At 44.5% G+C, this 57,671-nt stretch carries 58 protein-coding genes and 3 tRNA genes (2 of these 61 running past the window's edge); 30 read left to right on the forward strand and 31 right to left on the reverse strand.

Annotated features, from left to right (window positions below; translation table 11 throughout):
- Both PGW99_RS06640 and PGW99_RS06645 read right to left on the reverse strand, forming a co-directional pair.
- Positions 1–100: the 5' portion of an acyl-CoA dehydrogenase family protein gene (locus tag PGW99_RS06640; protein WP_273776798.1), read on the reverse strand. Its footprint begins 1,037 nt before the window's first position; 100 of the gene's 1,137 nt are visible here — the first part of the coding sequence; the start codon lies at positions 98–100; the stop codon falls past the left edge of the window.
- 32 nt (positions 101–132) lie between these two features.
- Positions 133–903 carry a 3-hydroxyacyl-CoA dehydrogenase gene (locus tag PGW99_RS06645; RefSeq protein ID WP_273776799.1) on the reverse strand — a complete coding sequence of 257 codons (771 nt, stop codon included), beginning with the start codon at positions 901–903 and terminating at the stop codon, positions 133–135.
- 166 nt (positions 904–1,069) lie between these two features.
- On the opposite strand from PGW99_RS06645, the gene PGW99_RS06650 reads away from it, so the two are divergent.
- On the forward strand, positions 1,070–2,104 hold the full coding sequence (locus PGW99_RS06650; RefSeq protein ID WP_273776800.1) for an AraC family transcriptional regulator: 1,035 nt from the start codon (positions 1,070–1,072) through the stop codon (positions 2,102–2,104).
- Between the two features lie 12 nt (positions 2,105–2,116).
- Here the strand turns inward: PGW99_RS06650 and prmC are convergent, their stop codons facing one another.
- On the reverse strand, positions 2,117–2,932 hold the full coding sequence (gene prmC, locus PGW99_RS06655; protein WP_273776801.1) for a peptide chain release factor N(5)-glutamine methyltransferase: 816 nt from the start codon (positions 2,930–2,932) through the stop codon (positions 2,117–2,119).
- Positions 2,932–4,020, reverse strand: a complete 1,089-nt coding sequence (gene prfA, locus PGW99_RS06660) for a peptide chain release factor 1 (protein ID WP_273776802.1) — start codon at positions 4,018–4,020, stop codon at positions 2,932–2,934. Before prfA ends, prmC begins: the two co-directional genes overlap by 1 nt.
- 357 nt (positions 4,021–4,377) lie before the next feature.
- Between prfA and PGW99_RS06665 the strand changes: the two genes are divergently transcribed.
- Both PGW99_RS06665 and PGW99_RS06670 read left to right on the forward strand, forming a co-directional pair.
- Positions 4,378–4,803, forward strand: a complete 426-nt coding sequence (locus PGW99_RS06665) for a glycine zipper 2TM domain-containing protein (protein ID WP_273776803.1) — start codon at positions 4,378–4,380, stop codon at positions 4,801–4,803.
- Positions 4,804–4,950: 147 nt separating this feature from the next.
- Entirely contained in the window at positions 4,951–5,955 is a 1,005-nt protein-coding gene (locus PGW99_RS06670; protein WP_273776804.1) for an LLM class flavin-dependent oxidoreductase, read from the forward strand.
- 105 nt (positions 5,956–6,060) lie between these two features.
- On the opposite strand, the gene ppsR is transcribed toward PGW99_RS06670, so the two are convergent.
- The gene (gene ppsR, locus PGW99_RS06675; RefSeq protein ID WP_273776805.1) at positions 6,061–6,897 is read right to left on the reverse strand and encodes a posphoenolpyruvate synthetase regulatory kinase/phosphorylase PpsR; all 837 of its coding nucleotides are present in this window, start codon (positions 6,895–6,897) and stop codon (positions 6,061–6,063) included.
- Positions 6,898–7,051: 154 nt separating this feature from the next.
- Between ppsR and ppsA the strand changes: the two genes are divergently transcribed.
- From ppsA to alr, 12 genes are all read left to right on the forward strand, one after another.
- A complete protein-coding gene (gene ppsA / locus PGW99_RS06680) occupies positions 7,052–9,430 on the forward strand; it encodes a phosphoenolpyruvate synthase (protein WP_273776806.1) in 2,379 nt (792 codons plus the stop codon).
- A 73-nt stretch (positions 9,431–9,503) separates the two neighbouring features.
- Positions 9,504–10,250 (forward strand): RDD family protein, encoded by a 747-nt coding sequence (locus PGW99_RS06685; protein WP_273776807.1) that lies wholly within the window; start codon positions 9,504–9,506, stop codon positions 10,248–10,250.
- 296 nt (positions 10,251–10,546) lie between these two features.
- Positions 10,547–11,611, forward strand: coding sequence for a ubiquinol oxidase subunit II (gene cyoA, locus PGW99_RS06690; protein WP_273776808.1), 1,065 nt, complete (start codon positions 10,547–10,549; stop codon positions 11,609–11,611).
- 3 nt (positions 11,612–11,614) lie between these two features.
- Positions 11,615–13,606, forward strand: a complete 1,992-nt coding sequence (gene cyoB / locus PGW99_RS06695) for a cytochrome o ubiquinol oxidase subunit I (RefSeq protein ID WP_273776809.1) — start codon at positions 11,615–11,617, stop codon at positions 13,604–13,606.
- Between the two features lie 4 nt (positions 13,607–13,610).
- Positions 13,611–14,231: a cytochrome o ubiquinol oxidase subunit III gene (gene cyoC, locus PGW99_RS06700; RefSeq protein WP_273776810.1), complete on the forward strand. Its 621-nt coding sequence runs from the start codon at positions 13,611–13,613 to the stop codon at positions 14,229–14,231.
- Positions 14,231–14,557, forward strand: coding sequence for a cytochrome o ubiquinol oxidase subunit IV (locus PGW99_RS06705; protein ID WP_273776811.1), 327 nt, complete (start codon positions 14,231–14,233; stop codon positions 14,555–14,557). The genes cyoC and PGW99_RS06705 overlap by 1 nt, the downstream gene beginning before the upstream one ends.
- Before the next feature lie 10 nt (positions 14,558–14,567).
- Positions 14,568–15,446, forward strand: coding sequence for a heme o synthase (gene cyoE, locus PGW99_RS06710; protein WP_273776812.1), 879 nt, complete (start codon positions 14,568–14,570; stop codon positions 15,444–15,446).
- Between the two features lie 243 nt (positions 15,447–15,689).
- Positions 15,690–16,076, forward strand: coding sequence for a 30S ribosomal protein S6 (rpsF, locus tag PGW99_RS06715; RefSeq protein WP_273776813.1), 387 nt, complete (start codon positions 15,690–15,692; stop codon positions 16,074–16,076).
- A gap of 12 nt (positions 16,077–16,088) precedes the next feature.
- Positions 16,089–16,316 (forward strand): 30S ribosomal protein S18, encoded by a 228-nt coding sequence (rpsR, locus tag PGW99_RS06720; protein WP_004928375.1) that lies wholly within the window; start codon positions 16,089–16,091, stop codon positions 16,314–16,316.
- A gap of 8 nt (positions 16,317–16,324) precedes the next feature.
- Positions 16,325–16,771, forward strand: a complete 447-nt coding sequence (rplI, locus tag PGW99_RS06725; RefSeq protein ID WP_273776814.1) for a 50S ribosomal protein L9 — start codon at positions 16,325–16,327, stop codon at positions 16,769–16,771.
- Positions 16,772–16,981: 210 nt separating this feature from the next.
- Positions 16,982–18,430 carry a replicative DNA helicase gene (gene dnaB, locus PGW99_RS06730; RefSeq protein ID WP_273776815.1) on the forward strand — a complete coding sequence of 483 codons (1,449 nt, stop codon included), beginning with the start codon at positions 16,982–16,984 and terminating at the stop codon, positions 18,428–18,430.
- Between the two features lie 206 nt (positions 18,431–18,636).
- A complete protein-coding gene (gene alr / locus PGW99_RS06735; RefSeq protein WP_273776816.1) occupies positions 18,637–19,707 on the forward strand; it encodes an alanine racemase in 1,071 nt (356 codons plus the stop codon).
- 60 nt (positions 19,708–19,767) lie between these two features.
- On the opposite strand, the gene PGW99_RS06740 is transcribed toward alr, so the two are convergent.
- The 4 genes from PGW99_RS06740 to PGW99_RS06755 are packed head-to-tail and all read right to left on the reverse strand — an operon-like array spanning position 19,768 to position 23,468.
- A complete protein-coding gene (locus PGW99_RS06740) occupies positions 19,768–20,502 on the reverse strand; it encodes a proteasome-type protease (protein WP_273776817.1) in 735 nt (244 codons plus the stop codon).
- 16 nt (positions 20,503–20,518) lie between these two features.
- Complete coding sequence (locus PGW99_RS06745) at positions 20,519–21,298, reverse strand: transglutaminase family protein (RefSeq protein WP_273776818.1); 780 nt, start codon at positions 21,296–21,298, stop codon at positions 20,519–20,521.
- Positions 21,295–21,897, reverse strand: a complete 603-nt coding sequence (locus PGW99_RS06750) for an alpha-E domain-containing protein (protein ID WP_273776819.1) — start codon at positions 21,895–21,897, stop codon at positions 21,295–21,297. Before PGW99_RS06750 ends, PGW99_RS06745 begins: the two co-directional genes overlap by 4 nt.
- Before the next feature lie 23 nt (positions 21,898–21,920).
- Positions 21,921–23,468 (reverse strand): circularly permuted type 2 ATP-grasp protein, encoded by a 1,548-nt coding sequence (locus tag PGW99_RS06755; protein ID WP_273776820.1) that lies wholly within the window; start codon positions 23,466–23,468, stop codon positions 21,921–21,923.
- 248 nt (positions 23,469–23,716) lie between these two features.
- On the opposite strand from PGW99_RS06755, the gene PGW99_RS06760 reads away from it, so the two are divergent.
- Positions 23,717–24,733: a helix-turn-helix transcriptional regulator gene (locus PGW99_RS06760; RefSeq protein WP_273776821.1), complete on the forward strand. Its 1,017-nt coding sequence runs from the start codon at positions 23,717–23,719 to the stop codon at positions 24,731–24,733.
- A gap of 386 nt (positions 24,734–25,119) precedes the next feature.
- Here PGW99_RS06760 and mhpT read toward each other — a convergent pair whose 3' ends face one another.
- Entirely contained in the window at positions 25,120–26,331 is a 1,212-nt protein-coding gene (mhpT, locus tag PGW99_RS06765; RefSeq protein ID WP_273776822.1) for a 3-(3-hydroxy-phenyl)propionate transporter MhpT, read from the reverse strand.
- A gap of 320 nt (positions 26,332–26,651) precedes the next feature.
- Positions 26,652–28,532: a tRNA uridine-5-carboxymethylaminomethyl(34) synthesis enzyme MnmG gene (mnmG, locus tag PGW99_RS06770; RefSeq protein ID WP_273776823.1), complete on the reverse strand. Its 1,881-nt coding sequence runs from the start codon at positions 28,530–28,532 to the stop codon at positions 26,652–26,654.
- A gap of 255 nt (positions 28,533–28,787) precedes the next feature.
- Here mnmG and PGW99_RS06775 point away from each other — a divergent pair, with 255 nt between their 5' ends.
- The 7 genes from PGW99_RS06775 (at position 28,788) to gloB (ending at position 35,680) form a co-directional block, all read left to right on the forward strand.
- Positions 28,788–29,132 carry a hypothetical protein gene (locus PGW99_RS06775; RefSeq protein WP_273776824.1) on the forward strand — a complete coding sequence of 115 codons (345 nt, stop codon included), beginning with the start codon at positions 28,788–28,790 and terminating at the stop codon, positions 29,130–29,132.
- Positions 29,133–29,367: 235 nt separating this feature from the next.
- A complete protein-coding gene (gene prmA, locus PGW99_RS06780; RefSeq protein ID WP_273776825.1) occupies positions 29,368–30,270 on the forward strand; it encodes a 50S ribosomal protein L11 methyltransferase in 903 nt (300 codons plus the stop codon).
- Positions 30,271–30,287: 17 nt separating this feature from the next.
- Entirely contained in the window at positions 30,288–31,139 is an 852-nt protein-coding gene (locus PGW99_RS06785) for a DUF3426 domain-containing protein (protein WP_273776826.1), read from the forward strand.
- Between the two features lie 367 nt (positions 31,140–31,506).
- Positions 31,507–31,776, forward strand: coding sequence for a DNA-binding transcriptional regulator Fis (gene fis / locus PGW99_RS06790; RefSeq protein ID WP_005014868.1), 270 nt, complete (start codon positions 31,507–31,509; stop codon positions 31,774–31,776).
- A 73-nt stretch (positions 31,777–31,849) separates the two neighbouring features.
- Positions 31,850–33,424 (forward strand): bifunctional phosphoribosylaminoimidazolecarboxamide formyltransferase/IMP cyclohydrolase, encoded by a 1,575-nt coding sequence (purH, locus tag PGW99_RS06795; protein WP_273776827.1) that lies wholly within the window; start codon positions 31,850–31,852, stop codon positions 33,422–33,424.
- A gap of 113 nt (positions 33,425–33,537) precedes the next feature.
- Positions 33,538–34,824 carry a phosphoribosylamine--glycine ligase gene (purD, locus tag PGW99_RS06800; RefSeq protein WP_273776828.1) on the forward strand — a complete coding sequence of 429 codons (1,287 nt, stop codon included), beginning with the start codon at positions 33,538–33,540 and terminating at the stop codon, positions 34,822–34,824.
- A gap of 124 nt (positions 34,825–34,948) precedes the next feature.
- On the forward strand, positions 34,949–35,680 hold the full coding sequence (gloB, locus tag PGW99_RS06805; protein ID WP_273776829.1) for a hydroxyacylglutathione hydrolase: 732 nt from the start codon (positions 34,949–34,951) through the stop codon (positions 35,678–35,680).
- On the opposite strand, the gene PGW99_RS06810 is transcribed toward gloB, so the two are convergent.
- Positions 35,677–35,961 carry a hypothetical protein gene (locus PGW99_RS06810; protein ID WP_273776830.1) on the reverse strand — a complete coding sequence of 95 codons (285 nt, stop codon included), beginning with the start codon at positions 35,959–35,961 and terminating at the stop codon, positions 35,677–35,679. The genes gloB and PGW99_RS06810 overlap by 4 nt on opposite strands.
- A gap of 34 nt (positions 35,962–35,995) precedes the next feature.
- On the reverse strand, positions 35,996–36,556 hold the full coding sequence (locus PGW99_RS06815) for a hypothetical protein (protein WP_273776831.1): 561 nt from the start codon (positions 36,554–36,556) through the stop codon (positions 35,996–35,998).
- Positions 36,557–37,052: 496 nt separating this feature from the next.
- Here PGW99_RS06815 and PGW99_RS06820 point away from each other — a divergent pair, with 496 nt between their 5' ends.
- The gene (locus PGW99_RS06820) at positions 37,053–37,256 is read left to right on the forward strand and encodes a hypothetical protein (protein WP_000758190.1); all 204 of its coding nucleotides are present in this window, start codon (positions 37,053–37,055) and stop codon (positions 37,254–37,256) included.
- Between the two features lie 150 nt (positions 37,257–37,406).
- Here PGW99_RS06820 and PGW99_RS06825 read toward each other — a convergent pair.
- The 5 genes from PGW99_RS06825 to PGW99_RS06845 form a co-directional block, all read right to left on the reverse strand.
- Positions 37,407–37,491 (reverse strand) — tRNA-Leu (locus tag PGW99_RS06825).
- A 28-nt stretch (positions 37,492–37,519) separates the two neighbouring features.
- Positions 37,520–37,593, reverse strand: a tRNA-Trp gene (locus PGW99_RS06830).
- A 39-nt stretch (positions 37,594–37,632) separates the two neighbouring features.
- A tRNA-Leu gene (locus PGW99_RS06835) sits at positions 37,633–37,717 on the reverse strand.
- Positions 37,718–37,808: 91 nt separating this feature from the next.
- Positions 37,809–38,636 carry a serine/threonine protein kinase gene (locus PGW99_RS06840; protein ID WP_273776832.1) on the reverse strand — a complete coding sequence of 276 codons (828 nt, stop codon included), beginning with the start codon at positions 38,634–38,636 and terminating at the stop codon, positions 37,809–37,811.
- Positions 38,623–40,131, reverse strand: a complete 1,509-nt coding sequence (locus PGW99_RS06845) for a DUF3336 domain-containing protein (RefSeq protein WP_273776833.1) — start codon at positions 40,129–40,131, stop codon at positions 38,623–38,625. Before PGW99_RS06845 ends, PGW99_RS06840 begins: the two co-directional genes overlap by 14 nt.
- Before the next feature lie 173 nt (positions 40,132–40,304).
- Between PGW99_RS06845 and PGW99_RS06850 the strand changes: the two genes are divergently transcribed.
- Positions 40,305–41,174: an ATP-binding protein gene (locus PGW99_RS06850; RefSeq protein WP_273776834.1), complete on the forward strand. Its 870-nt coding sequence runs from the start codon at positions 40,305–40,307 to the stop codon at positions 41,172–41,174.
- 33 nt (positions 41,175–41,207) lie between these two features.
- On the opposite strand, the gene tsaD is transcribed toward PGW99_RS06850, so the two are convergent.
- Complete coding sequence (tsaD, locus tag PGW99_RS06855) at positions 41,208–42,224, reverse strand: tRNA (adenosine(37)-N6)-threonylcarbamoyltransferase complex transferase subunit TsaD (protein WP_273776835.1); 1,017 nt, start codon at positions 42,222–42,224, stop codon at positions 41,208–41,210.
- Positions 42,225–42,369: 145 nt separating this feature from the next.
- Between tsaD and rpsU the strand changes: the two genes are divergently transcribed.
- Positions 42,370–42,585 carry a 30S ribosomal protein S21 gene (gene rpsU / locus PGW99_RS06860; RefSeq protein WP_001136722.1) on the forward strand — a complete coding sequence of 72 codons (216 nt, stop codon included), beginning with the start codon at positions 42,370–42,372 and terminating at the stop codon, positions 42,583–42,585.
- 31 nt (positions 42,586–42,616) lie between these two features.
- On the forward strand, positions 42,617–43,063 hold the full coding sequence (locus tag PGW99_RS06865; protein ID WP_273776836.1) for a GatB/YqeY domain-containing protein: 447 nt from the start codon (positions 42,617–42,619) through the stop codon (positions 43,061–43,063).
- Between the two features lie 184 nt (positions 43,064–43,247).
- Here the strand turns inward: PGW99_RS06865 and PGW99_RS06870 are convergent, their stop codons facing one another.
- From PGW99_RS06870 to PGW99_RS06915, 10 genes are all read right to left on the reverse strand, one after another.
- Positions 43,248–44,687 (reverse strand): M48 family metalloprotease, encoded by a 1,440-nt coding sequence (locus PGW99_RS06870; RefSeq protein ID WP_443098188.1) that lies wholly within the window; start codon positions 44,685–44,687, stop codon positions 43,248–43,250.
- 81 nt (positions 44,688–44,768) lie between these two features.
- Complete coding sequence (locus tag PGW99_RS06875; RefSeq protein ID WP_273776837.1) at positions 44,769–45,737, reverse strand: 2-hydroxyacid dehydrogenase; 969 nt, start codon at positions 45,735–45,737, stop codon at positions 44,769–44,771.
- On the reverse strand, positions 45,737–46,390 hold the full coding sequence (locus tag PGW99_RS06880; RefSeq protein WP_273776838.1) for a hypothetical protein: 654 nt from the start codon (positions 46,388–46,390) through the stop codon (positions 45,737–45,739). Before PGW99_RS06880 ends, PGW99_RS06875 begins: the two co-directional genes overlap by 1 nt.
- A gap of 96 nt (positions 46,391–46,486) precedes the next feature.
- Entirely contained in the window at positions 46,487–48,373 is a 1,887-nt protein-coding gene (locus PGW99_RS06885; RefSeq protein WP_273776839.1) for a M48 family metalloprotease, read from the reverse strand.
- Between the two features lie 81 nt (positions 48,374–48,454).
- The gene (gene purF, locus PGW99_RS06890) at positions 48,455–49,993 is read right to left on the reverse strand and encodes an amidophosphoribosyltransferase (protein ID WP_273776840.1); all 1,539 of its coding nucleotides are present in this window, start codon (positions 49,991–49,993) and stop codon (positions 48,455–48,457) included.
- A gap of 25 nt (positions 49,994–50,018) precedes the next feature.
- Positions 50,019–50,591 carry a CvpA family protein gene (locus tag PGW99_RS06895; RefSeq protein WP_273776841.1) on the reverse strand — a complete coding sequence of 191 codons (573 nt, stop codon included), beginning with the start codon at positions 50,589–50,591 and terminating at the stop codon, positions 50,019–50,021.
- A 2-nt stretch (positions 50,592–50,593) separates the two neighbouring features.
- On the reverse strand, positions 50,594–51,598 hold the full coding sequence (locus PGW99_RS06900) for a quinone-dependent dihydroorotate dehydrogenase (protein ID WP_273776842.1): 1,005 nt from the start codon (positions 51,596–51,598) through the stop codon (positions 50,594–50,596).
- Positions 51,599–51,983: 385 nt separating this feature from the next.
- A complete protein-coding gene (locus tag PGW99_RS06905) occupies positions 51,984–52,445 on the reverse strand; it encodes a SixA phosphatase family protein (protein ID WP_273776843.1) in 462 nt (153 codons plus the stop codon).
- Positions 52,446–52,505: 60 nt separating this feature from the next.
- Positions 52,506–53,579 (reverse strand): NAD(P)H-dependent glycerol-3-phosphate dehydrogenase, encoded by a 1,074-nt coding sequence (locus PGW99_RS06910; protein WP_273776844.1) that lies wholly within the window; start codon positions 53,577–53,579, stop codon positions 52,506–52,508.
- 37 nt (positions 53,580–53,616) lie between these two features.
- Positions 53,617–54,192, reverse strand: coding sequence for a nitroreductase family protein (locus tag PGW99_RS06915; protein ID WP_273776845.1), 576 nt, complete (start codon positions 54,190–54,192; stop codon positions 53,617–53,619).
- Positions 54,193–54,395: 203 nt separating this feature from the next.
- Here PGW99_RS06915 and PGW99_RS06920 point away from each other — a divergent pair, with 203 nt between their 5' ends.
- Positions 54,396–54,776: a hypothetical protein gene (locus PGW99_RS06920; protein WP_273776846.1), complete on the forward strand. Its 381-nt coding sequence runs from the start codon at positions 54,396–54,398 to the stop codon at positions 54,774–54,776.
- A gap of 56 nt (positions 54,777–54,832) precedes the next feature.
- Here PGW99_RS06920 and rhlB read toward each other — a convergent pair whose 3' ends face one another.
- Together rhlB and PGW99_RS06930 are read right to left on the reverse strand one after the other, a co-directional pair.
- The gene (gene rhlB, locus PGW99_RS06925) at positions 54,833–55,984 is read right to left on the reverse strand and encodes an ATP-dependent RNA helicase RhlB (protein ID WP_273776847.1); all 1,152 of its coding nucleotides are present in this window, start codon (positions 55,982–55,984) and stop codon (positions 54,833–54,835) included.
- 101 nt (positions 55,985–56,085) lie between these two features.
- A complete protein-coding gene (locus PGW99_RS06930) occupies positions 56,086–56,298 on the reverse strand; it encodes a cold-shock protein (protein ID WP_005177104.1) in 213 nt (70 codons plus the stop codon).
- Positions 56,299–56,681: 383 nt separating this feature from the next.
- Between PGW99_RS06930 and PGW99_RS06935 the strand changes: the two genes are divergently transcribed.
- Together PGW99_RS06935 and rpoH are read left to right on the forward strand one after the other, a co-directional pair.
- On the forward strand, positions 56,682–56,921 hold the full coding sequence (locus PGW99_RS06935) for a sulfurtransferase TusA family protein (protein ID WP_273776848.1): 240 nt from the start codon (positions 56,682–56,684) through the stop codon (positions 56,919–56,921).
- 140 nt (positions 56,922–57,061) lie between these two features.
- Positions 57,062–57,671 carry the 5' portion of an RNA polymerase sigma factor RpoH gene (gene rpoH, locus PGW99_RS06940; protein WP_273776849.1) on the forward strand. The gene runs 263 nt beyond the window's last position, so 610 of the gene's 873 nt are visible here — the first part of the coding sequence; its start codon is at positions 57,062–57,064; its stop codon lies beyond the right edge, outside the window.

Below are 57,671 nucleotides of genomic sequence, written 5' to 3' on the forward strand. Positions count from 1 at the left end.
GGTGGGTTTTATCCCGCATACCTGCACTCGGTTTGAGTTTTTCATCGGCATAGGCACGCATCATGTCGCGAACCATCATCTGTTCAGCTATTAAAATCATCGAGGCCTCCTGCCTGCCTTTTGATTCTGTCTTTACTTGGCTGCCATACGGATGGCGCCATCAAAGCGGATCACTTCGCCATTCAAATAAGGATTTTCCACAATATGTCCGACTAGGGCTGCAAACTCTTCAGGTTTGCCCATACGTTTTGGAAATGGCACCATCTCGCCCAACGCCTGCTGTACTTTCTCCGGCATAGCCTGCAACATCGGCGTTGCCATAATGCCCGGGGCTATCGTCATCACACGGATGGCATGCTGTGCCAGTTCACGGGCAATCGGCAAAGTCATTGCCGCAACCGCACCTTTAGAGGCCGAATAGGCTGCCTGACCAATCTGGCCATCGAAAGCAGCCACCGAAGCCGTATTGATAATGATTCCTCGCTCTTCTTCAGTATTGTCCAGCGAATTTTGTACCATCAGTTCGCTGGCCAGGCGCAGCATATTGAACGTGCCCACCACATTGATATTTAAAGTCCGGGAAAATGATGCCAGATCATGTGGCCCTTCACGTCCGAGCACTTTGGCTGAAGGGGCAATGCCGGCACAGTTGACCAAACCATGCAAACAGCCTTCTTGCGCTTGGATCTGGGCAAAACATTGTTGTGCTGCCTGCTCATTCGTGACATCCAACTGGACAAAACGTGCATTTTTTCCTAATGATGCAGCATATTCGCCTCCAAGCTGCTGGTTCATATCGACCAAAATCACTCGAGCGCCGTGTGCGACTAAGTGACCGGCTGTCACCGCACCAAGCCCCGAAGCGGCTCCCGTCACCAGAAAAACTTTCCCTTCAATTTTCATTATTCTATCTTCCTCAAACGCTGTTGAATCTTTGCCAGATTCTTCCCTCTGCTGGCAGAGTAAAAGCACTCGCATTTGAATACAATTTCCAAACCCTGCAGTTCACTTGCAGCATCTGGCCAGTTCTAGCAAAATGCAGCGGCATGATTAAAAAAATGGAATGGACATGGATCGCCACCAAGCCGAACAAATTTATCCCAAAGGCACCATTTCAATTGGTCTGGTACATGAGGCACTAATGGCCGCCTATAGTCAGGGCTTAAACACCACTGCCATTTTGCAGCAGGCCGGCATTTCCAATGAACTGTTGCAATCGGCCAAAGCACGTTTACCCGTTTCCATGTATGCAGAACTCTGGATTGCACTAGCCGATGCCATGAATGATGAATTTTTTGGCATGGACAGTCATCCCATGCGACGCGGCAGCTACCAATTACTGGCCAAATTATTAATACAAAGTGAAAACCTGCAAAAAGCCCTGCAGGATTGCTGCCGTTTTATGAACCTGATTTTGGATGATATTCGGGCAGAATTAAGCATCGACGATGAACAGGCCTATCTGACTCTGCATGACCGGCAAGGCCCCAAACGCATGTTTAGTTATGCTACTTATATCATGCTGGTTCACGGCTTGATGTGCTGGCTGACAGAACAACGGGTCGTGCTCAAGCAGATGAGCGTGCGTTGTAAACAGCCGAAAGAGATTGAAGATTACCGTGTGCGTTTTTGTCAGAACATCGAGTTTAATGCTACCGAGAACCGGATCACCTTTGATGCCCAGTATCTACAGTTAAAAATCAAAAAAGATAAAAAATCGCTGTATGAGTTTTTACAGCAAACACCCCATAACTTGCTGGTACGCTACAAAAATCCGAATTCACTGAGTTTGCAACTCCGCCGCCAGCTAATGGAACGCTCGCCAGAATACTGGCCCGAACTTGGCGAAATTGCCGAACAGCAGCATATGTCGGAAGCCACACTACAACGGCGGCTCAAGCATGAAAATACCAGTTATCAGCAGCTTAAAAATGACATCCGCCGCGATATCGCGATTGAACGGCTGAGCAAAAGCCAGGATTCCATTCAGGACATCAGTGATGCGTTGAGTTTCCACGACCCGAGCGCCTTTCATCGTGCCTTTAAAAAATGGACGGGCGTCAGTCCGGGTGCTTACCGCCAGTTACAGCAAACCCCAGATTAATCAATTGAACTTTTAGACATATTGAGCCAGGGTCACCCGATCATTGCCACCATAATCTTTTACGGTACGGATCTGCTGAAAACCGGCCTGCTGGAAAATCTGCTGCACCACCATCGCCTGATCATAGCCATGCTCCAGTGCAATCCATCCCTGCGGGTTCAGCCAGTCTCTACCCTGCTGAATGATGATTTCAATATCTGCCAGTCCCTGCTTGGCCGCTACTAAAGCTCGTTCCGGCTCGGCAGCCAGTTTAGCCATATGTTCATCATCAGCATCGATATACGGTGGATTGGACACGATCAGGTCAAATTTCTGTGGCTCTAAAGCTGCATACCACACACCACAAGCAAACTTGACCTGATGCAACCCGTGTTTGACTGCATTTTCCTGAGCCACAGCCAAGGTAGGGGCGTAAATATCGGTCGCCGTGACTGACCAGTCTGGCCGTTCAGAGGCGAGTGACAGCGCAATTGCCCCGGTTCCCGTCCCTAAATCCACCACATTTGCTGCTTGCGGCAAGTCCAAAGCCAGTACCGTTTCCACCAGAATTTCGGTATCCGGACGCGGCACCAAGGTGTCTGACGTGACTTTTAAATCCAGTGTCCAGAACGGCTGCGAACCCAGCACATAGGCCAAAGGCTCACCCGCTGCGATCCGTGCCAGTGCAATTAGATACTGCTGTTCCTGTTCGACTGTCAGTTCCTGTGCCTGACGGAATTTCAGCTCCAGCCCGGACAGATTTAAAAAATGTTCCAGCAGCCAACTATTTTCCTGCCGTTCATAGCTTTCTGACTCACCGCGCAAGGCAAGTGCTTGGCCAATATTCATTAGCCACCATTTTCCTGTGCCAACATCGCTAACTGATCCGCCTGATATTCACGGTGCAGACTGTCCAGCAATTCAGTCAAATCACCTTCCATGATGGCATCCAGTTTGTACAAGGTTAAATTGATACGGTGATCGGTCATTCGGCCTTGCGGATAGTTGTAGGTCCGAATCCGTTCTGAACGGTCACCCGAACCAACGAGGTCACGGCGCATTTCCGAAGTTGCTGTTTCCTGTGCGGCACGTTTGGCATTTTCCAAACGAGAAACTAACAGTGCCATCGCTTTGGCCTTGTTTTTATGCTGTGAACGTTCGTCCTGACATTCCACTACGGTGCCGGTTGGAATATGCGTGATCCGCACGGCTGAGTCAGTTTTGTTGATGTGCTGACCACCGGCACCAGAAGCCCGATAGGTATCAATGCGTAAATCTGCCGGGTTAATCTCGACCGTGGTATCCACATCAACTTCCGGCAAAATCGCGACAGTACAGGCCGAGGTGTGCACGCGTCCCTGTGATTCTGTGGCTGGCACACGTTGTACGCGGTGCGCACCACTTTCAAATTTCAGACGGCCGTAAACACCCTCGCCATCAACACGGCAAATGATCTCTTTATAGCCACCATGTTCACCTTCATTTTCAGAAAGGATTTCAATCCGCCAGCCTTGAGATTCCGCATATTTACTGTACATGCGGAACAGGTCACCCGAGAAAATTGCCGCTTCATCCCCACCCGTCCCGGCACGCACTTCCAGATAGGCTGCATTGGCATCATTCGGGTCTTTCGGAATCATCAGGATATTTAATTGACCTTCGAGTTCCTCGATCAAGGCTTTGTTGGCTTTAATTTCTTCTTCGGCCATATCCTTGAAATCCGGATCAGTTTTCATCATCTCCGCAGTTTCAATATCCTCTTCGGCCTGACGATATTTCGTCCAGACTTCAGTAATTTCGCTTAAATCACTATGCTCACGCGAAAATTGGCGAAAACGTTTGTTGTCTGAAATCACTTCGGCATCTGCCAATAACGCGTTCAACTCTTCATGACGGTCAGACAACTGATCTAATCGTAAACGTAGTGATTCTTTCATAATTGGAAATATCTCAAATCAACAGCTTACACAAGCATGTGCAGGCCAAGCAAAATCATCAAATTGCGCATAGTGTAACGATTCTGGCCTTTAAATGACATATCTATTGCTGCGGGTAGATTTTAGGACTTGCTATTTTTGCCGGCTCTCCATCCCCTACCTCTTTCTAAGAGTCCTAAAATTTTCCTTCCGTAATCAAATGATCTTTTATTCAGCAAATTTAATACAAATCCTACAAACGGATAACCAAAGCACAGCAATCTCGAAGTTCCTCTCCACATTTTAACTTCATGGATTTGCTAATTTGTCTTCATCACAACAATGACACTGTAATACTGCGAAACACTGGAGTGAACCATGAAATTAAATGCCGTATTGTTATCCGCCACGCTGGCCACCAGTTCAATGATTGCCATGAACACGCATGCTGACAGCGCGACCCGTGTTGCCGCCGCAAGTGCTTTAGGCAGTGTTGTCGGCACAGCGGTCGGCAAGAATATGGCCGGAAATACAGGGGCAACGATTGGTGCAGCTTTAGGTGGAGCTGGTGGCGCGGCAGTTGCCAGTAATAAACGTCATCGTACCGAATCTGCCGTGGGGGGCGCTTTGGGTGCTGGTGCCGGCTATACTGTAGGTAAAAATATGAGTGGCACCAATGGTGGTTATATCGGTGCGGCTTTAGGTGCTGCAGGGGGTGCCGCACTCGGCAATAAAATCTCTAAAGACCGTGAATATGACAAATATCAAGAACGCCGCTGGAGCAAATACGGTTACTACCGTTGATCTGACCTAATCTTAATTAAGCACCTTCGGGTGCTTTTTTATTGCGGATCGTTTTGTGTGCATTTGGTGTATATCGATAATAATCGATATACAAACACAAAGAACCGACGTATGATCGGCTCATAGGCAAAATTGTGAGTGTTGTGGATGGCAACTTTATCAGAAACCAAATTTTCCATTTTAGAACTGGCACCTGTACGCGAAAATCACAGCATCGAATTTTCTTTACGGCATGCGCTGGAGCTTGCACAACACGCGGAAATGCTTGGCTATGACCGTCTCTGGTTGGCAGAACATCATAATATGGATGGGATTGCCAGTTCGGCAACCGCGGTGTTACTTGGTTTTATTGCAGCAAATACGCGTACCTTACGCCTGGGTTCTGGCGGCATCATGCTACCCAACCATGCACCGTTGGTGGTTGCCGAACAGTTCGGTACACTCGCTACACTATACCCGAACCGGATTGAATTGGGACTAGGCCGGGCACCCGGCACCGACCAAATGACCATGCGTGCCTTGCGTCGTGGTCGTCAGGAAACTGAAGATCAATTCCCGCAGGATGTGTTGGAAATCTTGCAGTATTTTAAAGATCCAGAACCACAACAACGCATCGTTGCCACCCCGGGGCAAAGTACCCACGTTCCAGTCTGGTTACTTGGTTCTAGCCTGTTTAGTGCCCAGCTTGCGGCGAAGCTTGGCCTACCCTACTCATTTGCCTCACATTTTGCACCGCGCATGCTGCATCAAGCGATTGCTCTCTATCGTGAAAACTTCCAGCCTTCTGAGTATTTGTCTCAACCATATGTCTCGATGGGTGTACCAACGATTGTTGCAGCAACTGATGCGGAAGCCCAATATCTTGCAACCAGCGGTTATCAACGGGTGCTGAGTCTGATGAGTGGCCAGAGCCTGAAGCTGAAACCACCGGTTGAAACTATGCAGGGTTTATGGTCACCGATGGAGCAACTTTCCGTGCAGAATTTTTATGCCATGGCACAGATTGGGTCACCGGAAACGGTTAAACGAGGTTTACAGGATCTTCTGGACAAAACACAAGTGGATGAGTTTATTTTCACCTGTGACATTTATGACACCGCAAAACGTCTGGAAAATTTCAGTTTACTGATGGACATCAAGCAATCTGGTTAAAGACAAAAACCGACCTTATGCGGTCGGTTTTTAAATTGCATCCTTTACAGGCAGGCACTCGTATATCGAATAAGAATTTTAAGTCAACGATATCAATGGTGACTCTTAGCCAATTCGGCGTTTCAAACCAGTCATTTGCAAGATACGGGTTGAAATTTCTTCAATCGACATTTCAGAAACATTGAGATATTTAATGCCCTCAGAAATATAAATTCCCTCAATCGCACGCAGTTCCATTTGACATTGGTTAAAGCTGGCATAACGGCTATTCGCTTTGCGTTCGGTACGAATCGCCACCAGCCGCTCGGCATCAATCATCAAACCAAACAATTTATGTTTATGTGGACGAAGCACAGCCGGTAAACGGTTGTCATCAAGATCTTCTTCAGTCAAGGGATAGTTCGCTACACGAATACCGAATTGTAACGATAGGTAAATTGAGGTTGGTGTTTTACCTGAACGCGATACACCAATTAAAATCAACTCCGCCTTATCATAATGGCGGGTACGGGCACCATCATCATTGTCGAGTGCAAAGTGCACTGCATCAATACGTGCCTTATAAGATTCCGAATCGGTCACTGCATGCGTCTGCCCCACCAGCGTGGTCGGTGGGGTACCCAACTCTTCAGATAGTTTGCTGATTAAGCCCTCAAATACATCCAGATTCACAGCATTGGCAGTATTAATAATGTCACGCACATGCTGATCCACTAGCGTATCGAACACCAACGGCAAATTACCGTCACGGGTCTGACAATTGTTGATTTCAGTCACCACATTCATGGCTGCTTCTTCAGTGGTGATATAAGGAATAATATGAATGTCAAAATCGACGTTTGGAAACTGTGCGAGTAACGAGTGTCCAAGCGTTTCGGCGGTAATTGCGGTGCCATCAGATATAAAAAATACACTCCGCTTAATTTGTTTACCATCTGACATTAAAATTCTCCTTAAACATTTGTCTTAGTGCCTTATAATCTTTATAGTAAACCGAACTTTAAAAACTGTCGCTTAGTAAAATCAAAAAGCTAAGCGGCTTTTCTATATTTCATGCCAATATAGTGATTAATACTGCAACAGTGGAGTAAAAACTTTGGAAGCGCGCGTAATCGGTCTCGAAAAATTAGGAAAGCATGACGTCGAACTCGTTGGTGGGAAAAACTCATCACTGGGCGAGATGATCAGCCACTTATCCAATGCAGGTGTATCTGTTCCGGGCGGTTTTGCAACTACTGCTGATGCATATCGTGAATTTCTCGAGCAAAGCGGTCTTAATGCAAAAATTCAGGCTGAACTTGCTCAACTGAATGTCGATGATGTCAACGCCCTCGCTGCGACTGGTGCTAAAATCCGTCAATGGATTGTTGAGACTCCGCTTACAGCTGAGCTAGAAAAAGAAGTTCGTGCAGCCTTTGCTGAACTCTCTAACGGCAACCCAGACATTGCGGTTGCCGTTCGCTCATCTGCGACTGCTGAAGACTTGCCAGATGCATCTTTTGCGGGTCAGCAAGAAACCTTCCTGAACATTCGCGGTATCGACAACGTGCTGATCGCGATCAAAGAAGTTTTTGCTTCCCTATTTAACGACCGTGCCATTGCTTACCGTGTACACCAAGGTTTTGAACACAGCTTAGTCGCGCTTTCAGCTGGTGTTCAACGTATGGTTCGCTCTGAAACGGGTGCTTCAGGTGTCATGTTTACCCTGGATACCGAATCTGGTTTCCGTGACGTTGTATTCATCACTGCTTCTTATGGTTTGGGTGAAATGGTGGTACAAGGTGCCGTTAACCCGGACGAGTTCTATCTTTCCAAGCCATTATTGAACAACGGCAAACATGCTGTACTTCGCCGTAATCTCGGTTCTAAACACCAGAAAATGATTTACGGTGATGAAGGTACTGCAGGTAAATCAGTTGTTGTTGTTGATGTTGACAAACAAGAGCGTCAACAGTTTGCGTTGAATGATCATGAATTGCATGAGCTTGCGAAACAAGCCTTGATCATTGAACAACACTACGGTGCACCGATGGACATCGAGTGGGCAAAAGATGGCGATGATGGCCAGATCTATATCGTTCAGGCGCGTCCTGAAACCGTAAAAAGCCGACAAAATGTCGGTACCATGGAACGCTACCTGCTCAAACAAAAAGGTACGGTATTGTGCGAAGGCCGTTCAATTGGTCAACGTATCGGTTCGGGTAGAGTCCGCATCGTCACTTCAATTAAAGAAATGGACAAAGTCCAGGATGGTGACGTGCTTGTTTCTGACATGACCGATCCAGACTGGGAACCAGTCATGAAACGTGCGGCGGCAATTGTCACCAACCGTGGTGGCCGTACTTGCCATGCAGCGATTATCGCGCGTGAGCTTGGTGTTCCTGCAATTGTTGGTTGTGGTAACGCCACAGAAGTGTTAGTGGATGGTCAAGAGGTCACTGTTTCTTGTGCCGAAGGTGATACTGGCTTTATTTACGAAGGTGCGCTTGATTTTGAAGTTCAACGTAACTCGATTGAATCTATGCCACAACTTCCGTTCAAAATCATGATGAACGTCGGTAACCCGGATCGTGCATTTGACTTCGCGCAAATTCCAAACGAAGGTATTGGCTTGGCGCGTCTTGAATTCATCATCAACCGTATGATTGGCGTACACCCTAAAGCCCTGTTAAACATTGATAGTCTGCCACGCGAAACTCGTGCTGCAGTGATGGCACGTACTGCGGGCTATTCTTCACCAATCGAGTTCTACGTTGAAAAATTGGTTGAAGGCATTTCTACGCTGGCTGCTGCTTTCGCAGACAAACCGGTGATCGTACGTATGTCTGACTTCAAGTCAAACGAATACGCTAACTTGATCGGTGGTAAGTTATACGAGCCAGAAGAAGAAAACCCAATGTTGGGCTTCCGTGGTGCGAGCCGCTACGTTTCTGAAAACTTCCGCGACTGTTTCGAACTTGAATGCCGTGCGTTGAAGAAAGTACGTGACGAAATGGGTCTGACAAACATTCAAATCATGATTCCATTTGTACGTACCGTCAATGAAGCAAAACGTGTCATTGAACTTTTGGCGCAAAACGGTTTGAAACGTGGTGAGAACGGCCTGAAAGTCATCATGATGTGCGAATTGCCAACCAACGCCCTGTTGGCTGAACAGTTCCTTGAAAACTTCGATGGTTTCTCAATCGGTTCAAACGACTTGACTCAGCTAACACTTGGTCTGGATCGCGACTCAGGCATCGTTTCACAATTGTTTGATGAACGCGATCCTGCAGTAAAAGCCCTGCTTTCTATGGCTATTCATGCATGTCGCAAAGCAGGTAAATATGTCGGTATCTGTGGTCAAGGTCCATCAGATCACCCTGATTTGGCAAAATGGTTGATGGAACAAGGCATTGAGTCTGTTTCACTTAACCCAGACTCAGTATTGGATACGTGGTTCTTCCTTGCTGAAGAAAAAATCAAGCAAGCATAATGCTTGACTTACAAAAAGGCCCCTCGTGGGTCTTTTTGTCCTTTAATCTTCATTATTTTGGGATTTGGTATTTATGCAAATTTACTTGGCCAGAAATAACCAGCAAGCGGGCCCTTACAGCCTAGAACAAGTCAACGAAATGCTTGCCAGCCAGCAAGTGCTTCTTACTGATCTTGCCTGGCATGAAGGCATGACGGAATGGAAAGCACTAGGTGAACTGACTCAGGGTAAACTTGTATATGAACCTGCGGGTTATGTCCCTCCTAGACCTCAAGCTACACCCTTTCAGGATAGCTTCACACAAAGTGTTCGCAGTCCAAAGCAAAATTTAGAGACACTCGCGTCTTACAATTCACGTGCATTGGCAAAGATTATTGATTTATTACTCTGGCTACCGGCCTTTGCGATTCCCTCTTTATCCATGACGGAAGAGTCGGCCAATAAACTGATGCAATTACAGCAGAAGTCGATTACACCAGATACACAAAGCCAGATTTTGGCACTGATTTCTCCAGAAAGCTGGCAAATGATGGGGCTTTATATTGCGATCATGCTGATTATCCAGTCCATATTAATCGCTAAAACTGGGCAAAGTATCGGCAAACGACTCACCAATATTCAGATTGTTGATCAAGACAGTGGTGCACAGGTCAATATGATTCGCGGCTTCTGGCTGCGCAGTTTCCTGTTTATTATATTGAACTTCCTGTTTATGCCTTTTATTACCATTTTGGACTATGGTTTTGCGTTCAGTAAAAGCCGTCAAACCCTACACGACAAACTCGCCAAAACAAAAGTCATCAGCCGCGCAAAATCCTAGTAAAATAGGGGGGAAATTATCCCCCTATTCCTTTCTCGCAAATGCCTGTTATTTGTTCACTTTTCACACATTAAAAATAAAATCCGAGCAAAGAAATTGGTTATTTTTTAAAGGTATTTTAACCAATTTTATGTATAGCTTAGTTGAACGATATCAGGCATAATGCCCTACAACGTAGCGGTGCCGTACTATTGAGCGCTATTTTTTTGTAAGAAATTAATAACGCTCAATCATGCGACACTTGAATCGCTATCCCATATTTATTAGGGAATGGGACTCTTCACCGAGGTTGTAAAATGAGACAAACAATTTTAGCTGTATTGTCTTTATCAACGCTTGCTGCACTCCTCACTGGGTGTGGTGGTGATATGGTACTTCTAAACTCTAAAGGTCCAGTTGCGGAAGGTCTAAGCGGCCTCATGATGACTGCGATCTATTTAATGTTGCTTGTGGTGATCCCATCGATCATCATGGCACTATGGTTTGGTTGGAAATATCGCGCGTCAAATAAAGATGCAGACTATAAGCCTACCTGGGCACACTCAACTGCAATTGAAATTGTAGTTTGGGGTATTCCAGTCATTATTATTGGTATTTTAGCTTGGTTAACTTGGGTGGGTTCACACAAGTATGACCCATACCGTCCGTTAGAATCTGATAAAGCACCATTAACTGTTCAAGTTATTGCTGAACAATTTAAATGGATCTTCATCTATCCTGAGCAACAAATTGCGACAGTGAATGAAGTACGCTTCCCAGAGCAAACACCGGTAAGCTTCCGTATCACCTCTAACTTCACAATGAACTCATTCTTCATTCCACAGTTAGCGGGTCAGATCTATGCGATGGCCGGCATGCAGACTCACCTGAATGTATTAGCAAATGAAACTGGTGTATACCGTGGTTTCTCTTCTAACTACTCAGGTTATGGTTTCTCACAAATGCGTTTCAAAGCTCATTCTGTGACTGAAGCTCAGTTTGCCGAGTGGGTTGCAGCGGTGAAAGCAGGTAAGGGTAATACAATTAACCCTGCAGCAATTCAAAAAGGTGTTTTAGACCAAGCTGAATTTGCAACCTTGCGTGACGGTAACCGTGGTAAACACCAAATTGAAGCTTTGATTTCTAAAGCACAAACTCCTGAAGAGAAGGCTGCTGCTGAAGCAATGAAGCCTTACCCAACTAAGCCACATCCTGTGACTTATTACTCTTCTGTAGAGCAAGGCTTGTTTGAATCAGTGATCAACAAATACATGAGCAACTACCATGGTGGTAGTCATGCAGCTACTGCTGGCGCTCATGAGGCTGCTGCTTCTGATGCACATGCCGCTGTTGAACCCGCTTCTTCAGTTGTAGGGGAATAAGACATGAGCTTCTTATTAGGCAAGTTAGGTCCGGATGCTATTCCGTATGATCCAATTGTACTCGTCACAGTTGGATTGATGATCTTGGGTGGTATTGCAGCTGTTGTTGGTATTACCTACTTCAAAAAATGGGGCTACCTGTGGAACGAATGGTTCACATCGGTAGACCATAAAAAAATTGGTATCATGTATATCTTTGTGTCGATCGTCATGCTGGTGCGTGGCTTTGCCGATGCAATCATGATGCGTCTTCAGCAGTTCCTTGCACGCGGTGGCGGCGAAGGTTACCTGCACCCTGAACACTACGACCAGATCTTCACCGCACACGGTGTAATCATGATCTTCTTCGTAGCAATGGGTCTAGTGGTTGGCTTAATGAACATCTCTGTACCTTTACAGATTGGTGCTCGTGACGTTGCATTCCCACTATTAAACTCTCTCAGCTTCTGGCTCTTCACGGGCGCTGCAGGCTTGATGATGGCATCTCTTGCTCTTGGTGAGTTCGCTGCTACAGGTTGGATGGCTTATCCTCCTCTATCAGGTATCGAATACTCTCCTGGCGTAGGTGTGGATTACTATATCTGGGCGCTACAGGTGTCTGGTCTAGGTACGCTTTTAACCGGTGTTAACTTCTTTGTTACCATCATTAAAATGCGTGCGCCTGGCATGAAACTGATGGACATGCCAATTTTCACTTGGACTGCATTAGTTACTTCTGTATTGATCGTTGCAACCTTCCCAGTGTTGACTGCAACTATCGCGATGCTTTCTCTTGACCGTTACTTCGGCTTCCACTTCTTCACTAACGAGTTGGGCGGTAGTCCAATGTTGTACGTGAACTTGATTTGGACATGGGGTCACCCAGAAGTATACATTTTGGTATTACCAGCTTTTGGTATTTACTCAGAAGTTGTGGCAACCTTCTGCCGCAAAACATTGTTCGGTTACAAATCAATGGTGTACGCAACCGTAGCAATTGGTGTCTTGTCACTGGTTGTTTGGGTTCACCACTTCTTTACCATGGGTGCCGGCGGTAACGTGAATGCGTTCTTCGGTATCATGACCATGATTATTGCGATCCCTACTGGTGTGAAAATCTTCTCTTGGTTGTTCACCATGTACAAAGGTCGCATCACTTACACTACCCCAATGCTATGGACACTTGGCTTCCTTGTGACTTTCGGTATCGGTGGTTTAACAGGTGTATTGATGGCGGTTCCACCAGCGGACTTCCTAGTACACAACTCATTGTTCTTGATCGCTCACTTCCATAACGTGATTATCGGTGGTGTTGTATTCGCAATGTTCGCGGGTATCATCTACTACTGGCCAAAAATGTTTGGTTGGAAACTCAACGAAACTTGGGGTAAAGCAGCGTTCTGGTTCTGGTTCTTCGGTTTCTACTTTGCATTCATGCCACTTTATATCCTTGGTTTCATGGGTATGACTCGTCGTTTGAATACATATGACAACCCAGAATGGGATCCATACGTAACAATTGCGTTCTTCGGTTCTGTGCTTGTCATGATCGGTTTGATCTGCTTTGTATTGCAAATCGTTGTTGGTTTCTTGCAACGCAACCAAAACCTCGACCTTACTGGCGACCCATGGGATGCTCGTACACTTGAATGGTCTACTTCTTCTCCTGCTCCATTCTATAACTTTGCTCACTTGCCACAAGCTGACGGTATCGACCGCTTCTGGAATGACAAAGAAAATGGTGTAGCGTATGCACGTCCAGCGAAGTATGAAGACGTTCACATGCCAACCAACCGTGCTGCAGGTTTTGTTATTGCAATGTTCATCACTGTTATGGGCTTTGCATTAATCTGGCACATCTGGTGGTTAGTAGTTGTTACTTTCATTGGCGCAATCATTTCCTTCATCAACAGCTCTTTCACCAAGAAAGTGGACTACTATGTTCCTGCTGCTGAAGTTGAGCGCATTGAAAATGAACGCTATGCCCTACTTGAAAAACACTTGAAGAAGGACTAAGGATATGGCTGAAGTACTTCATCACGACAACCACGGACACGATGAACATCATCACCACGATGATACTGACATCACTGTCTTTGGTTTCTGGTCCTACTTGATGAGCGACTTGATTCTTTTCGGTACGCTTTTCATCGCGTTCGCTGTATTAAGCAGTCATGTTCCTGTTGGCACGCCAAGCGCAAAAGAACTTTTTGGTGAATCTTTAAGTTTCGTACTTACTGAAACATTTGCTCTTTTGATTTCTTCAGTAACATTCGGTTTTGCCGTACTTGCTTCATACAAGAAAAATGTTGGTCAGGTCATCACTTGGCTCGCAATTACTTGGTTATTCGGTGCATCGTTCATCGGTATGGAACTTTATGAGTTCAATCATTTAGTTCATGCCGGTCATGGTCCAAGCACAAGTGCGTTCTTATCCGCGTTCTTTACCCTTGTAGGTACGCACGGTATTCACGTAACTTCAGGTTTGGTATGGATGATCGTGTTAATGGTTCAAATCAAGAAATATGGTTTGACGCTTCCTAACACTCGTCGTCTTGCTTGCCTAAGCTTGTTCTGGCACTTCCTTGACATCGTTTGGATCTGTGTATTCAGCGTAGTTTACTTAATGGGAGTTCTCTAATGGGTCACGATCATAACGCTGCTGGTGCATCGCACGGTAACTTTAAACAGTACACCATTGGTTTCATCCTTTCTGTAGTTCTCACCATCATCCCTTTCGGGATGGTGATGGGCGGTGGATTTGACCGTGGCGTGCTGATCACTGCAATTGCAATTACTGCTGTTGCTCAGGTACTTGTACAATTAGTTTTCTTCTTGCACATGAATACCTCTTCAGAGCAACGTTGGAACGTGATTGCATTCGTCTATACAATCTTAACGATTGCCATCCTTTTGGTTGGTTCTGTATGGATCATGAACTACCTTCACTCCAACATGATGATCTAAACTGGTTGTCATGCTGAAAAAGTATTTATTCCTGACCAAGCCAGGAATTCTCTTCGGTAACTTCGTTACCACTTTGGGCGGCTACTTCTTAGCCGCCCAAGGTTCTGTAGATTTCCTTTTACTCCTTCTCACTCTTCTAGGTACAACGCTTGTTGTTGCCTCAGGCTGTGTTGTCAATAATGTTATTGATCAGGACATTGACCAAAAAATGCAGCGCACCCAAAACCGTGCGTTAGTAAAAAAAACGGTTTCCCCGACTGTCGCGCTGACCTATGCGCTGGTGCTCGGTTTGATCGGTTTTAGCATTATTTGGTTTGCCATTAATGCCTATGCCTTCTTGTTTGCAGTCATCGGTTTTGTGGTTTATGTCGGTTTCTACAGCTTGTGGAGCAAACGCACAACCATTCATCAAACCGTAATTGGCAGTATCTCAGGCGCTAGCCCACCTGTAATCGGCTATACCGCTGTCAGCCATGAATTTGATCTGGCCGCGCTACTGATTTTTTTGGGTTATGCACTATGGCAAATGCCACACTCTTGGGCGATTGCAATCTACCGTTTTGATGACTATAAAAATGCAGGGATTCCAATTCTGCCTGTAGCACGCTCTGTGTTTCGCACAAAGATAGAATCATTGATTTATGTGGTTTTGTTTGTGATTGCCATGAACGGCCTGTTTTTTTATGGCTATACCAACTGGGTCTATTTTATCCTTTTGAATGTGCTCAGCTTTTACTGGATCTATTTGGGCATTATTGGTTTTAAAGCAGAAAATGATCAGCTTTGGGCCAAACGCTTTTTCTTGTTCTCGGTCATTCTAATTACCGTGATCAGTTTAAGCTTTAGTTTCACAACCCTCTCCCCTGCACCCCACATTCCACTTTTTTAATGCATTGAGTGGTTATCACCTCTATAACCACTCTTTTTCTTATCACTTTCTCTTCATCACATTTTATTCTTTGATCCTGTCCTGATTTGGCTATTTTTACTGCCAAACCGGAAAAGTATTTGTTTTCGGATGTGATCTTCTCTATAATTCAGCCTTCGCTATTCGCGACACAACCTATCCTGGTTGTGACTCCTTGCTTCTAGATTTTAATTTAGGGGCTGTATAAACCGTAAGGAGCTGACAATGCGTCACTACGAAATCGTACTTTTGGTACATCCAGACCAAAGCGATCAAGTGGTAGGTATGGTTGAACGCTATATCTCTCACATCAAAGAAGCAAACGGTCAAATTCACCGTTTAGAAGACTGGGGCCGCCGTCAATTGGCTTACCCAATCAACAAGATTCACAAAGCGCACTACATTTTGATGAACGTTGAATGTGGTCAAACGACTCTTGATGAGTTAGAAGAATTGTTCCGTTATAACGATGCAATCATTCGTAACTTGATCATCCGTCGTGAAAACGCAATTACTGAAGAATCTTTATTGGCTAAGAGTGCTGAAGAAAAACGTGCGCGTAAAGCTCAACGTGAAGAAGCACAACAAGCTCAAGATTCTGCTGAAGCTTAAGGAGAACTATCAATGGCACGTTTCTACCGTCGTCGCAAGTTCTGCCGCTTTACAGCTGAGAATGTTGCGTACATCGACTACAAAGATATCGACACTTTAAAACAGTACATCACTGAAAACGGCAAGATCGTTCCTAGCCGTATCACTGGTACTAAGGCTCGTTATCAACGTCAATTAGCGCTTGCTATCAAACAAGCTCGTTACTTGGCTTTGATCCCTTACACTGACAACCATAAGTGAGGTGATCTGTGGACGTTATCTTATTACAACGCATTAAAAACCTTGGCAAACTAGGTGATAAAGTTTCAGTGAAAGCTGGTTACGGCCGTAACTTCCTTATCCCACAAGGTAAAGCAGTTGCTGCAACTGAAGCAAACACTGCTGCTTTTGAAGCTCGTCGTGCAGAACTTGAGAAACAAGAAGCTGATATCTTGGCTGCTGCTCAAGCACGTGCTGACCAATTGAACGAAGTAAACATCGTGATCACTGCGAAAGCTGGTGACGAAGGTAAACTTTTCGGTTCAATCGGTACTCGTGACATCGCTGACGCGTTGACAAATGCTGGTCTTGAAGTTGACCGTGCAGAAGTTCGTTTGCCAAATGGTGCGCTTCGCAACACTGGTGAATTCAACATCGCGATTCAATTGCATCACGATGTAACTGCTGAAGTTCTAGTAACTATCGTTGCTGAATAATTTTGCAGTTAAAAAAGGGCATGCTTTTGCATGCTCTTTTTTTGTCTAAAAAATTGGAGGAACTGGCCTCTTTTTATGCATTAACCCATACGGATTGCATGAAATTATCAATCAACGAATAGCTTAACTTTAGAAAAAATTGTTTTAAGATAGAGAACAAATTTTCCGTCTTTACTCTCCATTTTTTGCTGAATATCTACAGGGCTCTTTATGTCTCAGGCAAGCGTCACTACGCCATTTCCTACGGTCAATGCTGACAATAAAAAATCTGCAGATTCAGGCCATCTCAAAGAGTTCCGTACCCCTCCACACAACCTGTCCATTGAACAGGCCGTGTTAGCCGCATTGATGACAGTGGCTGAATCCTTTGAACAAGTCAGTGATATTCTCAAGGAAAGTGATTTTTACGCCACCCGACACAAATATATTTTCCGTGCGATCGAAAAATTGGCACAGGAAAACTCACCTTATGATGCAGTGCTAGTCAATGACTGGCTGATCAAACAAAACCTGCTCGAAGCCGCAGGTGGTGAAGAATATCTGATGCAACTGATGGCGGACTCCCCTTCAAGTTTTTATAACTTGGAAACCTACGCCAACAAGATTCGCGAATTCGCCACCTTAAGAAATATGATCAAAGTCAGTAGCGAAATTTTGCAGAATGCTTATGACACGAAGGGTCGTAGCGTGAGTGAAATTCTGGACTTGGCAGAAACCAATATTTTCTCGCTGGCGGAACAGCATAACAACAATAAGAAAGATAGCGGTCCAAAACCGATTACATCAGTCGTTGCCGACGTATTTGATAAATTAAACGAACTTTCCCAACTCGATGGCAATATCACCGGTTTATCAACCGGCTTTATGGAACTCGACAATAAAACCTCTGGCATGCAGGCCGGCGATCTGATTATTGTCGCGGCACGTCCATCGATGGGTAAAACCACTTTTGCCATGAATCTGGTTGAAAGTGTGCTGTTTAACTGTAATTTACCTGCGCTGGTCTACTCGATGGAAATGCCTGCAGACTCGATTGCTATGCGTTTGATTTCTTCTTATGGCAAAGTGCATCAGGGGCATTTACGTTCTGGTAAACTCGATGGTGAAGAATGGTCCAAAGTCACTGGTACCATTTTGCAGTTACAGGAAAAGCATCTGTATATTGATGACTCTTCTGCCCTGCCACCGACTGAGTTACGTGCCCGTGCACGCCGGATTGCCAAACAGCACGGTGGAAAACTGGGTTGTATTATGGTCGACTACCTGCAATTGATGAAAGTTCCAGGTATGGGTGATAACCGTGTCGGCGAGATTTCTGAAATTTCGCGTAGTTTGAAAGCACTGGCTAAAGAAATGCAATGTCCGGTGATTGCCTTGTCTCAGCTGAACCGTTCTCTGGAAAACCGCCCGAATAAACGTCCAGTCATGTCGGATCTACGTGAATCCGGTGCAATTGAGCAGGATGCTGACTTGATCATGTTTATTTACCGTGATGAAGTCTATAACAAGGAATCGAAGGAAGCCGGTACCGCTGAAATCATTATCGGTAAACAACGTAACGGCCCAATCGGTACGGTACGTTTGGCTTTTGAAGGCCAATATACCCGCTTTAGTAATCTATCTCCGGAATATTACAACCAGTTTGATGATGACGAATAAAAAGCCAAACTGTTTTAAATCTTCTATAAAACATAGGATTTAATGAGAATAATAGATACAGCCTAGTTTTTTTAACTGACAGGTCTAAAATACGGCTCAAGCAGCGCAAAAGCCCCATACCATTTGTAACTTTTGCCTTTCATTTTGATTCAGGCTGTCTGTTTTCATTGTTAAACAGCCTTTTAATTCCCCCAAGGAGTTCCAGGGTGCGTCAAGCTACCATTTGTATTGACAGTACAGCACTGCAATATAATTTTAACCGTGTCAAACAACTTGCTCCAACCGCCAAGATTGTCAGTATGGTCAAAGCGAATGCCTATGGACATGGAGTGGAGCATTGTTTAGCAGCCTTAGCAGAGTCTGACGCGTTTGGTGTAGCCTGTCTCGAAGAAGCACTGGAAATTCGTACATTGGGCTATCAAAATGACATTACCCTGATTGAAGGGGTATTTAGTGCCGATGAAATGCCGAGTGTCATTGAGCATAGAATTGAGTGCATCATCCATCACCAGCAGCAACTGGACTGGTTACGTGCACATAAAACGGCCTATATTGCACAGGGTCTTAAAGTTTGGGTCAAGCTCAATAGTGGCATGAACCGTTTAGGATTTAAGCTACCTGAAATTATTGATGTCATTCAATTACTTAAATCCGAAGGTTTTACTTGTGTATTGGCCATGCATTTTGCCAATGCAGATGCGGATCACCCCTTGAATGAACAGCAAAAAAACCAGTTTTTACAAGTAAAAGCAGCATGTGATCCCATTCTCGCCTCTTGCTGTAATTCCGCCGCTATTTTTAAATGGCCAGAACTGCATTTTGACTATGTTCGTCCCGGCATTATGTTGTACGGTGCGAGCCCTTTCGCCGACCAAAATGTACATGCTTTAGATTTAAAACCGGTAATGTCTTTCACCGCGCAGATTATTGCACTGAATACCATTCAGGCCGGTGAACAGGTCGGTTATGGTTCAACGTTTACCGCTGAACAGACCATGACGATTGCGATTGTCTCGATTGGTTACGGTGATGGCTACCCACGTGCCTATCTACAGCCGAATTTTGTCGCTGTTCAAGGTCAGCTCACGCCCGTGATTGGACGAGTCAGCATGGATATGATCGCAATTGATGTCACAGGATTAGACGCAAGGTTAGACAGTGAAGTTGAACTCTGGGGCAAACATCGTTTAGTGGATGATGTGGCAACAGCAAATGGTACGATTGGCTATGAACTGCTGTGCCGAATGACCACACGTCCGCGTCGTCATTTATTGTAAATTTCAGTTGGCTTGGATCAAGCTGATCATACGTTCATTTGTAGCCAGAATAATCTGATCCTATTTGCAATAATCAGGATCAGGTTTCGGCATCGCCTGCAGCCCTTTTCGCAAGGTTTCAGACCACTGCCGGCTGATACTCTGAAAATAAGGATCTTGTTCATAAATACGCTTGCTACAGGGCACATTGAGACTATCTTTTTGATAAATCACCGCATCCAAGGGCATCCCCACCGAAACATTGGAACGCAAGGTTGAATCAAAAGAGATCAAACAGCAGCGAAAAGCCTCGTCGAGGGGCATGGTATAGTGCAACGCACGGTCCAGAATCGGTTTGCCATATTTACTTTCTCCAATCTGGAAATACGGCGTATCACTGGTCGCACAGATAAAATTCCCCTGCGGATAAATGTGATACAGTTGCATCTCACCACCCCGAATCTGTCCACCGACAATAATATTACAGTAGTAATTGCTCTGTTCATGCTTATCGGTGGTGACTTCCTCAATCACCTTTTTTAAGGTGTGTCCGACCAGTTCCGCCACTTCGAACATGGTATTGACACTATAGAGATGGGGTTCCTGTTTTAAGGTCAGATGATTTTCCAGATGGCCAATCACGGCCTGAGTGGTGGCCAAATTGCCAGACGTTTGGATCGTGATAAAACGATCTCCCTTAATGCCGAAGGTAAACAGTTTTCGAAAAACCGAGATATGATCGACGCCAGCATTGGTACGGGTATCACTGACAAAGACCAAACCATCTTTTAACCGCATCGCGCAACAGTATGTCATTTTCAATATCCCTTTTCTAACAACGTAAAACCTGTACTGTGGAATCCATCTGCTCGATTCCACCTTTCTCACGCACCCCGCGAATGGGGGCAACATCAAAATAATCCCGGCCTAAGGCCACATAAATATGCGAACCTGGGGTGAACAACTGATTACTGACATCAAAACAATACCATGAATGGTCTAAAAACACTTCTGCCCATGCGTGACTGGCAAGATGCAGCGTTTCCGGTACATACAGATAGCCGGAGACATAACGCGCCGGCAAACCCAAGGCACGGCACATGGCGATAAAGACATGACTATGATCCTGACATACCCCTTGTCGATGCATAAAAGCATCAATTGCAGAGGTATGTACGGTGGTGATATTTGGCACATAGGGGATATGAGCCAAAAGTGCTTGTGCGAGTTCGATCAGACAATTGCGACTCGGCTGGGTCACGTAATGCCGTGCAAACTCCAGCATCGCTGCATTACATTGTGTGAGCATGGTAGGCTGTAAAAAAATCTGAGGCTGAATCCGGCCGGCTACTCCTATTTCTGCATCAGGATTAATGACAATGATCCCTTGTGCCATAATACTCAACTGCTGGTAAGCATAGCGCTGTTGACTGCTGATCCAAATATTATCAAAGGCATCGCGTTTCGTTACCGATACACCAGGAACCTGAATATTCCAGTCCAGCACCTGCTGATGTGCGCTGCTTTGCGGTGTCATTTTGATGTACTGCACACTGTTTAATGACCATTCACTATAGTGATAATGAGTTTGGTGATTCACCATCAACTTCATGCTGCCGCCTCGAATTCTATCTGTAACTGTTGCGTTAACGCATACAGTTGGATTAACTCGGGCTGCTTTTTAAAATCATGCCAAGCTGCATTGATCATATGCCACCCCATCACATCCAAAGCATCCAACCACTGTGCTAATTTATGAATATGTTGCACTGTCGGTTGCTGTAAGCGGATCTGCCAGTCCAGTAATTCCAGCTGCTGGCCCAACGCAAAAAATGTCCATACTTCTGGTGACTCAGCCTCAAGTAACGAAATACAATGACTGATTGCACGACAGATTGTAACGGGTTGCTGGCTTGCAGCACGCACCAGTTGATTGAGTTCAGCATAGACTTTGGCTGACAACACACCACGTAAATCCTGAAGATTGGCCTGAACCTGCTGTAACTGCTGCTTCAATGATAAGGACTGTACAGAGTTCTGTATCAGTGCATTCAGCGAGGCTGCATCATCAATATCCAGACCAAAGCCTTGAGCAAAGGCATGTGCGTGTTGATCCTGTTCAAATGGCAGATGCGCACATAACTGTTGAATCCGGGTCAAATAACGCGCTAACCAATAAATACTATGGGCATTCGACTTTAATAAAATCATGATAATTTTTCCCTCTTCCAGCTTCAGGAATGTAGCTGATCAATTACCCAAGTATCTTTGATGCCTCCTCCCTGCGAGGAGTTCACCACCAGAGATCCTTCTTGCATCGCGACCCGGGTTAAGCCGCCCGGCACGATTTCAGTGCGGTAAGGTGAACTTAAAATGAAAGGACGCAAATCAATATGTCGCTCAGCCAGTCCTTTTTCGGTCAGGGTCGGTGCTACGGACAAATCCAGTGTTGGTTGTGCGATATACAGATGAGGCTGAAGCCGTAATTTATCCTTAAACTGAGCAATCTCAGCAGCCGAAGCCTGTGGTCCCACCAACATGCCATAACCACCTGAACCTTGCGCTTCTTTTACAACCAGTTGATCGATATGCTGCATGACATAGTCCAGATCTTGCGCATTACGGCACTGATAGGTCGGAACATTGTTGAGAATGGGTTTCTCTCCCAGATAGAACTCGATCATCTGATCCACATAGGGATAAATCGACTTGTCATCTGCAATCCCGGTGCCCGGTGCATTGGTAATCACCACATTATGCTGCAAGTAGGCTGACATCAAACCCGGCACCCCCAGACAACTGTCTGGACGGAACATCAACGGATCGAGAAATGCATCATCCACACGGCGATAGATGACATCAACACGTTGCCGACCACGAATCGTTTTTACATAAACTTTATCTTGCTCCACAAAAAGATCCTGTCCCGTGACTAATGGTACATCCATTTCTCGTGCAAGGAAGGCATGCTCATAATAGGCACTGTTAAAACGTCCGGGGGTCAACACGACGATAAAAGGCTGATCCACCTCGGCATTTTCGCTCAAGATCTCCCGAAGCAAGGCCGGATACTGTTCAATGGCATAGAGTGGATTGGACTGGCATAAATCCGGCATCAATTGCTGGCTAATCTTGCGACTTTCCAGCATATAGGAGACCCCGGAAGGCGTGCGCAGGTTATCTTCGAGCACATAAAACTCACCTTTACCGTCACGAACAATATCAATCCCGCTAATATGCGCATAAATATTGCCTTTCAACTGATGCTTGAGCATATGTGGTTGAAATGCTTCATGCGTAAAGATCTGCTGTTCAGGAATCAGTCCTGCCTGCAAAATGTCTTGCTGATGGTAAATATCCTGTAAAAAATGGTTCAGTGCACGAACACGTTGGGTACAACCTTCAGCAATTTTGTCCCATTGTTTTTTTGCAATCACCCGAGGAATCAGATCAAAAGGAATCGTGCGTTGTAAATCCGCCTGATCACCATACAGCGCAAAGGTTATATCCTGATATAGGAAATGCTGCTTGGCTTGCTGGTTCAGCTCAGCCAATTGCTCCAATGTATGTTGGCACAACCACTGCTCGATTTTTTTCGAGGCTTCACCATGCATCGAAGCATCATCGAGCATTTCATTAAAAAATCTCGACTTTAACTGATCAAAGAGATGCGCTGTGGTCGGTGCCATCTCCTCAACACGAGCAAGAACTGGTGGCAAGCTCGACTCACCACTATAATTTTCTGTAGCTAATCCGGCAAACTCATTATTTTCTTTTAACATTATGGTTCCTCGGTGTTTTCTCTTCTATTTGCCAAAAAATGCAAATTTGATGCCACTATCCCTGTTCTTTCTATTTATTCGCGGATGTCCTGCTGAATTCAAGCAGAGTTTTGCGATAATCTGTGACTGAATATAAACAGCAGCTTCAGCAATGCTTGCCAAAATAGATAAGTTTTTTTATTGTGTTTGCCAACGTGCGTTGAATTGCGCGGTATTTTTCTCTTCTTAACCTGATTTATTCTTCTATTATGTCTTCACAAGAAAAAGAAACATCAAACAGCCTGTATCGCCAATGGCAAATCCTGTCCCGCCTTTCGACCGGAAAATGGATGGGAACACGTGAACTGCAGGAAATTTTACAACGTGAAGGCATCGACATCAGTTTGCGCACCATCCAACGTGATTTGAACCAGATTTCGCAACGTTTTCCTATAGAAAGTAATAAAACCGTGCCTCAGGGCTGGCGCTGGCGTTCAGATGCCCCGATCCAAAGTTTGCCGCATATGACCAGCTCACAGGCGGTAACCTTTATGATGGTTGAGGAGCATCTCAAGCATTTACTGCCACCGAGCCTGATTGAAGAAATGAATCCTTGGTTTGACCTGGCTCGGCGCAGTCTTTCAACACAAAATAACGTAAGGCAATGGGTGAACCGGGTCAGGATTGTCCCCGCGACTCAACCCTTGATTCCTCCTGTGGTTGAACGACAAGCACAGCAAGCAATTTATGAAGGACTGCTGCAAGATAAACAAATCGAGTGCCTTTACCGCAGCCGTGCCGCCCAAGGTGAAGACCGTCGTTATACGCTAAACCCTTTAGGGTTAGTGCAAAAAGGCTCCATCATTTATCTGGTCTGCACCCGACATGATAAAAGTGATGTGCAAACCTTTGCTCTGCACCGTTTTAAGTCAGCCACTGTGCTCAATTCACGCGCTTTACATCCTGTTGATTTCAACATTGACGAATACATTGAGTCTGGCGCTTTAGGTTTCCGTGTAGATTTCAATATCCCCACTCACCAGGTTCAACTGCATTTAGTGATGCATGAAAATGATGCCAGCTATTTTTATGAAAGTCAGTTGAGCAAAGATCAGATCATTCAGCCTTACCATGAGAATCAGGTCGAAGTAATCGCGACCGTGCCTTTTACCTCACAACTGGTCTGGTGGTTGCGCAGCTTTGGTAAGAAAATTATTTCGATTCGACCAGATGAAGTCGCACATGCCGTCTATGAATCAGAAGAGGCATCGGCAAAACCTGAATAAAAAAAGAGAGCTTCTGGTCGAAAGCTCTCTTAGATTTATTATTATTATTTTTGTAAAAATCAGCTTGTTATTATTGTTGTGTGGACGACAGCACAAATTCACCTTTTAGCCCCACGCCTCTTGTGAATTTGCACACGTTTGAGTGCATCATCGCGCTAGCTTTAGCAAGCCAGATCATTGCGATTATAGCGAATCATTTTCTTCGTCATCGCTTCTCCTCCATCAGTTGAACATGCAATCACTATAGCGTGATGATTTCGACATGAGAAATCAGAAGATCTACTGCTTAATACGCTATTTGTGTTAAAGATTTATTGTGAATTATTTATATGAAAAAGCACAAAGCAGTCCAGGTAACCCTGAACTGCAGTCTGATTTAAAGTGGATTACACTTGTTTTTTCTGGGCATCTTTGTAACGGGATAAGGCCGTAACTGCAACCGCAGAAAGCACGATCCCAGGTGCACTTGCAATCAAAATGCCTGTCGTTCCCAACCCCAGTGCCAAAATTTTACCGGTTAACAATGGACCGGTCATCGCACCCAAACGTCCCAAGGAGATGGCACTACCCACGCCGGTGACTTTCCCTGCAGGTGAGTAAAAAATCGGAGAAATCCCATATAAAATTGACTGGCCGCCAGTTGAGAAAATACCACCGATTACTCCGGCAAAAATCAACAAAGGAACCGAAGTTGTAGTGAACAAAATAAATACCGCGATCAACAAACCAAAATAAATGATCACGGACATTTGCCACAATTTAAGACGATCAAGCAGGTAACCCAAGGCTAAGGTTCCAATCACTGCACCCACCTGGAACACCAGCATCACCAGAAATGCTTGTTTCTTTTCCAAACCTTGTTCCATAAGCAGATTCGGTAACCAGCTGATCAGGATATAGTTCACCATCAAGGTAAAGAAAAAGCTCACCCACAGCGGCAGCGTATGGGCATATTTTTTATTTTTGAACAGAATTTCACTCATCGCAGGCACAGCTTCTGGCTGCACCTGAGCCTGTTGCTGCTTTTTCTTGTCTTTTAAGATCAAAGCCATGAAGGGTAATAACAGTAAAGGCGCCAAACCACCAATCAGAAACAGGGTGTGCCAAGAAATCTGCGGGAAAAACATCCCTAAACCTGCCACACAAATCGCACCAACCGGAAGACCACAGTACATCAGACTGTTTAACTTGCCGCGATTAGCTTCGGTTGCTTCATCCCCCACGACCGAAATCATCGTCGGCATGGCAGCCCCCAAACCCACACCCGTTAAAAAGCGTGCAACATATAAAACTTCAAGATTAGGGGCAAGCGCGGAAATACTAAAAAAAACACCAAAAATTGCCACGGCCAGCATCAGGACTTTTTTCTGTCCCAGGTAGTCGGCGACACGCCCCCCAAAGAAGGCGCCGAAGAGCATACCAAATACTCCCAGGCTAAAGACGTAGCCCATTTGCAGCTGATCCAAGCCAAAAGTGGCAGCAATTCCTTTCGCGGCAATCCCCGGTGCCTGCAAATCAAAACCTTCAAAAAAAGCCACGAGGAAGCATAAAAAGATGGTGAGCTTCTTTTGTAAGCCACCTGTTTGTGTCTGTAACATCACTAATCTCCATCCATACGATGCAAAGCGTCGTTCCATCGCCTATTGAGCGAATTATTCTGTGACGGATCATGCGGATGAAATAGCACTACAATGGTCGGGTTTATTTGCAGCGGGTGTATCCAGCAGCCTTCAATTAATACCTAAAAGTTAAATCATAAATCGTTTTTTATTCTTAATTCATTTACTTAGATCATTTTTTGACGATGGATTTTATACAACAATTTTCTAATCAAACCATAGATAAAAACTATGCCCTTGAAAAAATTCAATAAAAAAGCCCACTGAAGCGGGCTTTTTTATTTGATTAGCTGAAAGTATCAAGCTGATTTGCGTGTGCCAGCATTTTTACGAATGGTAATTAACACCAACTGCACTGCTGCTGGCGTCACACCCGGGATACGGCCCGCTTGTGCCAGCGTATCAGGACGTACGGTTTTCAGCTTTTGGGTAATTTCACGTGACAAACCAGAAACCGCATCATAATCAAAATCAACAGGAATTTTGGTCTCTTCCAGTCGTTTCATTTGGGCTACGTCTTCATGCTGACGGTTAATATAACCTTCATATTTCACAGCAATCTCGATCTGGTCACCCACTTGTGCAGAAACCTCTGAACCCGTTAGCTCAGCAATTTGCTGGAAGTTAATATTCGGACGCTTCAATAGATCAATTGCAGAGCACTCTTTCGATAAATCTGCGCCGGTCATTTCCACAAACTTTTTGCCCATTGGGTTGTTCGGTGCTGCCCATAGATCTTTCAAACGCGCCGTTTCACGCTCTACTGCGTCCATTTTTTCACAATACGCTGCCCAGCGTACATCATCCACCAGACCTAGTTCACGGCCAATTGGCGTCAAGCGTTGGTCTGCATTGTCTTCACGCAACATCAAGCGATATTCTGCACGTGAGGTAAACATACGATACGGTTCTTTAGTACCCAACGTGATCAGGTCATCCACCAGCACCCCGATGTAAGCTTCATCGCGTTTTGGTGTCCATTCTGACTGATCCCAGGCACGACGTGCAGCATTCAAACCTGCGAGCAGGCCTTGTGCACCGGCTTCTTCATAACCGGTTGTCCCATTAATCTGTCCGGCAAAATACAGGTTATTAATGGCCTTCGTTTCCAAGGTATATTTCAAGGACTGCGGGTTAAAGTAGTCATATTCAATGGCATAACCCGGACGCAAAATATGCGCATTTTCCATCCCGCGAATCGAACGAACCAATTCAAATTGCACATCAAAAGGTAACGAGGTTGAAATCCCGTTCGGATACAGCTCATGGGTATCTAGACCTTCCGGCTCCAAAAACACCTGATGTGAGTCTTTATCGGCAAAACGGTGAATTTTGTCTTCAATCGAAGGACAATAGCGAGGCCCTACACCTTCAATCACACCAGTATACATTGGAGAACGATCCAGACCTGCACGAATGATGTCATGTGTTTTTTCATTGGTATGGGTGATGTAGCAGTTGACCTGCTCAGGATGCATCGACACATCGCCCATAAATGACATCACTGGAGAAGGAAAATCTCCCGGTTGTGCGGTCATCACCGAAAAATCAACGCTGCGTGCATCAATACGTGGCGGTGTACCGGTTTTTAAACGACCGACGGGTAATTGCAGTTCGCGTAAGCGGTGCGCCAAAGCAATCGACGGTGGATCACCCGCACGACCACCGGAAGCATTTTGCAAACCAATATGAATCACGCCACCCAAGAAGGTTCCCGCAGTTAAAACCACGGTCTTGGCATCAAAACGGATGCCCATCTGGGTCACAACGCCTTTAACGGTATCCCCTTCTACAATCAGGTCATCAGCAGCTTGCTGAAAAATGTCCAGATTGGCCTGATTCTCTAGCGTATATCGAATCGCTGCCTTATAACGTACACGGTCGGCTTGAGCACGTGTTGCACGAACTGCCGCACCTTTACGCGAATTGAGAATACGGAACTGAATCCCGCCTTTATCGGCTGCCAGTGCCATCGCACCACCCAAGGCATCAATTTCACGAACCAGATGCGACTTACCAATACCACCAATCGCCGGGTTACAGCTCATCTGCCCTAAAGTCTCAATATTGTGCGTAAGAAGTAACGTCTGTCGACCCATACGCGCCGCAGCGAGCGCTGCTTCCGTACCCGCGTGACCGCCACCGATCACAATGACATCGTAAACTTTAGGATAATGCATAGTGGTAATTGAGAGATAAAAAAGGATGACTGAGTATTATAGCAAAATTTGCCTTTAAGTTGACAAATTGAGTCGATTTTCTTGTTATAGCCGAGCGCTACGCGCGCCTGTGCGTTAGAGATAAAAATAACTATTTTTTGCAGATCGACAGCAAAAAGACACCAAACGGCTGCATAACTTACGTGATTAAAACTGTCTTATTCTGATTATTTTTTATGCTGATACTGATGTGAATAACAAAATAAGGAAACAACGATGAATAAGAAACTCCTCCTCTCAGTGCTTTTCTGCAGTTTTTGTCTTAGTCCTTTGGTACAAGCGAATGATAAAGTTGAAAAAATCTATGATGCTCAGCTCTATCAAAAGGTATGTAAGGGCAAGGCTCAAGGCACTGAAGTCAGCTTTGCTCATCGTGGCATCATCTGGAATGGCACCTGTGAACCACAGTTTTTCCCTAAACAAAGCCGAGACATTATGGGCAATGAACGTGAGCTCTTTACCACCTGTGCCGGTACACACACCGCAATGAGTGCCAATATCAATGGTGCTGAAGTACGAGGAAAATGCGCTTTAGGTTTTACTCCCCCGCAACCGAAGTAATTTCTGATTGACTTAACTTTATCTCTACCAAAGAGTCGCGTATGCGGCTCTTTTCATTTGGCGTGGGTTATTTTATTCAGAATGATCACCTCATCTCAAAATGGTGTTCACTCTTAGATTGACATACAAATTCCATCGGCCAGAAAACAATCCAGATAAAAACTCATTTTCTGGTAGGCAGCTAAACGGAATCCATTACAATACTGTCTTTACGAAAACGAATTAGGTTAATGCCGTGAAGTGGTTACAAATTCATATTACTGTTGATCAAGAACAAGTTGATTTTACTGAAACCTTACTGCTGTCTTTGGGTGCCGTCAGTGTGACGCTTGATGACGCAGAAGATCAGGCCTTGCTCGAACCACTTCCAGGTGAAACTCCATTATGGAATAAAGTGATTGTAACCGGCATCTACCAGGATGATGAAAACGATCCGATTGATGCCGCTAAGCTTGAAGCGTTTATTCGCGCACAAATGCCAGATGCACCCATCCGCTCTGAAGAACTCGAAGATCAGGCTTGGGAACGTGCATGGATGGATTATTATGAACCAATCCAGATTTCAGAAAAATTCTGGATTGTGCCGGAATGGCTCGAACCACCTGAAGCCGATGCCATCAATATTAAACTGGATCCAGGTTTAGCTTTTGGTACCGGTAACCATGCCAGTACCTTCCTTTGTCTACAATGGTTAGGTAAAACAGACCTGAAAGACAAAATTGTCATCGATTATGGCTGTGGTTCAGGCATTTTGGGCGTAGCAGCACTTTTATTAGGTGCTAAAAAGGTCTATGCCACCGACATCGATCCACAAGCCGTTCTCGCGACTCAACAAAATGCTGAACTGAATGGAGTCAACGATCGCTTGTTTGTTGGGTTACCTGAAGAATTCAACACCGCTTTCCAAGGTCAGCAAGCAGACATTCTGGTTGCCAACATTTTGGCAGGCCCACTAATGGCACTTGCGCCAGAGTTCTCAACTTTAATTAAATCTGCTGGAGAGTTCGCACTTGCCGGTGTAATTGAAGAGCAAGTTACTGAAGTTTCTCGTGTTTATTCAGAATTTTTTGATATATTAGAGATCGAAAAACGCGAAGAAAACTGGTGCCGCATTTCAGGAAAGCGCCAGTCGAATTAAACGAGTAAAAAGATCCTATGAGTGACAAACAAACCCGCTGCCCGAAGTGTTCAACTGTCTATAACGTTACGTTGACCCAGCTCACTGCTGCGCAGGGTATGGTTTGTTGTCCCAAATGCTCACAAAATTTTAATGCCCTAACCCATCTGGTTCAGCATGATACAGCTGAAATTTTGGCAAGTAACACGCCAGTGGCAGCAGCACTTGCCGGTTTCAATACCAATCCCTCACAGTCTCGCCTGCTCGATATTTTTAACCGCAAAATCGAAAACTCGAATATCGATTTACAAACTTATTTGAACAACCTGAACTATTTCACCAGTGAACCGCTAAGCACATTCTCTGGCTTGAACCTCTCCAATACGGAACGTGTCGTGAGTCATGAACAGGACAAACCGCGTGGTTGGGGATATTATGTTCTTTGGGGCAGCGTCAATATCGTGCTGCTTTTTGTCCTGATGTTTCAGGTGCTGTGGTTTAATCCTAAATTACTCAACAACAGTCCGATGCTCAGTACAGTGTTTAGCCCTGTCTGTCAGGCACTAAAATGTAATACCTTGCAGCAGGAATACAACCTAATCGCTATTAATAAGCTAAAAGTCAAACGTACTGGCAAGGATAAAACCCAATTTAGTGGTGTCCTGCTCAATCAGCACGAGTCAAGTCTATTGCTTCCAAACTTAAAAATCACCCTGCATGCCGATGGCGAAGAAGTTGCCATTTATACATTGAACTCACGTGAATATCTCATCAAGAGTTTGCAAGGCATCCAGCGTATTCCGCATGATCGCCCGTTCAAATTTGAATTTACCTTGCCGGTTGAACGAAAAAGCTTTGACAATTACAGCCTAGAAATTGTAGCTCCGTAACGTCTAAAAAAAAGTGAAAAAAAATGCAGTTTAATTGCTCACTTTTTCTTAGACAATGGTATCATACGCGCCACGAAAAGCTTAGTGCTGCAAACTCCTCACATTCATCCAAAACAAATATAGTCCTTGATCATGTGCTTTATTCACGTAATGCGCATCAGGCTAATCTTTGTTTTTGAAGTTTAGGCTGTAACAAAACTTAAATTATTGTTACGCTTATTTTTCGCTCAAATTGAAGAGTTGTGGCAAGCTAATTGTTCTAGTTTTAGAGCCCGCCGTTTTAGGATCTAAAACGGAGCTCGACCCTTTTAGACCATATGTACATATCATTTTACTCAAGTGATATTTGATTTTCGGATTAACTCGCATGAATAGCAAATCTCCTATTTTTACTGCACAATCTGATGTTGCGCTTCGTATCCACGTGGATCGCGCGGTTCGCCATTATTTTGCGTCATTGCAAGGTGAACAACCATCTCAGGTTTATGACATGGTGCTAGCAGAAATGGAGAAACCTCTTTTATCTGTGGTCTTAGAATACACTCGCGGCAACCAGACTCGCGCAGCTGAAATCCTTGGACTCAACCGTGGTACTTTGCGTAAAAAGTTAAAAGCTCACGGTTTAATGAGTGAGTAAGATGCTAAAATGCTCACGTCTTCGTGGGCATTTTTTATGCCTATTTGTTTTTTAATCTGTAGACTTCAAAATCATGACTATTAAGCGCGCTCTGATCTCTGTTTCAGACAAAACTGGAATCGTTGAATTTGCTCAAAATCTAGCGAATTTGGGGGTAGAACTTCTTTCTACTGGTGGTACTTACAAGTTGCTCAAAGACAACAATATCCCCGTAGTAGAAGTTTCTGAACATACTGGCTTTCCAGAAATGATGGACGGCCGTGTAAAAACACTTCATCCGAAAATTCATGGTGGCATCCTGGCTCGTCGCGGTCTAGACGAAGCGGTCATGCAAGAACACAACATTGATCCAATTGATCTCGTGGTTGTGAATCTTTATCCATTTGCTGCCACAGTTGCTAAACCAAACTGCTCCCTTGCAGATGCCATTGAAAACATCGACATCGGTGGTCCAACCATGGTACGTGCTGCTGCGAAAAACCACGCGTCTGTAGGTATCGTGGTGAATGCATCGGATTACGACACAGTGATTGCTGAACTGAAAGCGAATGGTGGTTTGTCGTATGAAACCCGTTTTGACTTGGCAGTAAAAGCATTTGAACACACGGCACAATATGATGGCATGATTGCTTCTTACCTCGGTGCACGTGTAGGCAAAGCTGAAGGTGAAGCCGACAAATTCGCGCGTACTTTCAATACCCAATTGGTAAAAGCACAAGACTTGCGTTACGGTGAAAACCCACACCAAGCAGCCGCTTTCTATGTCGATCCAGCAGCAAAAGAAGCTTCTGTTTCAACAGCAAAACAGTTACAAGGCAAAGAATTGTCTTATAACAACATCGCGGACACCGATGCAGCGCTTGAATGTGTCAAATCATTCGCAAAACCGGCTTGTGTTATTGTTAAACATGCCAACCCATGTGGTGTTGCAGTTTCTCTTGATGGTATCCAAGCCGCTTACGACTTAGCGTATGCAACAGATCCTGAATCTGCATTCGGTGGCATCATTGCATTCAACCGTGAACTTGACGTTGCGACTGCACAAGCGATTGTTGACCGTCAATTCGTTGAAGTAATTATTGCACCAAGTATCGCTGAAGGCGTTCTAGAAGTGACTGGCGCGAAGAAAAATGTTCGCGTACTGGTTTGCGGTGAACTTCCAGCGATTGATGCACGTGCTGCACAGCTTGACTACAAACGCGTAAACGGCGGTCTATTGGTACAAGACCAAGATTTAGGCATGATCAGCAAAGATGACCTGAAAGTAGTGACTAAAATCGCACCGACTGAACAGGAAATTGACGACCTGATCTTTGCCTGGAAAGTAGCAAAATATGTGAAGTCAAACGCGATTGTGTATGCGAAAAACCGTCAAACAATTGGTGTGGGCGCAGGCCAAATGAGCCGCGTGAACTCTGCGCGTATTGCTGCGATCAAAGCTGAACATGCAGGTTTGGTCGTTGAAGGTGCAGTAATGGCATCGGATGCATTCTTTCCATTCCGTGATGGTATTGATAACGCAGCCAAAGCAGGTATCAAATGCATTATCCAGCCAGGTGGCTCGATGCGTGATGAAGAAGTAATCGCAGCAGCCGATGAACATGGTATCGCAATGGTGTTCACGGGTATGCGTCATTTCCGTCACTAAGACTGATATGAAGCATCCTGCTTTATTCAATATAGATTTCTAAATCTTGCATAAAGTCCTCTGCCCAAAGCTTGAGGACTTTATGTCATTTTCGATTCATGGAGTATGAACCGATGAATATTTTAGTTTTGGGTAGTGGCGGCCGTGAACATGCTTTGGCATGGAAAATCGCGCAAGATGACAAAGTCAGCAAAATTTTCGTTGCTCCGGGAAATGCCGGGACAGCGACAGAAAACAAGTGTGAAAATGTCAATCTTGATATTCTGGATAACCCAGCGATTATTTCTTTTGCCAAAGCCAATAACGTGGATTTGGTGGTGGTCGGCCCAGAAGCTCCACTGGTCAATGGTGTAGTCGATGCAGGACGTGCAGCCGGTCTCAAAATTTGGGGCCCAACTCAGTATGCCGCACAGCTTGAAGGCTCGAAAGCGTTTGCCAAGCACTTCTTGAAGCGCCACAACATTCCAACTGCGTTTTATGACGTGTTTACCGAAGTCGATGCAGCAAAAGCGTATGTTGAAAAAAATGGCGCACCGATTGTCATCAAGGCAGATGGCCTTGCAGCGGGTAAAGGCGTGATCGTAGCCATGACCAATCAGGAAGCCTTTGATGCGATTGATGACATGCTCGCTGGCAACAAGTTTGGTGATGCGGGTTCACGTGTGGTGATCGAGCAATTCCTTGCCGGTGAAGAAGCCTCTTTCATTTGCATGATTGATGGCAAAAATATTCTGCCAATGGCGACTTCTCAAGACCACAAACGTATTTTTGAAGGCGACCAAGGTCCAAATACTGGCGGTATGGGTGCTTATTCCCCTGCACCGGTGGTAACACCTGACGTATTCGACAAAGTGATGGCTGAAGTGATGCGTCCAACTGTAGACGGTATGGCAGCTGATGGCCACGTTTACACCGGTTTCCTTTATGCAGGCCTGATGATTGACGAACAAGGTCAGCCACGCGTCATCGAATTCAACTGCCGTTTTGGTGATCCGGAAACCCAGCCAATCATGATGCGTCTCAAATCATCACTGGTGGATCTGGTTGAAGCGGGTATTGCAGGCAATCTGCCAGCACAAGCTGAATGGGATGAGCGCAAGACTGTCGGCATCGTACTCGCTTCAGAAGGTTACCCTGAAACTGCACGCAAAGGCGATGTGATCTCTGGTTTAGACACAGAAATGACCGATGCCAAAGTATTTCATGCAGGCACAACAACCAATGCTAATGGCGACGTAATCACTGCCGGTGGTCGCGTGCTCTGTGTGACTGCAATCGGCAATAGCATTGGCGAAGCTCAAGCAAAAGCTTTGGAGTTATGTCAAAAAGTGACGTTTGATGGCATGCAATACCGCAAAGACATCGGTTACCGTGCGATTGCACGCGAACAGCAAGCCTAATTAAGCTGAACAAAAAAACCCTCTTCGGAGGGTTTTTTATGATTACCGCCATTTCACCTCCCGCCACTCGATACTTTAAATTACTGTTAAGATAAAGACGAAATGAACCGAATAAGGAATTCGTATGACCTATCAAGTGCATGTAATTGATGTCAAAAATAACCAACAAAACTACATCTGGCTGATTGAAGATACACACACCCAAGAAGCTGTGGTGATTGACCCCACAGAAGCAGCACTGGTCACCGATTTCTGCCAACAACATCATTTACAATTAAAACAGATCTGGATCACTCACTGGCATAAGGATCATATTGGCGGTATTCCAGCTTTAATTACAGAACAAAACATTCCGGTATATGGTCCACGTGAAGAACTCAGTAAAATCCCATTTATTCGTCATGCCTTACAGCATGAGGATCAATTCCATTTTAACCAACTTGAAATTGATGTGATTGCCACACCAGGACACACCTTAGGCCATATTTGTTATTTCATTGATGCCATAGATGCCTTATTTTGTGGGGATACTTTGTTTGCTATGGGTTGTGGTCGCTTGTTTGAAGGCACAGCAGAACAAATGTATCACTCCCTTAACCGACTCGCAGCACTCCCACCACGCACCCGTGTGTATTGCACACACGAATACACGCTAGCAAACGCGGAGTTTGCACTCACGATTGAGCCAGACAATATCGAGTTGCAACAGCGTATGCAGCAGGTAAAACAATTACGCAACAAAGACCAGATCACTCTACCTTCCAGTATTGAATTAGAATTAGAAACAAACCCTTTTCTACGTGCAGAAAATGTAGCTGAGTTTGCTAGAATCCGTCTCTTGAAAGATAACTTTTAAAGCGAATCGCCCTGATCTTGACATTGACGTTGATATTCTTCGAGTTGCTCAGCTGTCACCACCTGCAAATAGCGCGTCTGATCAACCCGAACCAATTGTAAATGGTTTAAAGCAGGTTGATGCAAACGCGCACTCCCAAACGGGGTGTAACACACCTCACTTTGACTGGAAAACTCAAGCCAATCTTCATGCCCCATCAACACAGCAACCGCTTCCAACCCTTGCTGCTGAAGTTGCTGAAGCTGTTGCTGTACTAAAGTTGCAATCGCCAGTTGCTGCATGATCTCACCTGACCAAATAACCCTTTTTCTCATTTTACAGACTATTTTTGGTTTTCTGTTGCTCTAATTGCGCAAATTGCTTTTCCATCTGCCGAAAAGCATCTTGAAAACCCATCAGAGAAACTTGCTGATCAATATCTTCAAATTGATGGGTTTGCTGGAAACGCATATAGACATAATAACCGCGCTTAAACTGCTCAATTAACTGCAAAGCATTACGAAATGAGCCATCTTGAGTATATATCACAGGATGTTGATCTACACGCAAAGCTGTTTTAGGACTTTTACTCGGTTGATTACCGATGACCACACTATAGTCATGATTCAAACGGATTACAGTGATATTGTCTTTTTGCAAAGTACAAATCTTCGCCTGATCAAACACCTTAATCCAACAGCGAACATTCCAGCTCGAACGTGCCACTATTCGATTTTCCAACTGACTAATTTCTTCATGATTTTTTGAGTATTCAACTACCCGAATCAAATCAGCAAGACGATCATCAGAGTAGTAAGATTTATTAGCAGCAAATACTGAATGAGATAAAATCAGAGATAGTATGGTTACCCCAGCTCCTAAAAATTTATTAAACATTTTTCACGCATTATTTCCTTATAGTGATATTATTTTATCATTACAAAAAAACACAATAAAACCACAGAATTAACCTTAAAATGCACTGGATTATACTTTTATTAATTTTTGCCAAATATATCACAATAAATTTTATATTTATTACAAATTGTTACATATCAATTAACATACTCTCAAGTCAAATTTATGACAAATCGTTTCCAAAATATACGATTAAATATTCTTGTAGATTTTTAAAATTTCCCATATAAATCACCCTAAATCTTAAATAAGCTCTTTATTTATATTCAGTTTCTAACTAAATCAATCAAAACAAATCAATCAAAATCCCAAAGCAAGCTCAAAGAGTGCATTCCCAAGCCATCACCTAAAATACGAATATTGGCTAGAAATTCATCAAAAACTCATCTATAAGTTAAAGCTCTACAATTTCACCCTTTAAAAAATCAATCGATATCCCTATTAAAGAATCTAGAGATTAATAAGGAGTTTGCTCGTGAAAAAAGTGGTTAAAGCAAAGAACTTGATCGCCTTTAGAATTTGGTTAGAAAAGTTGGGTTACTCAGTTAAAAATTTGGCTGACGGTAAAGGTTTCACCTTTAGCTTTAAAAAAGAATATGGTCTGGTTACCTGTGATTTAGCTGGTAATGCACTCGCGATGCAACTCGGGGAAGAATTCGAAGACCATTTAAAAGCTTAATGATCATAATAGCTTCTAGCTTATCTCACTGAAAGCACAAGAAACTCAAAAGGCATCTATACGGAAATAGATACCTTTTCTTGTTTTTATCATCATATAAAAATTTAGACATAAAAAAACCAGATGTTTAACATCTGGTTTTTTTGAATATGGTGGGGGCGAAGAGACTCGAACTCTTACACCTTGCGGCGCTGGAACCTAAATCCAGTGCGTCTACCAATTTCGCCACGCCCCCGATTTTTTATATCCTTCGGTAGGATATTTGGCAGAGGATCAAGGATTCGAACCTTGACGAACGGTTTTGGAGACCGTCATGCTACCATTACACCAATCCTCTATAACTTTATACCAAGCTTTAATGCTACTTAGTTTAAAGTGGTGGGGGCGAAGAGACTCGAACTCTTACACCTTGCGGCGCTGGAACCTAAATCCAGTGCGTCTACCAATTTCGCCACGCCCCCCGATGGCTGTGTATATTATAGAGATCACTCCAACATGACAAGAACTTTTTATCAAAAAACCACACAGATGATTAAATAACAATCAAAACAATCAGTTATGATCATTTTTTAGCAAATTTATACCTGTAAGTACCTGTTTTACCTGCCCTACATGAGTAAAACGTTGCTGCAAAGACTTTGCCACCAATCCTTGTAAAACAGGTTCAAAAACTCTGAATGCTAATGGCAGTTCAACTTTTAAACGCTGACAGTGCAATACCGCCCATTGCTGATAAGAACGTGCAGCAAAACGTTGCTGGGTGAGCCATTCATAAAGAATGATTCCGAACGCATACAAATCCGATTGTTGTGATTTTGGCTGTGCATGGAAAAGCTCCGGTGCCATATAGCGCGGTGTTGCACTCAACGCAGCAGAGATAGGACGACCATCTAAAGGATGAGCTTGCTCAAAATCCAGTAATTTCAGCTGTCCCTGATAATCCACAAAATGCTCAGCTTTAAGATCCCCATGAATCCAGCCCACTTGATGAAATGCTTCAAGACTATCAAGACATTCACGGATAATCGCTGCAATTTGTTGTACACTTAATTCTGCAGGGTTTGACCAGTAAGATTGAGCATGAGGCAGTAGCAACAGCGGACTTGAAGTCCTATCGGATAGCCACGCCAAATCTGCAGGACTTAACAGTTGAAAAGGCATCAGAAAATCAGCAAGCGATGCACCAAATCTTTGATAGAACGCCAATTCCTGCTGAAAAGATTGTGCACACTCAGCATTGCCATCCAACACATGGAGTTTCAGCCAATAACTTTTGTCACCCTGCTGCAAACAATAAAGTCGGCGCCCTAGTACCCTGCTGTTTTCCTTGGTCAGTAAGTTGACTTGGCGAACCGGCTGACTCGGATCAAATCGCAACATCAGAAGTTTCTTTTACCGCATATTTCTGGTGAAAACGTAATAAATCTAAACAGTGCTGAATTGTCTTGCCAATACGAGCATGCGTTTCAATGGTCGAAATTTTTGGCCAGGTGGCGCGTTCACCTTCACGCTGCAACAATCGGAATAAATGCGGGCGTGGGTTTTGCAGCATATAGCTGTAGTGTCGCCAGTTATATTTTCCCACGATATTCACATCCCCATAGTAACGCTGGTCAATAATGCCATAGCCGTGATCAAGCAAGCGGCGAATCGGTGGAATTCGGCCCATACGTTCACGTGTGAAATCCATCAGTTCCATCGCCATGACTTTGCTTTGATGACGAACGATTCGTTCAGGCATACTCAAGACATCCTTACGATAACGCTCTTCATCCGTTTGCATAAACGGGACGACGTGCGGATTCACCTGACTTGCAATGGTGTAATTGATATTGTACAGACGAGCCATTTTTTCCTGCGGAAAATCACTGCGCACACTGCCATCCACCCAACGTGTATTCGCCATATAAGGCGTATGTACCCCATCATAGCGTTTACTGGTTAAACGTACCGGTGGAAATAGAATCGGCACCGCACAGGAGGCCAGTACAGCACTCCACACCAGCAGATTCGGAGAAGTAAATTTATTCAGGATCCGTGCATCATGAACAGAATCATAAGGTGCAACAGCAATATTCACATGCAAACCGGAACGTTTATAAGCTTCCTCAAAACTCAGATCCCCCAGATTTTCTACCAAGAATTTTTTTAGGTATTTGACATCCGCAATACCTCCATTGCCTTTGAGCATCTCACTCAGGGTACGGAAATGGAAAGCATCACTAAAAAAGTGATCGCCTTGCAGAATATTCATGGCTTCACCATGCGCTGCAGTGCCCATCATTGCCGCCATGATGGCACCGGCACTAGAACCTGACAGCACTTTAGGCATAAGATCTTGTTCCATCAGTGCCTTACAAACACCGCTATGGAACAGGCCTAATGTGGCTCCACCCGAAAACATCAAAGCGGGCTGCCCATAAGCACGCTGGCAGTTTTCAAAAAAATCGATTCTTTCCTGCACAGACATGCCATTGCAGTTAGACGAAACCAGGTAATACAGACTATGGCTCACCTCTTCGACGTAGTCTTCAATAATTTTTTTTGTCCCGACGTAAGTTGCGGTAAACAGCATGGGATGACCGATATTGGCAATATCATAAGTCAGACCTTCACGCAGGATATAGATCAGATCGACGATGCGGTCTTGAGTGCGGTATTTTTTCAGTAGATTCAGACGATGAGAAATCAGCTCGGCATCAAAGTACTCGGAGGTATTGTCATATTTCCATTCTTGCGCACCACTTTCTTCATCGAGTTTTAAAGCAATACTTTTCCATTCTTCATAGCTTTCCGCCCGCTCTAATTGCCGTTTTAATTTTTTCATTCGATAGGCCTGATGCGGGTTAAGCTCACTGGTAAAGTTTTTAAACATGACCTGCCTCTATGTTTTGCGATCACACGTCCGGTACTGTGTCCACTATGCGCAGTAATATTCCCTCAATCAAGTGCAAAAACTTTTAAATTTACGCCAAGTTACACGGTACGCTGTTACATTTTTTACGGCAATGCTACTATCCGTGCAGGGTTCAACAATATACATCAATTATGGCTACTCTTGATTTACCTGAAAACATTCTCGGTGCGTTGGCGACGGTATTGCAACAATTACAACAGGTGTTACCGGAGCCCAAACAAGCCACCGATTTTTCTGCACCCGCCTTTAAATGGCAAGACCGCCAGCTCAAAGCGATTCAGCAACCTAAAGCCGTTTATCTTGACGACTTAAAAGGCATCGAAAAACAAAAAGAAAAAGTCATCCAAAATACCTTGCAGTTTTTGCAGGGTTTGCCAGCCAATGATGTTTTATTGACAGGTTCACGCGGTACCGGGAAATCCTCAATTGTTCGTGCACTATTGACTGCCTTTCAGGATCAAGGCTTGCGTCTGATTGAAATTGAACGTGACGATCTCAAGGATTTACCCGAAATTCAAAAACTGATTGCAGACCGTCCTGAGAAATTTATTGTGTATTGCGACGATTTAGCATTTAACGCGGAAGATGAAAACTACCGTAGCCTGAAAAGTGTACTTGATGGTTCGCTACAGTCTGGCTCTAGCAATTTTATTATTTATGCGACCAGTAACCGACGTCACCTGTTACCTGAATTTATGCATGAAAATACCCCGATCACCAAGGTAGATGTTCCGCAATATGTTGAATTGCATCCCCAGGAAGCTATCGAAGAAAAGATTTCGCTCTCCGACCGTTTTGGCCTATGGTTGTCTTTTTATCCTATGGATCAAAATCTGTATCTGGAAATTGTCGAGCACTATTTAGCAAAAGCCCAGATGCCCTTTAACACAGAAGCCCGTGCAGAAAGCTTACGCTGGTGTCAGTCACGCGGACAACGTTCGGGGCGTTCCGCCTATCAATTTTCCAAGCATTGGATCGGCTCACAGCAGCTCAAGCGCTAAGTTTGCATAAAAAAGAGGCTTTCGCCTCTTTTTCTAAATTTCAGCTGGGCGCTGCAGTTCAGTCATCGGCCAACGCGGTGTTGTAGTGACCGACAATCCATCGCATTGCCCTGCTTGTAATCGTTGATAACCTGCAAACGCAATCATGGCCCCATTGTCGGTACATAGCGCAGGCTCAGCATAGTAGACACTGGCTTTGATTTTGGCTAAATCTGTTTCAAGACGCTGACGCAAGCGTTGATTGGCACTCACCCCACCCGCAATTACTAAACGTTTCAGACCGGTTTGTTTTAAGGCTTTGACTGATTTCTTCACTAAGGTATCCACAATCGCTTCCTGGAAACTGGCGGCAATATCCGCATCACGATTTTCATCGCCCAGTTTTTTCATTTGTACTGAAACAGCCGTCTTCAAGCCACTGAAAGAAAACTCCAAACCTTGATGCAACATCGGACGTGGAAAATCAAATGCCGTTGGGTCTCCCTGCTCTGCCAGTTTTGCGATATTTGGTCCACCTGGATACGGCAAGCCCATCATTTTGGCGACCTTATCAAATGCTTCACCTGCCGCATCATCAATCGATTCACCAAGCAGTTCATACTGACCAATACCATACGCTGCCATCAATTGACTATGTCCACCGGAAACCAGTAAAGCGACAAAAGGAAATTCGGGCGGTGTTTTAGACAATAAGGGTGCCAACATATGACCTTCCATATGATGCACACCAATCGCAGGCTTATTTAAAGCAAATGCCAGCGTACGGCCAAACAGTGCACCCGTCATCAATGCACCCATTAAACCCGGACCACGGGTATAGGCCACTGCATCGATTTCATTTTTTGCGACACCGCTATCCTGCAGTAATTGATTTAATAAAGGAATTAATTTGCGTACATGGTCACGTGACGCCAGTTCAGGCACAACCCCACCGTATTCGGCATGCAGTTTGATCTGGCTATACAGCACTTGTCCGCGTAAGCCCGAGGTACTGTCATACAAGGCTAAACCGGTTTCATCACAAGAAGTTTCTAAGCCTAAAACGATCATTCAACTGCCTATAAAGAATTTCAAAAATCACGCGAAAGCTATTATAGACTTGTGATATGAGATGTAAATGAGTAAAATACGGCACTTCACTTGTGATCTAAGGCAATCCTGCCTTGATCTTATCCATAAACTATGAGGATTCTTCATGCCACAAGTTAAATTGAAAGAAGGCGAACCAGTAGACGTAGCTATCCGTCGTTTCAAACGTTCTTGCGAAAAAGCAGGTGTTTTGGCTGACGTACGTAAGCGTGAATTCTACGAAAAACCAACTCAAGAACGTAAGCGCAAAAAAGCGGCTGCTGTTAAGCGTTACCAAAAGAAATTGGCTCGCGAATCAGTTCGTACTACTCGCCTTTACTAATTAATTTGTGATTGACTGCTTGGATACTTTAATGACTACTTTAAAAGATCAAATTACCGAAGTGTTGAAAACCTCAATGCGTGCCCGTGATATGGCACAGGTAACCGTGATCCGTAGTCTGCAGGCAGCAATTAAGCAAATCGAAGTCGATGAGCGCAAAGAGCTTGACGGTGCTCAGGTTCTTGCGGTCATTGAAAAGCAAATTAAACAACGTAAAGAATCGGTTAAAGCCTTTGAAGGTGCTGGCCGAGAAGATTTAGCTAGTAAAGAACAAGCCGAAATTGAGGTGCTATCTCAGTTTCTACCAGAAGCTATGACTGAGGAAGAGCTTGATTCTCTCATTGAGCAAACCATTGTTGCTCAAGGTGCTACTAGCATGAAAGATATGGGTAAGGTGATGAATTCTCTGCGTCCGCTCATAGCCGGGCGCGCCGATCCTGCGCTAGTTTCGAGTAAAATTAAAGCCAAACTTGGCTAATTTTAGTCTTTCTTAAACACGTTCCAGCTATATCTGATTGATCTATTTCGCTAGAAATAGCATAGATATGCTCATGTTTTAATCATTACTGTATAAGTCATTCGTCGACCAAACCATTTGAAACAAACATTTTGTCCTTTCTCCTTTCAGAATTATTCGTGTTTTCGTAAATTTCAGAACGCGATTAGATTTTCATTTGCCGTTCAAATTGCATTTGCTTTAAACGCCGGTCAATAGTTGCAGAAATTGCACTGTTCTCTTTAGCAAGCCGCTGCGCATGTAACAATGAACGAATCGCTGTTTCCTCTTGCCCTGACCAGTACTCGGCTTCAGCGCGATAACGCAAAACATTGACGGTATATAAAGGTGACTGCCGCTGTAAAGCCGCTGTTTGCTGCATCAGACGCCAAACCTGCAAATCTCTTGGATTTTTGTCAATCCAGCTCTGTAATAAAGTCTGCGCTTGCCCCGCTTGCTGCTGACGAATTAACACTTCCGCCAGCTTCAAAGCCAATGCTCGGTTTTCAGGCATAATCCGTTGCTGAGCAGCAACCGTCTGATTGGCTTGGACTAACTGGTTTTGTCCCAAATAAATATCAGTTTGCAACAAAGTCAGCAGATGATGCTGTGTCATCTGAACTTTAACCTGATTCAATACCTGCTGTGCTTCGGCATATTCTCCACGTTTCAGATAAAAGCTTGCTAATGCAAGCTGCCCAGCAGCGCTGTTTTGTGCCAAGCTCTTTAGCTGAGACTCAGAGGTCTGATTGGTCAAAACAGCTGTATACCACTTGAGGATTTCAAAATCCAAATCACTCGCCTGCAGAGATTTTTTTGGCAGTTGATGCGCTCGTAATCGTGCTTCACTCATACGCTCCGTCGTGAGCGGATGTGTCAACCAGAAATCCGGCAGAAAACTCACCCGGCTGGTCGAGCGATGCATGATTTCGAAAAAATCAGCCATACTTTCAGGATTATAGCCCGCCGTATACATATATTGCATGCCGATCCGGTCTGCTTCACGCTCCTGATTACGGCTATAGGTTAACTGCTGATCCATCAACGCTGCTTGTGAACCCATCATCACGGCTGCACCGGCATCACCATTTGCCTGCGAAGCAATCGCAGCACCAACCAACACACCCGCTAGTGCGAGTAAGCCTTGCCCTTTAAAAGCTTCTTGTGAACGACTGTAATGGCGCTGGCTGACATGAGCGACCTCATGTGCGATCACGCCTGCAACTTCATCCATATTACGTGCAGTGGTGATTAGCCCTGTATTAAGAGCAAACAAACCGCCAGGCACAGCAAAGGCATTGATTTGCGGATCATTAATTAATAGCAGACCAATCGGTTGGCCCAATTGCGCTTGACTTTGCACACGCGCAAACACCTCCATAAACTGGTCTTCCAGCCATGGATCCTGCAATACAGGCATTTGCTGCTGCACCTGACGATAAACTTTTTCGCCAATCAGGCGTTCATTTTGCTGGTCAATCAACCCGATGCCCGTGGCAATTTCGGGCACATCAAACTGACTAGCTTGAGGAGCAGGATAAAACGGCTGTGCAAGCCCCATCATCGAAGCCCAACTTAGTCCAACAGTCAAGAATACCCGTTTCAATGCCACACCCAAATTTATACTGTCAGATTTAGACTATAGCATTGAAAATAGGAAAGATTCGCAAGGAAGTGTTATCAAATTTTAACGAAAATCAGGGTTCACTATATAACGAGGCGTACGCCCTTCTAAAGCATCGACCAAGTTACGATAGGCCAGCTCAACCATTTTTTTTCGGGTTTCGGCCGTCGCAGAACCAATATGCGGCAAAGTCACAACATTCGGCAAACTGAACAACGGCGATTCTTGTAATGGCTCTTTTTCATAAACATCAAGACCCGCTGCAAAGATTTTCCCTTGCTGCAAGACCTCGATTAAAGCGGCTTCATCAACGACAGATCCGCGGGCAATATTGACAAATACTGCATGTGACTGCATTTGAGCAAATTCTTTGGCACCCATCAAGGCCTGAGAATCAGCATTCAAATCAACAGCAATCACCACAAAGTCCGAACGCTGGAGTAATTCTGGAAGACCACAGTATTGCGCATTTAGGGGTTGCGCCATTTCAATCTTTTCACGGCGGTTATGGTACAAGATATTCATATTGAAACCATAAAAGCCACGGCGGGCAATCGCTGCACCAATATGACCTAAACCGACGATTCCCAAAGTTTTGCCAAAAACATCCTGGCCAAATTGTGCTGGGCCGGCTGTTCTCTTCCATTGTCCCTGTTTAGTCCATACATCGAGTTCTGTGACTTTGCGTGCAGCACTCATCAACAAGGTAAAAGCCAGATCTGCTGTAGTTTCTGTGAGCACATGCGGCGTATTGGTCAACCAGATCTTGCGCTGGTTCAGATAATCTACATCGTAATTGTCGTAGCCCACCGTAACACTGGAAATGACTTTAAGCTGCTGGGCGGTGGCCAGATTTTTTTCATTTAATAAACGCCCCGCACCAATCAAACCATCAGCATCCACAACGTGCGCACGCAACTGTTCATTCACATCACCCTGCTTCGGGTCGATTTGCACAACCTCATACACTTGCTGTAAACGGCTCAGAATTTCAGTATCGATCTGGCTAAACACCACCACTTTTTTACGCATTAGTCATCCATTGAATTAGGTTTATTTTGCATATAGTGCCACAACTGCTGTTTGAATTGCGGCTGTTGTAACATCTGCTCCAAACTCGGTAAAGCGACTCGTATGGAGTGTTGAAGATACGGAATATCGCCTAGTATGATCAAGTTTTTATCCAAACTCATGGCATCAATAAATCCCTGAATATAACTCTGAAAGCCGCGACTGTCTTGCAAATGCGGCAATGGAAATGGCCATTTCAACTCATGAAACTGGCTTGGTAGCGCTGTCTGAATATTGAACCACAAACGCTGCTGCTGCTCGGACAATACAGTCGCATCAAGCAAAATCACACAATGAGGCAAACTACAGGCTTGCAGCGTAAAAGGAGCAATTTGCTCACTATGGGTCGTCTCAGGCACTATTATGCGCTGTTCAACAACGACCGTCGCTTCAACCCGAGCAGGCACAGGTGCTTCTACTACAGGCGGCCTTTTTTCTTGTTTTTTAACAGGGACACTGGTTGTTATAGCCAGATCAACGTGTGTAGCAGGGTGCTCTGGTGACTGATCTCGCCAGAGGGAAGGACAACTTTTCTCCTGGCGTAGTGCATCTTTGGGAACCCATAGGTCGATTCCCAAGGCCGCCAGTCTACTGCGCTGTTGCCCCATCATCATACTATTTTCGTCGTCTCGCAAATTTGCACTATTTTAGCCGGTTTAAGCGGGTCACGCTGTGCTTTCTTTACTGAGCTTGGACAATTCACGTCCAGATCAAACAATCACAATACTGCTCTTTTTCTGCATTTGATCGACAATTTCATCGGTTTCAAAACCCAAACGCCAATATAGCAATTCGAGCACGTCCAACTCATCCTGCGTGATAATCCGATCCTGCCACAAACATAACTCGGCAACTGCCAAAATCATCAGTCGATCACGCAACAACAAGCCAGCAATGTCATTCAGAATCTCTGCCAAATCAATCGGCTCATCCGAAATTTCTTCGTAAAGCGGCAATTCATCTGTATTCAACACACGCTGCAAAATTTGATGACGCACATCAAACTGATTTAAGGTATTGATTTGCTGAACATGCAACAACGCATCGATCAAACGCACAACTTGAGGCTTCACATCTTCCAGTGAAGTGGGCGTATGCAACGGCATAAGACCCAGCCGATATTTGACACGCTCTAACAGCAAGGCATCTAACAGGCCAATCTCTCCATCTTCCTGAATGATCCGTGCCAACTTGGTCAGAAATTGTCGTCCCACGGTCGCAGGCATTTTTCCAATCGTCTGACACGCATCATGAAAGATCTGAATATGCACCCGCCCATCCAAATGCAATAAAGCATCAATGATCGCACGGCTGACCTCGGCATCTTGTGGAATAAACTCACGGTACTGACGGATCATCAGAATCGCCACCATGACCTCACGTGCTCCAGTAGAAGTCTGTAATGCTCGCTGCAACAGCTCAGGACGCGACATGTTTTGTCGAATCTGACGTTTTAAGGGTTTGATGGCATCTTTAATTGCAAAACTGATCGGAGATAAGCGCAGCAGGGGCAAAGGCTGAGGTGAGGTCCATGGATGATAAGTTTCCTGATCCATTTCGTCCATCATTTGCGACATGCTAAATTTTGGATGTGGACCCAGTTTCAAATTTTCCAGACGTAAATCCTGTAACAGATGCGGATTTAACTTATAGAGACGATCCTGAATACTCGGATGAATATTCAACCAGCTTTGTGGGCTTAACGAGTTGGCAAAACACATATGGGCTATCGATTCAGAGTATTCACTGTGAATCTGTGATCCGGCATGATGCACATAAATTCTTAATAAGGTCTGGATATTCGCATCATTACGTATCAACAACTTGGTTTCCTGATCGTTTCGGAAAGTGCGTCCACCCAAAGTTAAATATTTAATAAAACGAGAAATCATTACCCCTAGGCTACCCACTAGCCAGATCAGCCCGCCAGCAGCCACCAGAATCGTTTCAAACTTATTGCCGCGTTTCGATCCAGGTGAATCAAAACCGCATTTGGCAATATGACTACCCCATCGGCTAAATGTCGTCAGACCACTGTACAACACCTTTAAACGGGTATTTTCAGCCGTCTCCCCTGATAGAATTTGGCTAAATTCATGACTGAGCAAGCCATAGAGTTCCAGCTCATCCAGATTTTGTAGTGCCCCCCAGGTCAGGATAATCACCGTGTCCTGTGGCGAAAAGCCTGCAGTAAATGCATTGACGCCAACCTCGTCAGACAGTACATAGATCCCTGGGGGTTCAATACTAAAATTCTGCGCCAACTGTTCCGTCAGTCGCAAGACTGTCATTTCTTCCGGGGTACTTTCCAAGGCATTCAAGCGTCGTGCTTTGATCTGTTTGGCCAACCAATGGCCACCTTCACGAAAAACATAGAATTCATGTACCACCGATCCAAGCATAATTGAGAGAATGACTAAAACAAAATAAGGACTAAAACGATGCCAGAGGATGGGCTGATCTGGCTCAAAATAATGCACAATCAAGCCAAAACAAGCATTCAAGATAAAAATTGTGAGGATGACCGCCAATATACACATACTGGCAGACCACCTCATGTTCTTATTTTTGATTAAATAGCGACTTACATCTTTCAATGTAAAACTTCCCTATTACATTGTTGAGCCACATCATAAAGAAAAAAAGCGGGAAAAACCCGCTTTTTTTGCTCGTGATACTTAGCCTTCCATTACACCAGATAGATCAACGGATGCAGCATCAATATTTACATCAATATAGCCATCTTTTTTCTTTTTGGCTGAGTCACTGCGCTTTTGCTGTAAATCATCCAGATACTGTTCATCAATACCACCCGTCACATACACTCCATCAAATACGGAACAATCAAATTCAGTGAGATGAGGCACTTTTTTGGTTCGTACCGCATCTTTCAAATCTTCCAGATCTTGGAAAATCAGACGGTCTGCACCAATTTCTTGACGGATTTCTTCAACTGAACGATGCGCTGCAATCAACTCTGATTTGGCTGGCATATCGATACCATAGACGTTTGGATATTTCACCATGGGTGCAGCAGAAGCAAAGAATACTTTCTTGGCACCAGCATCACGGGCCATCTGAATGATTTCGTTACAGGTTGTACCACGTACAATCGAGTCATCCACAAGCAAGACATTTTTATCTTTAAACTCAAGCTCTACTGGATTCAACTTTTGACGCACTGACTTTTTACGCTGTTGCTGACCTGGCATGATAAAGGTACGACCGATATAACGGTTTTTCATAAACCCTTCACGGAAAGTCACACCAAGTTTATTACCGAGTTCCAGAGCTGCAGTACGACTGGTGTCCGGAATTGGAATCACCACATCAATCTCATGGTCTTCACCCCACTCGCGCAGGATTTTATTGGCCAGGGTTTCACCCATACGCAAACGCGCTTTATACACCGAAATGCCATCAATGGTTGCATCTGGACGCGCGAAATACACATATTCAAAAATACATGGATGGTATTGCGGATTAGTCGCACATTGCTGTGTAAATAACTCCCCCTCTGCATTGATGAAAATTGCTTCACCTGGGGCAATATCACGCTCGATCTTAAAGCCAAGCGCTGTAATCGCAACAGATTCAGATGCAATGATATATTCAGTGCCCTGCTCTGTTTCACGCGAACCATAAATCAATGGACGGATACCATGCGGATCACGGAAACCAACCAAGCCATGGCCAGTAATCATCGCCACAACACCATATGCACCTTTGCAACGTTCATGCACGCGGCTAACCGTATGGAAGATGTCTTCCGCAGTTGGTGAAAACTTATTACATTTTTGCAATTCATGTGCAAACACATTCAGCAAAACTTCCGAATCAGAATCGGTATTCATGTGACGCAAGTCAGTCTTGAACAGATCTTCATGAATTTCTTCTGCATTGGTCAAGTTACCGTTGTGGGCCAAGGTAATGCCGTACGGAGAGTTCACATAGAAAGGCTGTGCTTCAGCACTGCTTGATGAACCTGCAGTTGGATAGCGCACATGGCCAATACCGTAATTGCCCAACAATGCACGCATGTGACGAGTATGAAACACGTCACGCACCATGCCATTATCTTTACGCAAGAATAAACGGCCATCTTGGCAAGTTACAATCCCTGCTGCATCTTGTCCCCGATGTTGTAACATCGTCAATGCATCAAACAACATTTGGTTAACAGGTGATTTACCAGCTATACCAACTACTCCACACATAGCAACCTCGCAGACCAGCTAGGGATTAATTAAAAGGATTATTTGTTGAATGTTCTGACCGTGACTTCACAGGATCAGAAACGGAAGGTTGATGAGAACCTTCTTCGGACTTCATTTGTTTCCACGCTTCACTCGCCACGTCTTTCGACACTTCACTGGCCATCGGCGCATAAGGTAATAAATTCTGAATAAATTTGGACTGTTTCCAGTGTGGGGAACTTTCTACCCAAGGACCCAGTCCTTGCATAGTGATCAGTACAATCAGCAGACCTTTTAATGTTCCAAAAGCACCACCTGCCAAACGGTTTATGGGGCCAAGTTTGAGGGATTTCAACACACCATTTAAGATCGAAGTCACCAGCCAGGTACAAACAATGATAAACAGCACAATAAATGCAAAGGCCGCAATCTTTTGCACCACCGGATCCTGACTCAGTGCCTGCATGGAGGGTGCGAGCAGATTGGCATATTTTGCACCCACAATTAGGGCAAAAATCCATCCAACCAAGTTCGCAAAGGCTTTTAGCAATCCTTGTCGCAAACCGTTTAGCCCCCCAATGAGCAAAATTATCAGGATAATGAGATCAAGGGTGTTCATAATCAGGTCATGGCATCGACGCAGTCTTTGATCAGACTTGGTCCCGTATAGATTAAACCACTGTACACTTGCACGAGCGTTGCACCGGCTTGCTGTTTTGCAAGTGCTTGCTCTCCTGACACAATACCACCAACACCAATTAATGGGATTTTATTTTGCAACAATTCAGCAAAACGACTTAAACATGCTGTGCTTTTCTCGAAGACTGGCGCACCAGATAAACCACCTGCTTCATCACCAAATGGCAGATTTTTCACCCCTTCGCGTGACAAAGTGGTATTGGTTACAATCAAACCATCGATCTTGAATTGCAGCAATTTTGCTGCAATAAATTCAATTTCATCAGGATTCAGGTCAGGCGCAACCTTCAATACGAGTGGTACATAATGCTGATACTCTTCAGCCAATTGCAGCTGACGATTTTTTAAGGTTTCCAATAATTCTGTTAATGCATCGCCACTTTGCAAGCTACGCAGGTTTTTGGTATTCGGTGAAGAAATATTAACCGTAATATAAGAGGCGTAGTTATAGACTTTTTCCAAGCAAATCAGATAATCATCGACTGCTTTTTCCACTGGCGTATCAGCATTTTTACCAATATTAATACCCAATACACCTTTGAATTTTGCTGCTTTTACATTTTCAATCAGCTGATCCACACCAGCATTATTAAAACCCATACGGTTAATAATCGCTTTGGCTTCAGGGATACGGAATAGACGTGGTTGAGGATTGCCTGGTTGAGAACGCGGTGTAATCGTTCCGATTTCAATAAAGCCGAAACCGAGTGCCGCCAACGCATCAATATAAGCACCGTTTTTATCTAGACCGGCTGCTAAACCCACTGGGTTAGGAAACTGAATCCCCATACAGGTAACCGGTTTTGCAATACTATTCGCGCGGATCACGCCCATTTGATGGGCGGATTTCAGTAAGGATAATGTCAAATCATGCGCACGCTCTGGTGCTAAAGAAAACAACAAAGGGCGAGCCAGTGAATACAACATATCTACGAAAGTCTACTGCTTTTAAGTCGCCATATTATAGGCACAGGTGGTCTAAAACACCATGCTTGATCTGCCTTTATTTTTACCCGTTCAAGCCAAAACGGTGCTAATTTAAGCTAATTTTGCGAACCAATAAGCATTAAGAATCAATTGCTAAGCCAACTCTAAAAGGGTTTACAAATTTTAAAGATCAAAAGCTATTTTGTTTCTAAGCTCAATTCGTTGACAAGCCTGACTATCCCTGCAAAATGATCAGCCGGTTGCTCTTCGAGGTAAAACATCCTCTAAATGTAACTCGCTCTAAAAAATGGCTCAAGCCTACTGACCACCTGAACCATTCATGTTAAAACCACAATCAACCCGTGAATCTAGCCCAATTGATCGATCAAGCCGTTGGAATAAAAGCTTTTTGCTGAGTGGATAAACCATTGGAAATCACGGCTTGTTCATAAATGCGTGCTTCGGCCAAAGCAAATGGATGATAAGGCTGCTGGGTAAGCTGCTCTGCAATATGAGCGACCACATTCATATGACAAACCACCACGATGGATTCATAAGGTAACTGTGATAACCATTCAATCGCGTCTTTGGCTTTATCATCCGGTTTAATCTTGTCACATAGAAAGACCGGTACATCTGGAAAATACTGCTGAAGATGCTCCAGTGTTTCTTGCGCTCGTAATAAAGTGCTGACGACAAACACATCCGGCTGAATCTGATCTTTTAAATATGCTGCGGTTTGTTGGGCTTGTTGATGGCCACGCGGAGTTAAAGGACGTTTTGCATCTTGCGCTTGACCCCGACCTTCCGGTATCGCTTCACCATGACGCACCAATGTCAGTTGCATATTTTCACTCCCTGTACACGACTCAACTTCGAGTTTTTGTCGAGCCAACTAAAAATTAAATCACACTTCATGATGTGGCAGTACAAATTCAACATCACTACGATGGCCATTCTTCATCAATGACAAAGCGATATTCAGTGGCGGCGCATGTTCAAAAATCACTTCGTATAAGGCATTGGTAATCGGCATATAAACATCCAATTCCTCGGCGCGTTTGCGCACTTGCACGATGGTATTAATACCTTCTGCCGTTTGTCCCAATTCCTGTGTCGCCTGCTCTAGAGTTTTCCCTTTACCCAGCGCATAACCCACTTGGAAATTACGACTTAACGGACTATTACAGGTTGCAAATAAATCCCCTACGCCTGACAGCCCCAAGAACGTCAGTGGGTTGGCCCCAAGCTTCACTGCAAAGCGGCTCATTTCTGCCAAAGCACGGGTGATGATCATACTTTTAGTATTTTCACCAATGTTATAAGCAGCACCAATACCCATCGCCACAGCATAAATATTTTTCAGTGCACCACCCAACTCAACCCCGTGCACATCATCACTCCCAAACACACGGAAAAGTGCACTATGTAAGGCCTGCTGAACGGCATAGCGTACCAATTCAGATTCACTGGCAATCACGGTACCTGCCGGCATGCCTTGCATAATTTCTTTCGCCAGATTAGGTCCTGACAATACACCATAAGGTACCTCGGGTAATTCTTCCCGAATGATATCGCTCATAAAACTAAAGGTATTGGCTTCAATTCCTTTGGTTAATGAAATGACTGCTTGTGCACTGATATACGGTTTGATTTGTCGCAATACATCACGAAAAGAATGGCTCGGAATTGCCACCAAGATAATATCGCGGTCGCGAACAGCGGCTTCCAGATCAGACTCTGCTCGCAAACCAGGCTCTAAAACATAATCTGGCAGATAGCGTTTATTGACATGGGTGCTATTAATCTCAGCTGCAGTGACAGGATCACGAATCCAGATCATGGTGTTGCAGCCATTGCGCACTGCGATGTTCGCCATAGCCGTTCCAAAACTACCACCACCCAGCACCGTAATTCTCAAGGCGGTTTTCTGATCAATATTTACCGGTTCAACCAAATCAGTAAATTTTAATTCCGTCATTCTTGTTATCCCTAAAGAAGTCTATAGTGCTGGATTTTTATACTGTCCAAAATTGGACAAAATCTTGAGTTTGAATATCAGCCCGGGCAGGAATTGCTTTAGCTGCCGTGCCAATATAAATAATGCCCGAAATAAAGTCATGAGGCTGCAAGCCAAGCTGTTGCTTCAACCACTGTGATTCAACCACCACGCCGGTGCGCCACATACTGGCAAACCCCTGCGCCTGTAAAGACAATAAAAAGTTCTGAATCGCAGCGCCACTGCTGAGCAGTTGCTCAAATGCCGGAACCTTGGCATGGTCATGTATCTGGGTCAGTGCCAAAACCAATAGTGGAGCGCGAAACGGATGTTGTTGCACACGATCTAGCTGTACAGCATCGGTTTCACCCAAGTCTTGCAAAGCACCTGCCAAAAGCTGGCCAAATGCTGCTCGCTGATCCGCTTCAACGACCATAAAGCGCGTCGGCTTTAAACGGTGATGATCAGGTGCGGTCAATGCCGCCTGAAAAGCTCGTTCGAGTTGAGCAGCATCTGGTGCTGGCTCAACCAATTGGCCAATCGACTGGCGTTGATGAATATTGTGGTGAACTGTATCGACTGCTGAATCCGTCATTAATATTAAAATCTATAATCATTACTGAATTTAGATTAGCATATTCAAAGTGCTTTACTCTATGCCCTCAACATTTTTCAGCCTAAACGGCATGCAATACATTGCATAGAAAATAAAACTGCAATGTTCATACAAGTCATACAAACACAGCACTAGAAACTGTGCTGAAATAACCAAGTCCAAGTTTTTACGGGTTCTTCACCATGAAAAATTATTTACGAGTTACAAGTACAATCTTGCTCGGTCTAGTGCTGGGCGCCTGTGCATCAACACCAAACCATACTCTTGCCGTTCAAAAACCCAATAACCAATATGAAGTGACCGGTATCGGTAAAACCAACCTGATCGCAAAAAATAACGCCATTAATGCCGCCAACCAGACTTGTGGTAGCAAAGCTACGCCTATTGTCGTCGATGAAAAAACCACGTATCAGGGCGTACTTAAAGATCTTGTAGATGAAGAAACCGGAAAAATGGTGCAGGCTGCGAGTGGTGTCATTGGCATCTTTACCGGGAAAAGCACGGATCTTTCTCGCGATGATGACTACCAAACCACCTTGACGTTCTATTGCAAAGCCCAATAACAAAAAAACCCAATTCACAGGAATTGGGTTTTCATCATCTTAATCACATTCTAGATCTAGCAATATCCGTCTAAACGGGTTAATGGCAATTTTTGCCCAATCGCTTTTTCAATTTCAGGCAAGTAGAAGGCATCATCTTCCGACAAGAAACTAATACTCACGCCTTGGGCACCTGCACGACCAGTACGGCCAATCCGGTGCACATAATCATCTGACTGTTCTGGCAGGGTGAAGTTAATCACGTGTGAAACTCCATCCACATGGATGCCACGACCTGCAACATCAGTCGCAATCATGATGTTATGTTTACCATTTTTGAACTGATCCAGCATTTTTAGACGCTTATCTTGGGCAATCTCGCCTGAAAGCATGACTACCTTGTAGCCATCTCGCTTCAAGTGATCATATAAACGGCGCACCTGATCACGGCGGTTCGCAAAGATCATGACTTTTTCAATCGGTTCATCCCGCAGGATATCTTGTAATAAACGGTATTTGTCTTGACGTGCCACCATATAAACACGCTGCTCGACATCCGCATTGGTTTTCTTTTCCGGCTCAATTTCAACCGTAACCGGTTCAAATAACCATTGCTGTGCCAAATTCAACACATCATAACTAAAGGTGGCCGAGAACATGAGAGTCTGACGCTGTTCTTTGCGCGGTGAAAAACGTACGATACGTTTAACGGAAGGAATGAATCCCATATCAAGCAAACGGTCGGCTTCATCGATGACCAAGAATTCAATCTGATCCAACCAAACTTCTTTTTGCTCAACAAAATCGATCAGACGTCCCGGTGTGGCCACCATGATATCGACAAAATTCTGATCCAGCTGTTTTTTCTGCTTGTCAAAATCAACACCTCCTAGCAAGGTCACCAAATGCAGGTTGGTAAATTTTGTCAACTCTTTGGCATCACTTTCAATCTGCAAAGCCAATTCACGTGTAGGTGCAAGAATCAAGGCCCGTGGTTCGCCACGAAAGCGAGGTTCTGTAATCGGATTATTCAGTAAATCATTAATGATACTGATCAAGAAAGCTGCTGTTTTACCCGTACCGGTCTGTGCTCGACCAATCGCATCATGCCCAGCCAAAGTGAAGTGCAAAACCTTCTGCTGGATGGGGGTCATCTGCTTAAACCCTAAAGCATCAATCGCTTGTTTCAGTTGCGGATGTAAATTCAAGGTTTCAAAACCAGCTACCATAAAACTTGTGCTCAAACTATCAATCACAGAAATTGTGACCCATTATAAACAAAAACGCCCCAATTCAAAAATTGGAGCGTCTGACCATTGACTAAATTAAATTAGTCTAACGGCTGAACTTCTTCAGCTTGGAAGCCTTTTTGGCCTTTAACTACGCTGAATTCAACACGTTGACCGTCACGTAAAGAACGGTGGCCTTCGCCTTGAATTGCACGGAAGTGAACGAATACATCGTCACCGCCATTGCGTTGAATAAAACCAAAACCTTTAGTGTCGTTAAACCACTTTACTACGCCTTGTTCACGAGCTGTCATAAGTTAATCCTCTGTAAGTGAGATAAAAGGACCACCCGGTGTTGCAAACAGCAGAGCAAACAAGGTTTAAAAATATTTATTATTTCTAAGCTTGTAATCATTCTGTAAAACTATTAACAAAATCCCGGTTACATCCATTTGTAAAAGGTTTTAAAAACAATGTTTATTGGTATTAAACCTAAATACGGCATCGAGCTTAACACGGGTTTATAACAATTAATAGAAGTTTTTTTGCTTATTTCTAGAATGTTTAGTCTCTTTTCTGTGATGCCTGTTGTTTTTCTACAAAAGCCTAATTTTGTAGAATTTTATTTTTCTTGGTTGGGCATCCTAGGCTTGTTTGCTAACATACTGCTTTTGTTAAATTCATTCGATGAGCCGTGATGTCTGAGACCTTAGCTGCTTCCCCACTGGAAATTAATGCCTTAGGCAAACCCTGCCCGATGCCTTTGCTGATGTTGAAGCGGGCTTTAAAAACCAGTGATCAGGGGCAAATTTTTCTACTGAAATCTTCTGACCCGCATAGTGAGATTGATGTACAGCGCTATTGTCAGATGCACCAACTTAAGTGCCAGGCAGAAAAAATTTCTGAAACGGAATACCACTATTTAATTGAATCTTAATTGTTTTCGATTAGACTAATCAGATTGGCAAATCCATATAAACATTTACATTTCTCTACCGAATTTTCCTTAATGATGAACCCCGTTCGAATTAAGATGATTGTATTGGTAACCTCACCTGCTTCCTATAAGGAGAACTCATGAGTGACAGCAGCAACAATCAGTTGATGCCCCTGTCATTATCTGCGCCAGGCGTAAATCTCGGTGCGTATATCAGCACTGTCAACCAGATTCCAATCTTAACTGCCGAGCAAGAAAAAGAGCTTGCTGAACGTTATTATTATGATCAGGATCTCGATGCAGCCAAAATGCTCGTGATGTCTCATTTACGTTTCGTCGTGCATATCGCACGCAGCTATGCGGGATATGGGTTACCTCAAGGTGATCTGATTCAGGAAGGTAATCTAGGCCTGATGAAAGCGGTCAAACGCTTCGACCCGAATATGGGCGTGCGTCTGGTTTCTTTTGCCGTACACTGGATTAAAGCTGAAATTCATGAATACGTGATCCGTAACTGGCGTATTGTTAAAATTGCCACCACAAAGGCACAGCGCAAACTGTTCTTTAATTTACGCAGCCTGAAAAAATCCAGCAAAAAACTGACACTCGAAGAAGCACAATCGATTGCGAATGATCTAAATGTAACACCTGAGCAGGTGTTAGAAATGGAAGGCAGACTCACTGCCTATGATGCCGCTTTTGAAGCTTCTGGCGATGATGACGATGAAGGCTCCGGTCATGTCGCGCCCG

The organism is Acinetobacter sp. GSS19 (assembly GCF_028621895.1).
Classification (GTDB): Bacteria; Pseudomonadota; Gammaproteobacteria; order Pseudomonadales; family Moraxellaceae; genus Acinetobacter.

Bases quoted from the DNA above. Each gene is read 5' to 3' on its own strand.
- cyoA (WP_273776808.1), top strand. From the start codon at position 10,547: ATGAGACAAACAATTTTAGCTGTATTGTCTTTATCAACGCTTGCTGCA.
- rhlB (WP_273776847.1), bottom strand. From the start codon at position 55,984: ATGGTAGCTGGTTTTGAAACCTTGAATTTACATCCGCAACTGAAACAA.
- PGW99_RS06910 (WP_273776844.1), bottom strand. From the start codon at position 53,579: ATGACGGAATTAAAATTTACTGATTTGGTTGAACCGGTAAATATTGAT.
- PGW99_RS06775 (WP_273776824.1), top strand. From the start codon at position 28,788: ATGAATAAGAAACTCCTCCTCTCAGTGCTTTTCTGCAGTTTTTGTCTT.
- PGW99_RS06750 (WP_273776819.1), bottom strand. From the start codon at position 21,897: ATGATTTTATTAAAGTCGAATGCCCATAGTATTTATTGGTTAGCGCGT.
- PGW99_RS06875 (WP_273776837.1), bottom strand. From the start codon at position 45,737: ATGCGTAAAAAAGTGGTGGTGTTTAGCCAGATCGATACTGAAATTCTG.
- PGW99_RS06935 (WP_273776848.1), top strand. From the start codon at position 56,682: ATGTCTGAGACCTTAGCTGCTTCCCCACTGGAAATTAATGCCTTAGGC.
- prmC (WP_273776801.1), bottom strand. From the start codon at position 2,932: ATGAATATTGGCCAAGCACTTGCCTTGCGCGGTGAGTCAGAAAGCTAT.
- cyoB (WP_273776809.1), top strand. From the start codon at position 11,615: ATGAGCTTCTTATTAGGCAAGTTAGGTCCGGATGCTATTCCGTATGAT.
- PGW99_RS06745 (WP_273776818.1), bottom strand. From the start codon at position 21,298: ATGAAGTTGATGGTGAATCACCAAACTCATTATCACTATAGTGAATGG.
- PGW99_RS06920 (WP_273776846.1), top strand. From the start codon at position 54,396: ATGAAAAATTATTTACGAGTTACAAGTACAATCTTGCTCGGTCTAGTG.
- rpsU (WP_001136722.1), top strand. From the start codon at position 42,370: ATGCCACAAGTTAAATTGAAAGAAGGCGAACCAGTAGACGTAGCTATC.
- dnaB (WP_273776815.1), top strand. From the start codon at position 16,982: ATGTCTCAGGCAAGCGTCACTACGCCATTTCCTACGGTCAATGCTGAC.
- cyoC (WP_273776810.1), top strand. From the start codon at position 13,611: ATGGCTGAAGTACTTCATCACGACAACCACGGACACGATGAACATCAT.
- fis (WP_005014868.1), top strand. From the start codon at position 31,507: ATGAATAGCAAATCTCCTATTTTTACTGCACAATCTGATGTTGCGCTT.
- PGW99_RS06740 (WP_273776817.1), bottom strand. From the start codon at position 20,502: ATGACATACTGTTGCGCGATGCGGTTAAAAGATGGTTTGGTCTTTGTC.
- purH (WP_273776827.1), top strand. From the start codon at position 31,850: ATGACTATTAAGCGCGCTCTGATCTCTGTTTCAGACAAAACTGGAATC.
- PGW99_RS06895 (WP_273776841.1), bottom strand. From the start codon at position 50,591: ATGAACACCCTTGATCTCATTATCCTGATAATTTTGCTCATTGGGGGG.
- PGW99_RS06850 (WP_273776834.1), top strand. From the start codon at position 40,305: ATGGCTACTCTTGATTTACCTGAAAACATTCTCGGTGCGTTGGCGACG.
- PGW99_RS06930 (WP_005177104.1), bottom strand. From the start codon at position 56,298: ATGACAGCTCGTGAACAAGGCGTAGTAAAGTGGTTTAACGACACTAAA.
- tsaD (WP_273776835.1), bottom strand. From the start codon at position 42,224: ATGATCGTTTTAGGCTTAGAAACTTCTTGTGATGAAACCGGTTTAGCC.
- mnmG (WP_273776823.1), bottom strand. From the start codon at position 28,532: ATGCATTATCCTAAAGTTTACGATGTCATTGTGATCGGTGGCGGTCAC.
- PGW99_RS06845 (WP_273776833.1), bottom strand. From the start codon at position 40,131: ATGTTTAAAAACTTTACCAGTGAGCTTAACCCGCATCAGGCCTATCGA.
- PGW99_RS06915 (WP_273776845.1), bottom strand. From the start codon at position 54,192: ATGACGGATTCAGCAGTCGATACAGTTCACCACAATATTCATCAACGC.
- PGW99_RS06815 (WP_273776831.1), bottom strand. From the start codon at position 36,556: ATGTTTAATAAATTTTTAGGAGCTGGGGTAACCATACTATCTCTGATT.
- PGW99_RS06665 (WP_273776803.1), top strand. From the start codon at position 4,378: ATGAAATTAAATGCCGTATTGTTATCCGCCACGCTGGCCACCAGTTCA.
- PGW99_RS06785 (WP_273776826.1), top strand. From the start codon at position 30,288: ATGAGTGACAAACAAACCCGCTGCCCGAAGTGTTCAACTGTCTATAAC.
- PGW99_RS06670 (WP_273776804.1), top strand. From the start codon at position 4,951: ATGGCAACTTTATCAGAAACCAAATTTTCCATTTTAGAACTGGCACCT.
- PGW99_RS06905 (WP_273776843.1), bottom strand. From the start codon at position 52,445: ATGCAACTGACATTGGTGCGTCATGGTGAAGCGATACCGGAAGGTCGG.
- PGW99_RS06705 (WP_273776811.1), top strand. From the start codon at position 14,231: ATGGGTCACGATCATAACGCTGCTGGTGCATCGCACGGTAACTTTAAA.
- cyoE (WP_273776812.1), top strand. From the start codon at position 14,568: ATGCTGAAAAAGTATTTATTCCTGACCAAGCCAGGAATTCTCTTCGGT.
- PGW99_RS06810 (WP_273776830.1), bottom strand. From the start codon at position 35,961: ATGCAGCAACTGGCGATTGCAACTTTAGTACAGCAACAGCTTCAGCAA.
- PGW99_RS06900 (WP_273776842.1), bottom strand. From the start codon at position 51,598: ATGTTGTATTCACTGGCTCGCCCTTTGTTGTTTTCTTTAGCACCAGAG.
- PGW99_RS06650 (WP_273776800.1), top strand. From the start codon at position 1,070: ATGGATCGCCACCAAGCCGAACAAATTTATCCCAAAGGCACCATTTCA.
- PGW99_RS06755 (WP_273776820.1), bottom strand. From the start codon at position 23,468: ATGTTAAAAGAAAATAATGAGTTTGCCGGATTAGCTACAGAAAATTAT.
- PGW99_RS06865 (WP_273776836.1), top strand. From the start codon at position 42,617: ATGACTACTTTAAAAGATCAAATTACCGAAGTGTTGAAAACCTCAATG.
- PGW99_RS06840 (WP_273776832.1), bottom strand. From the start codon at position 38,636: ATGTTGCGATTTGATCCGAGTCAGCCGGTTCGCCAAGTCAACTTACTG.
- PGW99_RS06685 (WP_273776807.1), top strand. From the start codon at position 9,504: ATGCAAATTTACTTGGCCAGAAATAACCAGCAAGCGGGCCCTTACAGC.
- PGW99_RS06645 (WP_273776799.1), bottom strand. From the start codon at position 903: ATGAAAATTGAAGGGAAAGTTTTTCTGGTGACGGGAGCCGCTTCGGGG.
- gloB (WP_273776829.1), top strand. From the start codon at position 34,949: ATGACCTATCAAGTGCATGTAATTGATGTCAAAAATAACCAACAAAAC.
- rpsF (WP_273776813.1), top strand. From the start codon at position 15,690: ATGCGTCACTACGAAATCGTACTTTTGGTACATCCAGACCAAAGCGAT.
- purD (WP_273776828.1), top strand. From the start codon at position 33,538: ATGAATATTTTAGTTTTGGGTAGTGGCGGCCGTGAACATGCTTTGGCA.
- ppsR (WP_273776805.1), bottom strand. From the start codon at position 6,897: ATGTCAGATGGTAAACAAATTAAGCGGAGTGTATTTTTTATATCTGAT.
- PGW99_RS06760 (WP_273776821.1), top strand. From the start codon at position 23,717: ATGTCTTCACAAGAAAAAGAAACATCAAACAGCCTGTATCGCCAATGG.
- mhpT (WP_273776822.1), bottom strand. From the start codon at position 26,331: ATGTTACAGACACAAACAGGTGGCTTACAAAAGAAGCTCACCATCTTT.
- PGW99_RS06880 (WP_273776838.1), bottom strand. From the start codon at position 46,390: ATGATGATGGGGCAACAGCGCAGTAGACTGGCGGCCTTGGGAATCGAC.
- purF (WP_273776840.1), bottom strand. From the start codon at position 49,993: ATGTGTGGAGTAGTTGGTATAGCTGGTAAATCACCTGTTAACCAAATG.
- prfA (WP_273776802.1), bottom strand. From the start codon at position 4,020: ATGAAAGAATCACTACGTTTACGATTAGATCAGTTGTCTGACCGTCAT.
- rpsR (WP_004928375.1), top strand. From the start codon at position 16,089: ATGGCACGTTTCTACCGTCGTCGCAAGTTCTGCCGCTTTACAGCTGAG.